This window comes from Arsenophonus endosymbiont of Apis mellifera (assembly GCF_903968575.1).
Classification (GTDB): Bacteria; Pseudomonadota; Gammaproteobacteria; order Enterobacterales; family Enterobacteriaceae; genus Arsenophonus; species Arsenophonus apicola.
In genome coordinates this window covers 173,014-230,684 of sequence record NZ_CAJCFU010000078.1, presented here as the reverse complement: position 1 = coordinate 230,684, position 57,671 = coordinate 173,014, and the positions used below count along the sequence as shown (strand labels likewise).

Here is a 57,671-nt window from a genome sequence, read left to right as displayed (position 1 = left end):
TTTTAATTCTTTCTCTGTTTGAGCAAAAAGCCGGAGTTTACTACCCATAAAGCTAATGTTTTTCTCTTGGTTAAAATAATATTGTGGAAAAGAGAGACCGATAGAAATTTTTCCATTTTGATCTTTTATCTCAACAAAGGCTATATGTAATTGCATATAGACTGTTGACCATAATTGATAAAGAGGAAAGTCGTTTGTTTCGATTAATGTCACTTCTATATAATGCTTCATATCATTCCTTAAATGCGAATATCTGTGACATAAGCAAGTCCTTTTTTTCCTATATAAAAAGAAGAAACGCCCGCATCTTCGATCTTTTGTTCTAGATCACGTGCTTGCTCTTTAGGAATATTTAATGTGATTGCTAAACGACCACTTGCTTTAGTCAGAGATTGAACGACTTCACCTTCACCTTTCTTTTTTTCTTTTAAAATATAGGGATTTCCCCAAACTAGTTTTTTTTTGCCGGTAGTATATGTACTCATAAAGTCTTTTGGAGTAATAGATCCAGTCTTTGCAATTCCACTTATATTTCCTTGTTTAGTTAAAATATGGGTTAAATTATATTGAGCTTTTAGACGTAAAATTTGTATATATACCGCGGCGGTGTAAAAGCTAATTACTTTTTGTTTAGGAAAATCTTCTAGTGTGAATTTAATATCTTTAAATTTGTCCAGAATTTTTTCAAAGGCTTTTTTGCTCTCAGTTGGTAACTTAGTTGTTTTAATTTTCTTTAATTCTTCTAAGCGATTAATAATAACAATAGGATCAAATTCAAATATGCTTGGTGTGAATTGAAAATCATCATTTAAAATAAACTGAATAACTTCATCTAAACTAAGAAATAGAGTGCCCCATAATTGTGGCGAAAAGTCTGACTTAAACGCTGGATCATTGGATTTAATCATACCGGTAAACCAATTTGGATCTTCTCCTGACATATTTCTAATAAAAACCAATTCTTGGGTGAGGGTGGCATTATCTTTGATATCCTGCTCAGTTAATATCGATTCGATAGTTTTAAAGTAGTAATCAGGATCTTGACGAGCTTGATAGAGTTTACGTTGCTCGCCAATTAATCGATTCAATATACCTATTATTGTGTCTTTCGATATCGGACGATATTTAAAATTAGCTGTATTTTTTTTCTTTAATTCTTGTTTTAAGGCAATGAATTTACGGCCTTTTGGTTGTAGCTCTTCATTATTAGAGCCATCTAAAAATGAATTACGCCATGATGCTTCATATTCGATAATAATTTGCATAATTCACCTATTCATGGGCAGTAAAATAAACCGCATAATCATTTTGTGGCTCGATACTGGATTGCTCTGGGTGACGTTTGATCCGCATCATTTTATTACTATCGTTATAATCCACTTCAACTTCATCAACATACATATAGCCTTTAGCTTGTTTAATGCTTAGATTGCGTAATCTATCGAGGGTTTCGTTAACTAAAATATCGATAGCGGTATTGTCTAATAGAATGCCGACTTCGCCTTCGTGATAGATAGTGCCGTTACGCACATAGTTAGCATGAAAAACCGCTTTTGGCTCTCTGGTGGGGTCTAAACTTTTAATAAATTGTTGTATGTGTTGGGCAACATTTTCACCTTCACCTTGTTTAATCACCATTGATGCTCTATCAAACTTTTTATCTAAAGAGATAAATGCCAGTTGTTCGATGTTGATTGAACCATAAGCGACATATTGAGTATCGCCAAAGGTAGTTTTAGAAAAAATAGAGTTTTCTCCGCGTTTGTAGCTTTTGGTACCATCAGCCTCATTTTTTTCTTCACTTGAACTGGCATTTGACATTTGTTCAAAATTGCCATTACCCAGTTGGTCAATAAAGTCTGTGATCAATAATGGACTGGTCCTCTTGTATTGACTTGTAGGCACAACATAGCCACGGATCAAACCTGTAATCGAAGCCAAGATCTCAAGGATATTTTTGTCATTCGCATAGTGTAGGTCAAAAGATTGCTCACGGAATAGATGATGTCGAATACAGTTTTGGCTAATATATAGGGGAGTTTCTTTAAAATTAATATCTGAAATTTCTTTTCTATATTTATAACCATTTTCTTTAACTTTACCTGATAAATTGGAAAATCCGCGTAATTTAGGTAAAGTATGATTATCAACGGTTTTACCATTATCTCCTGTTAAAGAGGTGGGGCCATTCCAGTTAACCACACCATAACCATAAGCCGTGATTTTAAAATCAACACTTTTAATACCGGTTACTTTAGTCATGTTATTTTCCTTCTTTATTAATAGTTAAAATTTGCAGTTTTTGTAATGCAATTGTGCCCACAGGCTGTTTATCACAAGTGGCATAATAAATGGCTTCTGGATGACGAACATGAGTACCACCAACTTTGTTTAGATCGTCTTCGATATAACTTAAATACAGCGGATATTCTGCATCTCTCGAGTAGTTTTCTAATACTTTACATCTGGCTTGATATTTCTTAGCTGGAATACCCTTAACTGGATGAGTAACATCAATATTGCCATGTTTTTGCGCAATAAAATCCAGTAGGCCTTAGTCCTTAATGGCGGTGAGTGATTCCGTTAAATTATCAAATTCGGTTATATCGTCTAGTGGTGGTTGATAAGCATAGAAATTTTCAAATTTTGGTTGCTGATAATTATTGAGATTTAACACCGCTAACTGTATAAATCGACTGTCGCCTCGTAGTGAACTTTTGCTAATCTTGGTGTTATGTAGAGTCGTTTTGGTTTTTATGATTTTTGTCGGTTCAGTGACTTTACTATTAGTTAGCATGATACTATTTTGCAATGCTTTTGCTAAATCAGCGGTTGCAGATTTTATTCCGTAATCTGAGGTGTAAAATGTTTTATGCAATTGATAGAGTTGCGTTAGTTTAAATTGTTGGTTAGCGAGTTTATCCTGTAAGTATTCATACCAGGCTTTTGAGATTTGCAGGCTATTTAACCGGTTAAGAAAATAGGCAGATTTTCCAATACATTTTCCTTGTTTAACACTTTGGGTAATGGCAATTTGTATAATATTACCTTGTTGATTTTCACCGAAACGGTCGAGGCGGCCAATGCGTTGTAACAAGTTTTCTGGTGAGGTCATTTCACTCAACATAAAATCACAACTAATATTAAGTGATGCCTGCACAATTGGGCCACTTCTTAAAACATCATATTTGCCTGAACCCTGCTTTTTAAAACTCTCATAGACTTCGTTAAACCAATATTTTTTATCACTTCGTTTGAATTTGGAGTGAAATAATACGGCATTTTCGTGGTTTTTTTTGTGAATAAAACTGAGTTGGGCGGTTTGGGCAGTATTACTAATAACGAAAGTATTATCGGAATATTTTTTGTAGAAGGGATTGTCATCGATGGATTCATCATTGTATTCAATAAAATTGATTTGATAATTACTTTGATTAAACGAGGCCATTTCAATTACATCATTTTCATGTAACCCAATGATATTTTGTAAGTATAGATAAGGAGATGTTGCAGAGACCAATAAAGTATTTTTGTTGAATTTCTCCCGCATCCGCTTGTTGGCAATCAATTCGGCAAAGAGCAAATTGAATATTTCCATCGTCATATATTCATGGTATTCGTCGAACACAACGTGTGAGCCCATGAATGGTAATAAACTATTTACTTTGGTGTGGGTGACAATGGAATTTAAGATTTGATCAATGGTGGTAACAACGACATCACCAGAAAAATAGGCTTGTTCATCGGTTGCTTCTCCCCATGAATTGGTATATTTAAATTCGCTGGTATAAATTTCGATTTTTGCGTCGGGTAGATAGGTATCGATTAATTCTTGGAAAATCCCCTGGCATATTTGTACCCGAGGGCACACCCAGATAATTTGTTTTGCATCTTTTAATTTTGCCCATTGCAGAGCTATTTGGGTTTTACCGCAACCCGCAGGGCCAGCGAGCACGGCAATATCAGGTAAATCTGCTAATTTTTGGGCAATTTCTAACTGTTTTTGGCTGCGTTCACTAGTAGGGAATTTTGTGGCTATTTGTGTTAAATGACTTGGCAAGTTAGACAGCATTTCTTGGCTATCAATCAGTAATTCATCCAGCCGTTGTTGATGAACATAATCCAGTAGATCACTAGCGGTTAATTGAGAAATTAGGCGATCAGCGCTAATAACACAGGCACGTAATAAGTTATGGTGTGCATTTTTATTAATATTTTGTTTTAGTTTATCTATAGCGACGGAATCAGTTGTTTCATATCTTTTAAATTTAGGAAATTCTTTATCTTTAATTTGATATTCGAAGTTTTCCCGTAAGGCTGGAGTGTAGTCAAATGATAAATTCAGATTTTTTTCAATATCGTAGACATTATTATAATTTTTAGAAAGTTTAACTATATGTTTTAATAGTGATAATGTATCATTAATTAATTTTTCAAATTGTTCAGCGGTGATATTTTTTAATAAGTAACTATATGCTTTTGTCAGGCTGTCAAAATCACCATTTGGCCTATAGGGTTTAGCATGATGCCAATAAATAACATGGTGTAAGTTTTCTTTTTGATGATTATATAAACCAGTAATTTGTTGTTCTAACACGTTAAAAATTAATAAAGAAATTTCGTTGTGTCTGGGATATTTTTCAAACGTGAATTTAACATCAATATGTTGACCGTCTTCAGTAGGATCTTTTTGTTTGCCTTTTTTAACCCATTGCTGAAAAAGGAGATCTAATTTACCAATATCATGTAAACAACCAGCTAAATAAGCAACTTTTGCTAAGTTACGATGTTCATTGTTATCAACCAGTTGGTTAAATAATTGTTGTGCAATATAACCGACAGCAAAAGAGTGCTCTGCTAGAGGTTGTAATTGAGTATTGGCATAATATTCATCTTTTTTTACTTGGTTGATTGCAATATCCATAAAAACCTCTTTTTGTGTAGTATTCACCGGTACTATTCCTTGCAGATTAAATTTATTACGATTGCCAACAATCCAAAGTAGTTCGCTGCGCTGTCTTGAACGGATCCAATGACAACTTACCGCTGTATTTTTACTAACAGTTTTTCGTAATAATTTTTTTACTGCAATCAAACCATCTTCTGTGATCACCGTTTGCCAGGTATTATTCCCAATTCGATCAGCAAAGGCATCCAGTACTCGACGTGTTCGAGCCAGTGCTTTTTTTTCACATTGGCTGATAAAAGTGACATACATTGTTTTATTTTCCCGCAACCGATGATAAAGCGACGGTTTTTACTTGTTTAAACATAAAGTCCAGCGCTTTATGTTCAGTTAATTTTTGCAGTACTTGCTGACGAAATGCTTGCTCCGTCATTTTCTCTTTTGCACAAATAAATGAATAAGGCAACACGATCGCATCTTTAATTAAGTCAGCTACATCAAATACCAGTGCGCCACGGCGGGTTTTGCCATGCATAACAGCAAAACTGTGCGGGATGCCTAATACCCATAGACAACTGGCGGCTAAACCGTAAGCTAAGTAATTACCGTGATTAAGGAACTCATTAGTTTTATTGTGTGATTTATGTTGTCGGATGAAATTTTTCTGGTTGGTATTATTTGCTGCATATTTATATAAAGTTTTCGTCAATTGTGCTTCTGTTGCTAAGAGTTCTGTGGGATCCTTCGCCACTTTCGTTCGCGCATGAAATGTTTCTAGAGCTTTTTGGATTATTTTATTTTGGTAAACAAATTCTTCATTTTTCAATTCACGATCTTTTTCCCAAACTTGTTGTAAATAGTTGATCCTCTCCTGCTGAAACTGCTTAGCGGCGGCTAAACGCTTATCTTGATCAAACCAGAACTGCATCCAGCCTTGCAAATATTCTGTTGGTCGATACTCATTTTGTGGTGTTAGCCACTCGATTTCGGCACCCATAAATAAAGGAGTACCACCGCCGCCACAAAAACCGACCAGTACGCCGGCTGTGGCTAGCATTCGCATAGCGGCTTGAGTGATAGAGGTTCCTGTGCCTAATAGAATTACAGTGGTATTTGCAATGGGAATATTGTAATAGCAGTTTTCATTTTTAGCTTCCGTTAGATATAAAACTCGGCCATCCTTTTGCATTACACGACAGTGCTCTAGATAGTAGAGATTAGCTCTTTTAGAATGTAATATTGTTTTTAAGTCTGAAGGAGGCAGTTGTTCCATTTTTATTTTAAAACTCCATTTTAATAATTGTTTCCCGCAAAATGGCGCTAGCGGATTAATTGATTGCTAAGTGGTGTTTTGTTGGTTGCTATTTAGCGTCATATATTAATGAAAATTTTTTTATATTTCATGACATAGCACATAAAAATCAGCTAAATTTAGGTTAAGTAAGTTGTTGTTTGATGATATAGCTTAGTATTAACTTTATTTTCCCCTAATTAGTCATAATTAATTTATTGGTTAGTTGGGCGAGACTTTTTATTAACTAAATAAGTTATGTAAATATAGTTAATTGAAATTATAGAAATATATTATTAATTTAAAGAGCTATATATTAATTAAATGCTGCTAATCTATTATTATTTTCATTTATTATAAAATTAAAAATTTCTAATGATGATTGAATAGTTAAATAAATAGAGTTTAAACAAAAAATAAATTAAATTTGATTTTACATTGCTATTTAGTTGAAATACTAAGGTATCGCTGATAGCGATACCTAACGTTTTTTTACAAAAAATGAAATTTATTTATATTAAATATACTATTAAAAATTTAGTTGCAGAAAAATATTTGTTAATGTCTGATTATCATAATATTTTATTATAAAATTTTATAAATTGATTTCAATTAATAATTATTCAATAAAACAGACAGCGGAGCAGTAATGAAAAATTCTTACCACAAATAGAAAATAAAATGCTGATGGCGTTTGTCGCTGCTGCTGAGTCAGGTAATTTTTTACAGGCAGGGATATTATTAAATAAGTCTAAAACCACAATTAGTCGTTGGATAAATGAACTTGAGATTATATTAGGTTATACATTATTTGATAAACGCTCGAATGGTTCTGTTTTGGATATAAATAGTAATGGTAAAATTTTATTACCAAAGGTTAAAATGTTTTTGTTATCTTTGCAAAAATTAGAAAAGTTTTCTTTCGCTTTAAATAATAATAAAGATCCTGCCGCCATTAGATTAGCATTTAATCAATTGATTCCTGAAGAGGCGATTGCTGATGTAGTATTAAAATTAAAGAAGGAATTTCCCGCTGTTGAAATACATATTGTTCATGCGGATTTATTTGATGTTGAATTTACCCTTAATAGTAACAAAGCAGATTTTGTTTTAGGCTTACAATGTGTTGAGATATACAACAACATTAATGCGCAAGTTGTTGGTGATATTCAAATGATGTTAGTGGCGGATCCAACCCACCCTTTGGCAAAAGAAGAACGGGTGAATAGTTTATCTTTATCTTCTGAAACGGTTATTTATCCTTCATTACAGGGTAAGGTCGATGATGAGCGATATCATTTTCTGCCTTATGCAGAAATGATGTTAACCACTGATTATTATTCATGTGTGAAATTGGCTGAAAAAGGATTAGGAGTTACTTATATTCCTGACCATATGGCTATTAATTCTATTTTGGCAAAAAAATTAAAAGAGATAAAAGTCGACAAAAATGAAGTTAATAATATTCATTCATTGATGCTATATTACCGAGCGGATTATTGTTATTTTGCCATATCTGCCATTTTAAGCTCAGGATTAAAAGAGTGGTTTGGTTATCATTAAGTAATTAGCACCGTTTGTTATTTCATTGATTTAACGACTCGTTGCTTGGCTTTAGCGTAAAATGGCTAACATAATTAAATAAAACATAAACAAACTAGCAATGGGATATTTTTTCCCAATTCTTTACGCATATAATATGCGCTCATTCGAAAGTGTTATATCTCGTTAGGCGAGGCTCCTATACAAACACAAGTTGCTGATCTCACGACGTCGAGAGACGCCCAAGGTTAGGACAAGGCAGATCGTATTAAGGTTTGTCTCAAAGTAACTTCCTTTCATAGGATACGTTGTATAGTGCTAAAACTAAGACGATTGGGATAGTGTTCTATGCTCTTTCATCTGGTCGCCCCTATATATGAGATTTATTATAGGGTATCTATATGTTTCTATTTTTGACATTCAGCGAGCAAAGTATTTTCTTAGTTAGATTTAGCTATATCTCTCTTCTTTCTCCTATACCGATAAATTAACTGTTTATTTTATTGGGTTAAAACAGCATAAAGTGATTATCATTAATTACTAATTAGGCTGTGTATATTTAAAATATTTGTATGATGACTAGTTCATCAATTTTTATATGTCTTGAGATAAGTATCATGTTTTCTTTTATTAAAAATAAATCGACCGGTTTAATTTTTTTCAGTTTTTATATTCCCGGGACTATGGCTGTAGACGTTTATGATAAGCAAGGTAGTCGAATAGCGGTAAATGGTGAGATTGAATCTAAACTAATGAGTTCAAAAGATAAGGATCAAGATGGTAATGAAATAAAAGTAAAACTGGGTTTAGAGTTAGATAGTCAGTTTACCGATTCTGCTAGTGGTTTTGCCAAATTTGAACATGAAATAGAATTGCATGGTGGAGAAGGGGACAAAAGTAATGAATCAAAGAATAATTTGGCTTTTACCGGATTAAAATATGCTACTCACCATATCGATTATGGTCGTAATTATGGTGTGATTTATGATGTTGCTGCTTATACCGATGGATTGTCGCTTTTTGACGGTGATTTCTTTTCTGATAGTGATATTTCAACCACCAAAGAAGCAAGTAATTTGCTGACTTATCGCCAAACTGATTTTTTTAATTTGATTAAGGGACTCAATTTTGCTTTGCAATATCAAGGCAAAAATAGCCATAATGAGGAGGTTCAGCATCAAAATGGTGAGGGTTGGGGAGCTAGTGTTAATTATCACTTAACGGATAATTTGCAAGCAACCGTGGCCTATTTTTATTCCAACAGAACTCAGCAGCAACAGCAGATCCGGGCGGGTAAATCGGCGGAAATATGGGCGGTAGGTTTCAATTATGACGCTGAACCTGTCAAATTTGCCGGTTTATATTCCGAAAGCCGCAATATTCATTTCCACGAAGTCGATGATAATGTAGTGATCTTTGGTAAAGTTAATACCCTTGAGTTGCTTTCTTCCTATGCTTTTGCATCAGGCTTGGAGCCAGGAATAGCTTATTTTTATTCACGGGCTGATAAGCAAGTAGATGTGGTTAATTATCTTAATATTTTTACTAACTATAATTTTAACCATAATTTCAAAGCTTACGCTGCTTATAAAGTTAATTTATTGAGAAATAGCCAACGGGGTAACGAATTAGAGCTAGCGCGCGATAATGTTATTGGGGTAGGGATGACTTATAGTTTCTAAACTTTATCACTATTGTGAGCGAATTTTCTGTTATCTTTCATGGTAATGGTTAGTTATGTGTGTCATTAAATAACTAACGACACACATAACTAAATTTATTTTTATTAACCAATGGTTATTAATTACCGATTTCAGTGCTTGTTCTTAATTTGGTTAATTCCAGCGCTTTATTTTTAGTTAACTCAATTTTGTTAGCCATCGCGGCGATCCCCCAATAGGTTCCTTGCTGATTGTCATAAAAGCGGTTAATCGCTTCTAAGTTGAGATCGCGATATTTTATCCATGCCAATTGTGATTTTTTCAACGCAGTTTTGAATCTTGGGCTTAACTCTTTAGCGGCGATTAATAATTGATATTGCTTGTTCAATTCGTTATCCCATAACTTTAACGCATTTTGGTAACAATCAATGCTATCGAGGGTTGATACTGTTGTTGGTTTGGCTAAACATTGCTCTAACGCTTGATCGATATTATTGCTATCGGCAAGTACCAATTTACTGATAAATAACATGATAACTATGATTAATTTTTTCATGGCATCAACTCAAATGGTTTATCGGTATTAATAATATATAAGTATACAGGACAAGGTTGCTGGTTGAGATATTAATGTCGGTTGTTTATTAATATTACGATTTAGCCTGAATAAAAGAATGGTTATTTGTCAATGCTGAAATTATCGTCATTATGTAGATCGCTAATTTAGGCTGGCTAAATTACTCCTCATCGCATGGTGATGAGGAGAAAGTTAGTCAATGATATTGAGTTAGTATTAGCTATGTATATTTTGATTGTTTTCCATCTCGAAGCGTGGCGAAACGAAGCCATAGAGCGTCCAGCCTAAGAATGTCGCTAGCGCGCCCCACATAATGGCATCTTCTCCAGAAGAATATAAGGCATAAAAACTATAGGCGGCCCCAATAAAAGCAATAATATTAGCCATTTTTGCTTTCTGTGGCTCAACATTAGCCACTTTTTGTAAGATGATCATGGTGGCCATAGAAAGAATATAAGGGATAATATTAGTGACAACGGCTAGGTTAACTAATACATTAAATTGTTTGTTTAGTGATGGACTAATGGTCATCAGCGCTAAGCCAGATTGGATAATGACGATAATCAGCATACCTTTAATCGGCGCTTCTGCTTTATTGACAGCGGAGAAAACTTTTGGAAAGTAGCCAGCATCCGATGATGATTTAAATACTTGCGCAATCGTAAACTGCCAACCCAGTAGGGAACCACAACATGACATGATCATTAGCGCCATGATGACTTTACCGATAGTGGGATTAAATATTTGTGCGAAAGCTAAACTAAAGGGGGCCGTGGAGTTAGCTAAGTCTATATTAGGCACAATACCGGCTATGACATTGGTGGATACAATATAGATGGCTGCTGCGCCTAGTGTGCCGCCTAATACAGCAATAGGGACATTTTTCTCTGGGTTATCAACAGCTTCACTATTTGCACAAGCCGATTCCATGCCGAGAAATGCCCATAATGTCATGGCAATTGAGGAGCCAACGGCCTGAAAAAATGGAAAATTATGTGGGTTCCAGGAGTTGATATATAGGTCGGCTTTGAACCAGTACCAGCCAATAATGGAGATCCCCATAACTGGAATAATAACCCCCCAAACGGTGATACTACTTATCTGACCCGTGATGTGAGCACCACCAAAGTTAGCAACAGTACAGATCCATAATACGGCGATGGTAGCGATACAAATAAGTAATGGGCTTAAGCTTACCCCGAATAGTTCTGCTCCATAACCAACTGCAGAGATAGCAATCGCGACATTAGCAATTAATAGTGAGATCCCATAGGTGTAGTTAGCCATAAAGTTGCCGGATTTATCGAAGGTATATTCAGCGTAACCACCCATCCCGCCACTGCGGCGGCTGTACATGCCACACTTTGAGAAAGCGTAAGCCAGGGCCATTGAGCCGACAGCGGTAACGATCCATGAGAGGATCGATATGGTACCAACTTCTGCTAACTTGGTCGGTAACATAATAATACCTGAGCCCATCATATTAACCGTAGTCAATATGGTTAGCTGTAGCACACTCATTTTATTTTTAGATACCTGCATTTTTTTCTCTCTTAACTCTTGAGAAATCTTAGTTATTTAATTGGTAAAGATTTACGGTTTGTGAAGATATACATGACTATTTAATGGCATAACCATAAGCACGGATGCGGCCATCAGCATCAGTTTGCAGATATACGCCTTGTAGTTCAGGTGAAAAACCTGGGAACTGATTGATCCCGTCTTCTAACGCCAGAAAATAGTTTTGCACCGCACCGCCCCAGACTTCTCCTGGCACAACACATAGTACGCCTGGTGGGTAAGGTAGCGCGCCTTCGGCCGCAATTCGACCGGCAATGTTTTCAATCGCAATCAGTTCGATTTGGCCGCGTACAAACTGGATATTGGCTGCTTGCGGTAACATTTTAACGGCTGGAAAATGCGCTTGACGAAACATCTCTTTTTGTAGTTGTTTTACGTTCAATTTGGCATATAAGTCATGCATCTCTTGGCATAGCTGACGCAGGGTATAGTGCTGATAGCGTTGTTGGTTGCTGCGGTAGAGTGTTGGTAAAACGTCAGCTAATGGGGCGTCGATTTCCAGTAAATGTTCAAAACGGGCAATTTGGGCCACCAGATGTTGCATTTTTGCTATCGATTCTGCCGGTGTGAGTAAAAATAGAATTGAGTTTAGATCGCATTTTTCCGGGATAATGCCCTGTTCACGTAGGTAATTTGCCAGAATAGTGGCTGGTACACCAAAGCTTTCATAATTGCCAGTTTGGCTATTGATGCCGGGTGTAGTTAACATTAGTTTACATGGATCAACAAAGTACTGATTTTCCGCGTAACCATCAAATGAGTGCCAGCGTTCGCCGGGGGTAAATTTAAAGAAGCGTAAGTCATTAGCGATTTCATCGGTGTCGTAGTTATTCCAGGGGCGGTCATCGATCATTGCAGGAATAAATGGGCGGATGAGTTTACAGCAACTTAGCAATAATTTGCGCGTTTCGATACCGGTTTTTACGCAGTCCATCCATAGCCGTTTGCCACTTTCGCCGGCATGCATTTTGGCATTAACATCTAAAGCGGCAAATAGCGGGTAGAACGGGCTGGTGGAAGCGTGCATCATAAAGGCGTTATTCAAGCGTTTGTGATTGACATAACGTGGTTGCCCTTTGATATGACGGTCTTTTTTATGGATTTGAGAAGTCTGTGAGAAACCTGCTTGTTGTTTGTGAACCGATTGAGTGACCAAAATACCTGGATCATTTTCATTGAGTTCCAACAGTAATGGCGAACAGTCTTTCATCATTGGAATGAACTGTTCGTAACCCACCCAGGCGGAATCAAATAAAATATAGTCACAAAGATGGCCAATTTTATCGACAATTTGACGTGCATTGTAAATTGTTCCGTCATAGGTACCAAGTTGGATCACCGCCAGACGAAAAGGACGTTTTTGCTCTGCGTGCTCAGGCGAAGTTTTTTTGATCAGATCAAGCAGATAATCTTCATTAAAGCAGTGAGCGTCGATGCCACCGATAAAGCCAAATGGATTGCGAGCTGTTTCTAAATAGATTGGTGTAGCACCTGCTTGGATCAACGCACCATGGTGATTAGATTTATGATTGTTGCGATCAAATAACACTAAATCCCCCGGTGCCAGTAAGGCGTTTAATACCACTTTGTTGGCAGAAGAGGTGCCGTTTAAAACAAAGTAGGTTTTATCGGCATTAAACACTTTTGCGGCGTATTGTTGTGCCGTACAAGGTACACCTTCATGGATCAATAGATCGCCCATTGAAACGTCAGCATTACAGAGATCTGAACGGAACAGGTTTTCACCAAAATAGTCGACGAATAAGTTACCTAATGGATGACGCCGAAAGAATGCTCCCCCTTGATGACCTGGACAATCGAAAGCGCTGTAGCCTTGTTCGACATATTTTTTTAGCTTACCAAATAAAGGTGAGAGTAAACTTTGCTCATATTTTTGTGCCGCAGTTTCTAATTGCTTAGCATACAACTGGCTATTGTTTTTGTTGAGATCGATAACACCAGTCAGACAAGCAAGTGTATCAGCCGGAATAACTTGATTGTGATGAATGAGCGCAAAAATCGGCTGACCAAAACTTTGTTGTTTAATCGTATCAAGTCCACCTTGCTGAATATCTTCTAGCGAAATAATAATCGCCGCAACATCACTGAAGTCAGTAGCAAAGATATTAACCAAGCTACGTGAGCTATCAATATGATCACTGATATCAAAACTGGTAGCGAGTTTATATTGTTCCATTTTATTTCCTGTAAATTAAGACAATAGAATTGCGGCCAAAATGGATGGACATTTATTTTGGCGTATTTTTTATTGAAAATTGAATTAAGCTAAATTTGATTTAGATTAAAGCAATAAATCATTTTGTTAGATTAATTAATCTAAACGCGCTGATTGACAAGTATGAATAGTTAATACAATAGACATGATTTATTTAAATCAATGGCATGACTATTTGGGAATGACGATCCATACAGTAAAAACAGCAGCATGAATGTCGAAAAGGATCACCTGTGGGTGCAGAAACGTTCAAAACTAAAACATGAGCGATGGCAGAACATCATTAAATGGGTTGTTCGTCTTATATGGGGCCAAAGTCGGTTATTATTTTCAATTTTTTGCACTTCTAAAAAAGCAGTTTGTTATATGGGGTATTTTTATCAATATAAATTAATAAAAAAAATAAATAATGATGTTAATCAAAATTAGTATAAGAAGTTTTTTTAATTATTGGCTGTCACGCTTTTTATCTGAATTTATCCCTCATTTCAGATAGAATTTTATTATTAATAAACAATATTGCAATTCTTGATACGCATTTATTTGGATCGCAAACCCAATTGTACAATTTCGTTTTTTCAATGTTAAAATAACTTTTTTATCCAATTAATATTACAACATAGATCCTACCTTTATGAGCAATAAACAACGTGTCCCTACAATAGGATTTTTATCATTAGGCTGCCCAAAAAATTTGGTCGATTCTGAAAGAATTTTGACTGAATTACGCACGGATGGTTATCAAATTGTAGCCAGTTATCATGATGCTGATCTGGTTATTGTTAATACCTGCGGTTTTATCGATAGCGCAGTACAAGAATCATTGGAAGCCATTGGTGAAGCATTAAATGAAAATGGTAAAGTGATCGTAACCGGTTGTCTGGGAGCGAAAGAAGATCAGATCCGTGAAGTACATCCGAAAGTATTAGCCATCACTGGTCCGCATAGTTATGAACAGGTGTTAGCCCATGTTCATCATTATGTTCCTAAACCGCAACATAATCCTTTTTTTAGTTTAGTGCCGCAGCAAGGGATCAAGTTAACACCTAGGCATTATGCGAATTTGAAAATTTCTGAAGGCTGTAATCACCGATGTACATTTTGCATTATTCCATCAATGCGAGGTGATTTGGATAGTCGGCCTATTGGTGAGGTATTAAGTGAAGCCAAACGCTTAGTTGCCGCAGGCGTGAAAGAGTTGCTTATAATTTCACAAGATACATCAGCCTATGGCGTAGATACTAAGCATCGCGTAGGTTTTTGGCATGGCCAGCCAGTTAAAACTAGTATGGTCAGCTTGTGTGAACAGCTTGCCGCTTTAGGAATTTGGATCCGATTGCATTACGTTTATCCTTATCCTCATGTTGATGACGTGATCCCACTAATGGCACAGGGTAAAATTTTACCTTACTTAGATATTCCCCTGCAACACGCGAGTCCAACGGTGTTAAAACGGATGAAACGGCCGGGGGCAGTAGAGAAAACCTTAGAGCGTATTCGCCGTTGGCGTGAAATTTGTCCTGCATTAACCTTGCGCTCAACCTTTATTGTTGGTTTTCCAGGGGAGACTGAAGCGGATTTCCAGTTATTACTTGATTTTCTCCAACAGGCGCAGTTAGATCGAGTTGGTTGTTTTAAATATAGCCCCATTGATGGCGCGCAGGCTAATGCATTACCTGATCAAGTTCCAGAAGAAATAAAAGAGGCGCGTTATCACCGTTTTATGCAGGTTCAGCAGCAAATTTCTCAGCAGCGCTTGCTACAGAAGGTTGGTTCTAAGATCTGGATAATCATCGATGAGCTGGATGATCAGGGAGCAGTAGGGCGTAGTATGGCTGATGCACCTGAAATTGATGGTGTCGTTTACCTTAATGGCGAATTTAATGTTAAACCGGGGGATATCGTTCAGGTATACGTTGAACATGCTGACGAATATGATCTATGGGCCACGAGACATATCCATTAATGTGAATCAAATCTATAAAGTATGATAGGGTTTTTATTTTTGCCTACTAATATGCCTTATTAACAAAATTACTGTTTTTTTTTGAATTTTGTCCTATTTTAAATTCTTGTGTTAAAATTAATCTGTTCATTGTTTAGTTAATTATACTAAACAGTGAACATTTTTATTTTTGAGCCTGCATCTTGTATCGAAGATTATCTTATTGTATTTCTAAGGACAATAAATCATGATTATTCGTTTATCTAAAGCGTTGGCTGTATGTGCGGTGGCGTTATATACATCGTTAGTGGTTATCGGTAATATTACCGACTATGACACCAATTTTGCCTTAATTCGTCATGTTCTTTTGATGGATACTATCTTTCCTGAGGCCACCATTAAGTACCGTGCGATTGAGTCTCCAACTGCCCATCATGTTAGTTATGTCATTCTCATTATTCTGCAAACATTAACAGCAATACTTTGCTGGATTGGTGGCATTAGGTTATTAGCTAATTTGAAAAATACCGCGGCTAATTTTAATAGAAAGAAAAAAATTGCCATTGCTGGGTTAACCTTAGGTTTTTTGACCTGGCAAATTGTGTATATGTCATTGGGCCGAGAGTGGTTTGGTATGTGGATGTCTGAATGGAATAGTGGGGCAGAAGCGTTTCAAGTTTATACCACTATTTTGCTGGTGCTTATTTATCTTGTTCATCGCGATAGAGACCGTAATCGTGAGCGTGAGCATAATGAGATGAAGTAACCTTTTTTGTATGCCGTGAGTTGCAGCTCATCTTATTGGCAAAGTTCATTAGCATTTATAAACTTATAAATGCTAATGAACCGCTAAGTTATTGTTAGTTAAAAAATGCGTTATTCTATTTCTGAACTGAATAATGCCGGATTTTACGACGATTGCATACTAATGTTTAATTAAATGTTTTTAAAATAATTTATTAAATATATCGATGATATCAGCCTATCAGATATATAATAAAATATAGTTAATTTTAAAATTATTTTTCGCCGATATTAAGAGTATCTGGTTAAAAGAATGGTTATTTATTGCCTAGCAATAGGCGTAATCAAAATTTTAGTAGTACACTCTTTTTAATAAAAAAAATTAACATCGTTGGGGGTTAATGTTCATAAATGGTATCCATTTTAAAATAATTAAATATTGAATTAAATAAGTAGGCTGAAATTATAATTGAATTTTTGCGGCAAAATTTATTGTAACTTGTGAGATATGCAAAATATTAATAAGTGGATGCTGATTTTTGTTTATTTAATTAACTTTCATTAAAATGACAATAGGCATATTCTTAAAGTCATGCTTTTATAGTATCTGAATTATCTTAAATAATATATTTAGGTATAGATGTTAAAATATATGTTAGATTATGTATTTTTTTGATTGCAATTTGATTATTTTTAGGTAATATATTGCTTATTACAATGATTATTAATTAACATGATAGGGCTCTGTTTTTAAAATGGAATAATTATTTGGCGGCGAATTTATTAGCGATAATTTTATTACTCAAGATTGAGCATTTTTGCTTTACCTATATTTATACCGGCCTAGCTAGGTATTATTTTTTGCATAACATAAATTACAACTCCAGTTTTTAATTTTTATTATAAATTAATGTATCTCAGTATACTGCTGCGTCATTTAAATATTTCATTATGAGTTTGAAATATATCATTTGTTTTATTAGGAATATATACATGAAAAATAATCTTACCTGCTATTTTATTGGCATATTGTTAATTTTATTTTGTAATTTAGTTTTCTCTGCACCAAGCGGAACTATCAGTTTTGAAGGAAAAATTATAGAGAGCCCGTGTGTGCTGTCTTTATCCCAATCTTCTGCAAATTCTTTAACTGTCCAGATGGGTGTTTTTATGAAGGATAAAGTACCTACTGTGCGTGGCCAAAAAATTCCTGGCAGTGAAAAAGAGATAGAAATCAAGCTAGACAAATGCCCTAATGGAAGTGGTTATTCGATTTATCCTAAAATAAAAATGACGGCACCTAATGATAAATTTCATGACAAATTAATAAAGTTGGATGAATCAGGGGCACAAGGCATCGCTATCGGTCTTTATGATTTAAATGGTAAGTTATTAGATATAACAAAGCAATATGAGCATCATGCTCCTTTCGATAATAGCAATCCATTTATTATCAAGTTAAAGGCAGCTTATATTGCTAATGGGCAAAAAGTTAAAGCCGGTCAAGCAAATGCTACGGTGAATTTTGAGATCCTTTATAAATAAAAATTGATAATTGAATTTCTAGATATTTTTCCTAGTCATAGAAAGGATTCTTTATATTTATGACTAATGTTCGAGTAATAATAATGAGAAGCAGAATAATAAAGTTTTCAATACTTTATATACTATTATTTTTTATATTTGAAGCTTATGCAAATGTGACAATTAATGGAACACGCGTTATTTATGAAGGAAATAAAAGGGAAGCTTCAATTCTGGTAACAAATCATGATGAGAATAGGCCTTATTTAATTCAATCTTTCATCAGTGTTGATGCAAATGGCAAAAAAGCACCGTTTGTTGTTACCCCACCTTTGTTTCGTTTAGACGCTGGCAAAGAAAATATTTTACGAATTATGCGAACAGGTGGTGACTTGCCTTTGGATAGAGAGTCTATTTTTTATCTCAATGTGAAAGCGATTCCTTCAGCCCAGGATAATATGCAAAATACTTTATTTATTACAGTAAAAACCCGCATAAAATTATTTTATCGGCCCGAAAAAATTCAAGGTGATGCAGAAGAAAGTTATAAATTATTAACCTTTCGCCGCCTTGGTAAACTATTAGAAGTTAAAAATCCAAGTAATTATTATGTGACTATTAATCAACTTAAAATTGGCAATCAAATCGTTAATTTAAATGATACAGATATGATTGCGCCACAAGAAATAGCTTATTTTAATATATCTGCTAACTCATCTAATTTAATTAGTTGGAATAGTATAAATAGTTATGGTGGTATTAGTGCAGAGATGAAAAAAAATCTACCTTAGATGAGATGGAAGGCCTTTAATGTGATTTTTTTTAATAACCCGTTAGAAAAAAAACAATTATGTTCATTTGTTTTTTTTCTAGTCACTTTGAGTTCATTGATATTTTTACCCGAAATTATTGCTCAAGATTATTTTCCATTATCTGCGTTAGAAATAAGTAACGCTGAGCAGGCAGTTATTGACTTGAGTTCATTTTCTTCACCTGGCGGCCAATTGCCAGGAACCTACAGAGTCACTGTTTTGCTTAATAAAACAGAAAAGGAGAATAAGGATATTAACTTTGTTCAGAAGAATGGAAAATTATTTGCGGCCTTAACTGTTGATGATTTAAAGCAATTAGGGGTTAAAATCACAGCTTTTCCTGCATTGATGAAGCTACCTGCCAACCAAATTTTGTATAATATTGAGGATTATATTCCCTACTCCACAATATTATTCGATTTTCATCAACAACGCCTGGAAATTAATATTCCGCAAGCCGTTATGGATAATATAGCCAGAGATACTGTGCCATCCGATTTATGGCAACAAGGGGAATCGGCTTTTTTAATCAGTTATGATTTTAGTGGTTCACATAATCATAATTACAATATAACGAGTCAAAATTATTATTTAAATTTACACAATGGAATTAATATCGGCGCTTGGCGTTTTCGAAATCAATTAGTTTATAATTATGATTCGCAAACAGGTAAAAATAATTTATCCTCTGTTAATAGTTATATTCAACGAGATATTCATAAATTAAAAAGCCAAATTATTTTGGGTGAAACATTTACTAATAATGATGTTTTTGAAAGTATAAAATTTATTGGCGCATCAATTATCTCAGATGACTTAATGTTACCAAGTAGTCAACGTGATTTTGCGCCAGTTATTAGAGGAATAGCGCAAACAAACGCGCGAGTTACAGTGCGGCAAAATAATTATATTATTTATGAAAATTATGTTCCACCTGGTCCTTTTGAGATTTCCGATCTTTATGCAATATACGGTTCGGGTAATTTGCATGTTACCATTACTGAAGATAATGGCAAACAAACAAAATTTATTCAGCCATTTTCATCCGTGCCCATTATGCAACGAGAGGGTAAATTAAAGTATCAATTTACTCTGGGACGTTATGCTAGTTCGAGAAAAAATCTTTATAAACCCTATTTTAGCGAATTAGTCTCAATATATGGGGTTTCTAATCGATTAAGTTTATTATCGGGTATCCAAGCAGCTGAAAATTATTTATCGCTTTCGCTGGGTCTGGGATTAGGGTTAGATAATTTTGGTGCTATTTTTTTTAATGCGGTATTTGCTGATGCGAAGCTGCCGAATAATAGACGTAAAAAAGGGCAGTCTTATAAAATTCAATATGAGAAAAGTATTGATGAAATAGGAACATCATTTAATTTTTCTGGAAATTTTTATACTAGCCCTGAATATTATTCTTTTCCAGAAGTAAATAGACCTTTAAGAAAACAGGATACTGCAAATGGACAAAATAAACTTAGCCAATTTCAGTTTACACTCAATCAAAATATGGAGGACTTTGGTAATTTTTATTTTTCTGCTTATTGGCAGAATTATCGCCGAAAAAAAGGCACTACTCAATCATTGTCTGCCGGCTACAATATTAATATTGCTGATATTACCTTTGGAATAAATTTATTTTTTAATAATAATGATGAATCTACTGAAAATAAAGATAAGCAAATTGCATTTAATGTTTCTGTACCCTTCAGTAAATGGTTACCTAGTGGTTGGATCACATATAATATTAATAATAATACAATAAATGGGCAGCAATTAGCCATTAATGGCAGTTTATTAGGTAATGATGAATTATTATATAATGTTCGATTAGATAATAATTATACTAGTTTAAAAGAATTAGGTGGTGGTATTTCTTTGAATTATAGCAATAACCTGGCTCGTATGAATGTAGGGTATAATTATAACAATAACGAACGTTCTTTTAATTATGGGCTTTCAGGTGGCATGATTGTTCATCGGAATGGGATTGTTTTTTCTCAACCATTAGGGGAAACGGTCATATTAGTTAAAGCTGATGGGGCGATGGAAACCAAAATATTAAATCATCGTGGTGTTAAAACTGATGCACGCGGTTATGCGGTGATCCCCTATAGCGAACCGTATAATTATAACTATATTACCATTGATACTGAATCATTAGCCAATGGAGTGGATATTGATAATCCGGTGCAAAAAGTGGTACCAACCAGAGGGGCGGTTGCAACGGTTAATTTTCATGTGCGTCGTGGTAATCGTATATTGGTCAAATTATCGCAAAATAATAAGCCAGTCCCTTTTGGCGCGATTGCCACATTAATTGATGGTGATAGCCATGGCATTGTTGGTGATGATGGAGAATTATATTTAAATGCAGTACCTGATTTAGCCAACATAAAAGTTCAATGGGGAAAAAATGAACAGCAACAGTGTTACGTCAAATTAGATCTTTCTAAACTAGCAAAAGAATTAGATATATTAGAAATCGATGCTGATTGTTATATAGATAAACATTTTTCCGTATAAATTATAATAGGAATTATATGTCATTTAAATTTAAGATATATTTATTGTTAATTTTTATTTTAATTCAAAGTTATATATCATTTGCTATTGCGGGAAAATGTTCAGCTGATATCACAGAACAAAATATCGTATTTGATGAATTATCAGTTCATTATGATAATACCCATTTCCCCTATAAAGTAAGAAAAATTGGCAGTGAAATTAAGATTAATTGCCAGCAGAAAGGTGATAACTATGTCTATGTTAAATCTATTGAAGGAATAAAATCAGTCAATGGGTATTATTTCAATACAAATCTTAACGGTGTGAAATTGCGCTGGAAGCTTGAACGAAAAGGATCTGGAGCAAAAAAAATGGAATTAAATGGTTATAGAAGGATTGATGAAGGTAATAAAAAAATATTTATTGGTCGTTTTACTATAATTATTTATCCTGATTTTCAAGCTGGAGAAGTGAATCCCATAAAAATAACGCTTGCTCACCGCGATGGAAACCAGGATACGGGAGAAACATTATTTACTTATCATATTCCTAAATTTAAAATTAAGGAACAGTCATGCAAAATAAAAACACCAAAATTAAATGTTCAGATGGGGACAGTATTTAAAAATAATTTTAAAGGTAAAGGAAGTACCACCGGAGAGCGGAATTTTAATATTGATGTAAACTGTAAAGGTGTTAACCAAGCTTATATTACCTGGCAGGGGGGAGATTCAAATGGTGTTATACCAGCGGATAAAAATTCCTCAGCAACTGGGGTTGGGATTCAGATTTTTGCGAAGAATACACCTATAATATTTAATAAAAAACTGGATATAGATTTTTTTAAACAATTGACTTATAGTGCAAAATATTATCAGACTGGGAATAGTATTTCTGCTGGAACGGTTAATGCAACAGCAACATTTACTATTGATTATAAATAAAATAATTTGTTATTAAGGATATTAATATATGATTACCGATAAGATATGCTGATTATTTAATTTTTTAGCGTTTATTCTATTTGTTTATTCATTTAACTGTCATTCTGACTTCACGTTACTTTGATTAAACAGTAACATTTTTATTTTTACCTATATTAATAATGTTTATTATTTTACAATAATAACATTTTTAACCAGTCATTAACGCTCAACCTATTAATAGTTTAACAATTGTATTGTTAGCGCTGTCACAAAAAAATATTTCTTTTTTTATTTTTAACCACTCATTGAATTTATTTAACCGTTTACTTAGAAAAAATCAACTTCTTCCTCTTCCGTTTTATTATAATCATCATGGCAAAGGATGTTTTTAAACTGCCATGAATTAAAAAATAGATGCTGAAAATAGTCAATAAAAGTTATTCCCATATGACATGTTTATTTCACCTAGGAAGAGTTTCTTAAATGAATAAGAATAATATATTAAGGCATATCCCTTGGTTAATATTAGGGATCATTGGTGCTATTTGTTTAGGTGTGGTTGCCCTTAGACGTGGAGAGCACATTAGTGCTTTATGGATCATTGTTGCTGCCATTGCCGTTTATTTAATTTCGTACCGCTATTACAGTTTATATATTGGCAAAAAAGTATTGCAGCTTGACCCAACCCGTTCCACACCCGCCGTCCTGAATAATGATGGCTTAAATTATGTACCAACCAATCGCAATGTGTTATTTGGCCATCATTTTGCCGCCATTGCCGGCGCCGGCCCATTAGTCGGGCCGGTATTGGCGGCCCAGGTTGGTTATTTGCCAGGTACACTATGGCTGTTGGCAGGTGTCGTGCTCGCCGGGGCGGTGCAGGATTTTATGGTGTTATTTATTTCATCGCGCCGCAATGCGATTTCTTTAGGCGAAATCGTAAAAAAAGAGATGGGGGTAGTACCAGGTTCAATTGCATTATTCGGCTGCTTTTTGATTATGATTATCATATTAGCCGTATTAGCGTTAATTGTTATAAAAGCATTGGCTGAAAGTCCATGGGGAGTTTTTACCGTTTGTTCAACGGTACCAATTGCGCTTTTTATGGGTATTTATATGCGCTATATTCGGCCAGGCTGTGTTGCTGAGGTCTCGATTATCGGTATTACTCTGTTGATTGTGGCAATTTGGTTTGGTGGTATTATTGCTCATGATCCTTATTGGGGACGTGCGTTAACCTTTAAAGATACGACCATTACGTATGTCTTAATTGGTTATGCTTTTGTTTCAGCGCTATTGCCGGTGTGGTTGATTTTAGCGCCACGAGATTATTTGGCGACCTTTTTGAAAATAGGTGTCATCGTTGGTTTAGCAATTGGCATTATCATTCTTAACCCAGCTTTAAAAATGCCGGCTGTAACCCAATTTGTCGATGGAAGCGGGCCAGTTTGGAAAGGAACATTATTTCCATTTCTGTTTATTACTATTGCGTGTGGGGCCGTGTCTGGTTTTCATGCGTTAATTGCGTCGGGAACAACGCCTAAATTATTGGCAAATGAAACCGATGCTCGCTACATCGGTTATGGCGCTATGTTGATGGAGTCATTTGTGGCTATCATGGCGCTAGTTGCTGCTTCTATCATTGAACCTGGTCTCTATTTTGCAATGAATACCCCTCCGGCCGCATTAGGATTTACCATGCCTAATTTGCATCAATTAGGCAGCTCCGATGCAGCTATGATTATGGCACAATTGAAAGCAGTTACCGTACATGCTGCGGCAACTGTCAGTTCTTGGGGATTTATTATTTCGCCAGAGCAAATCTTGCAAACGGCTAAAGATATCGGTGAACCTTCTGTTTTGAATCGTGCCGGTGGCGCGCCTACGCTTGCGGTAGGTATTGCTTATGTATTTCAGCAAATTATCCCTGCTGCTGATCTGGGATTTTGGTATCACTTTGGTATTCTTTTCGAAGCTTTATTTATTTTGACCGCTTTGGATGCCGGCACACGTTCTGGTCGATTTATGTTACAAGATCTTTTGGCTAATTTTATCCCGGCGCTGAAAAAAACAGATTCATTAGTAGCTGGTATTATTGCTACTGCCGGTTGTGTTGGTTTATGGGGTTACCTGCTTTATCAAGGGGTTGTTGATCCTTTAGGTGGTGTTAAAAGTTTATGGCCATTATTTGGTATCTCCAATCAGATGTTGGCAGCGATTGCGTTAGTTTTAAGCAGTGTTATTTTGATTAAAATGAAGCGTACTAAGTTTATTTGGGTAACACTTGTTCCAGCAATATGGTTATTAATATGTACTACATGGGCGTTGGGTTTGAAATTATTTAGCGCTGATCCTCAGTTGGAAGGCTTTATCTATTTGGCTCATTCATACCAAGCAAAAATAGCAACCGCTGCCACTGCTACAACGGCGCAAAAACTGTCTGATATGCATCATATTGTGATCAATAATTATACTAATGCAGGATTAAGTATTTTATTCTTGCTCGTGGTGTATAGCATTATTTTTTATGGGCTTAAAATAGCGATAAAAGCAGGAAGAACAGCTAGACGTTCAGATATGGAAACACCTTATGTTACTGTCGCTGAAAGCGATATTAAAATTTCCTCCTCACATTAATTAGTATTATTTTTCCCCACAAAATAGGTTATCACTTAGGTGGGAGTTTTTTGAGGTAATAAATATGTTTAATAATCTTGCACAAGCAGGCAAATATTTGGGACAGGCGGCACTTATGCTAATCGGTATTCCTGACTATGATAATTATGTTCAGCATATGCGTCATAATCATCCTGAGCAGCCTATTATGAGCTATGAAGAATTTTTTCGGCAACGTCAGGCAGCGCGTTATGCTGGTAGTGATAAAGGGGGTTTTCGCTGTTGCTAGCGATTATTCAATGGATAGGATAACTGAGGCTTAGCATGACACCAATATCAGTAACAATATTGACATGATTTTTAGGAGCAGGCAAAACGACATTACTTCGTCATATTCTCAATGTAAAGCATGGCTATAAGATTGCAGTTATTGAAAATGAATTTGGGGCAGAATCGATTGATAGTGAGCTTATCGGTGATAATGCCACTCAAATAACAACCTTAAGTAATGGTTGTATTTGTTGTAATCGCTCGAATGAATTAGAAAATACGCTATTAGATTTACTGGATGGTATAGATAAAAAACGATTGGTTTTTGATCGCCTGGTTATTGAATGTACTGGAATGGCTGATCCAGGCCCTATTACTCAAACTTTCTTTTCGCACCAAGTTTTTTGTCAACGTTTTGTTTTAGATGGCATTATTGCTGTTGTGGATGCAGTACATGCTGAAAAACAACTGAATCAATTTATTATTGCTCAAATTCAGATTGGTTATGCGGATTGTATTTTGCTGACTAAAACTGATGTTCAATCAAATAATAGCGCATTGATAGCGCGTTTACAGCGTATTAATGCCCGAGCCGCTATTTATCCAGTCACCCATGGTGATATAGCTATAGCACCCTTATTTAATTTAAATGGATTTATGCTTAGCGATAACTTAACCATTGCAAAACCAGTTTTTCGCTTTATGTCTAGCACACAAAATGCTATTCAATCGATTGTAGTCTATCTTGATCAATTGGTTGAATTGTCGAAATTATCAAAAATGATGGAGACCTTATTATGTCACTATGCTGATAATCTTTTACGTTATAAAGGAATATTAGCGATTAAACATCAGCCTTGTCGATTAATATTTCAAGGCGTGCAGCGTTTATACAGTGCAGATTGGGATCGTGAATGGCAAGCAGGCGAGACGCGTCAAGGTGTAATGGTTTTTATTGGTTTACATTTACCGGAAGAGGAAATACGACAACAATTTGCATTATTAACAGAAAGCGTTAGTTGATCAGTTTTTTGTGGCTACCTTGGTTGCTTAAAGACAACTAAGGTAGCAATGGTATTAGATATCGAGCCGCTTAGTTTGCCAACGCTTAGAGCGCCAACGCCAGGCATTGGTTAGACCGCGTAGCCATTCATCACATAGGAATCCAAGCCAGATCCCTAATAACCCCATTCCCATTTTTAAACCTAAAAAATAGCTAATTGGCAGCGCAATACCCCACATAGAAATAAGTGCGGTGCAGAAGGGGAAACGGGCATCACCAGCAGCACGTAAGGCATTCACCATGACAATATTCAGTGTTCTGCCAGGCTCTAGGAAAACAGAGAGTAAGAACAGCGGAAGTAATAATTTTATAATATTTTGATCTTCAGTGATTGCATCCAATAGTGGTATACGAAATAACCAGAAACAAAAGACAATACCAATGGTAATAAAAAATCCCCATTGCAAGCTTTTCAATCCTCTCTGGTAGGCATCCTCAAAGCGCTTGGCGCCGACTAAATGACCCACCATGATCTCATTACCAATACTAAGGGAAATACCAAACAACATAATAAATAGTGAAAGTTGGAAATAGAGAGTTTGAGCAGCAAGAGAGGTTTCTCCCATTAAACCGATGAAAGCAGAAGCGACCATATAGTGTAAAATCCAGACTAAATTTTCGCCTGCTGATGGTAGTCCGATATGTAATATTTTATTCAACATACTTTTTGACCAGCGGAACAGTAAAGTGGGAACAAATTTGATCCTCAGGCCACTAAACAGTAAGAAGAAAAGTAATACAATAGCGATTATGCGTCCGATAGCAGTAGACCAGGCAACGCCGGTTAAACCATATTGAGGTAAGCCAAAAAAACCATATAAAACAATCATATTGCCGAAGATGGTGATTAGATTAGCAATAAATGTTACCCACATTGCCGGTTGTGATCTGCCATAAACACGTAAGCAAGCCGCTAATATAATAGAAATTGCTTCTGGTATTAAACATAAACCAAGAATATGTAAGTAAGCATAACCATAATCAAGTAAATGTGCTGGTGTATTCATGATCCCGAGGATCTTATAGCCAAACAGTAGAATAATGACAGCACTTAGAAAACCTAATAGGAAGTTAAAAGCAATCGAGATATGAATGGCTTGACTGGCCTTTTCTTTTTTACCTGCACCTAAATATTGGGCGATAACAACGCTGCATCCTACACTGATAAAGTTAAATATGGTGATAAAAAGATCAAAAACTTGGTTGCCTACGCCCATTGCAGCCAGATAAGCTGTGGAGACGTGGCTAACCATATAAGTATTGATAAGTAATGTCGCAAAATGGAGCAGAACATCAATAAAGATCGGCCAACTTAGCGAATAGAGCGAACGCTCGGTAACATCAGATGAATGCATTATGCACCTTTTTAAGTAAACAAAAAGCTTTTTGGCAAAATAAACAAAAAACGACTAAATATTTTACACATTTTATATATGTATGATAGATGATTAACTATTTATTATTTATTGGTATTTTTTTATTTAAATTTCGTTAGTTAAATTAATTGAATAGTTAGGCGTTTTTTCTATTTTTGTAATCTCTAATTCTATATTAATTAAATTAGATGATAAGCTTCTATTGGTAAGGATATTTTAATATTTTGTTAATTATTATTAATTTATTGCAACATCTATTTATTTGCTAGTTATCTATTAAATAAAATAAGCCTGTGGTAAATACCACAGGCTTCTGGTGCTAGCGATCAATAGTTTGGTTGATTTAACAACCTAAAATGGATTAAAAATTATTTTCGTTTTATCGTTTTAAATATTTTTGTCGTTTCAGTTATGGCAGTTTCTGCCGGTAAACGTTCCATAGAACTTGCCCCATAAAAACCGTGGCAATCAGGACAGTTTTGTAAAATATATTTGGCATCTTCAGGTGTTGCAATCGGACCGCCATGGCAAAGTACAATAATATCTTTACGAACAGATTTTGCCGCTGCCGCCCAATCGTTAATAAGCTTTACGCAATCCTCTAATGCGTGAGTTGTTTTTGCGCCAATATCACCACCCGTTGTTAATCCCATATGCGTGACGATAATATCAGCGCCAGCTTCTGTCATGTTTTTAGCATCAATAGCACTAAAAACGTAAGGGGTTGTTAATAAATCTTTTTCATGGGCTTGCCGGATCAAATCCACTTCTAACGCATATCCCATGCCCGTTTCTTCAAGGTTAGCTCGGAAATTACCATCGATCAAACCTACTGTAGGAAAATTTTGTATACCGGCAAATCCCATCATTTTTAGGGAGTCAAGGTATTGATCGAATTGGCAAAATGGGTCGGTACCATTAACACCAGCTAATACCGGAGTATTTTTAACTACGGGTAAAACTTCTTTTGCCATCTCTATAACAATATCGTTGGCATTGCCATAAGCGAGTAAACCTGCCAATGAACCTCTGCCAGCCATGCGATAGCGACCGGAGTTATAAATTACAATAAGATCGATCCCTCCTCTTTCTTCACATCTTGCTGATAAACCCGTGCCGGCACCACCCCCGATAATGGGTTGACCCTGCGAGATCATCATTTGAAATTTTTCTAATAATGATGCGCGTGTTTGTTTCATATCAATAACTCCAATTTAATTCATTAATTCTTGCTGCAATTGTATCACTTGCTGACAGAATTCTGTTGAGTTGATATGGTAAGGACTGATTATTAATTTTCTGTTAGCGGTGATCTGGTAGTTGGATTTAAACGCATCAATGAAAGCTTGGTTAGCTTGTGGTGACCAAAAAGCTCCACCCTCAATATCTAATGCGGAGAATCCTCCTGTTGGAATAATGAAAGTAACAGTGCCTTGGCATTGATTAAGTTTCTGTGCGATCCAAACTCCCATCTGATCATTTTCCTCGGCTGTAGTGCGCATTAAGGTAACTTGACTGTTATGATGATAAAAATGGCGATCTTTATATTTTTCAGGGATCGTTGCTGGGCGACCAAAGTTAACCATATCTAATGCACCACAAGAGATGATACAGGGTGTTTGGGTACGTATGATTGCGCCAAAGCGATCTTCGTCACAGGCAAGTATACCGTCAAAAAGGTAATCACAAACTTCGGTGGTTGTGATATCTAGCACGCAATCTACTAATTGGCTATCAACCAGTTTTTCCATTGCTTTGCCACCACTTCCGGTGGCGTGAAAGACTAAACAATCATAATGATCAGCTAATTTTTTGGTTAACTGTTGGACACAGGGCGTTGTTACACCAAACATAGTTAGTGCCAATATTGGTTTATTATTGTCTTCAGTATCATCAGCAGAATTAAAAAGTACTGCACCTGCGATTTGGGCAGCGGCATTTTTTAGAATTTTACGGGAGATAACATTAAGGCCAGAAATATCTGTCACTGAGTACATCATGGCAATATCACTGGCACCGATATAGCCTGAAACATCACCGGATGCCATTGTTGAGACCATTAATTTAGGAATACCAACGGCAAGAGATTGCATTGCGGGTGTAATAAGCGCTGTTCCACCTGAGCCACCTAATCCAAGAATAGCTAAAACATCTTTTTGTTGTAACAGATATTTTTCAAATGCGATTGCCATCGCGGCGACAGCTTTACCTCTATCTTGGCCAAAGATAGCATCTCTTCCTATAGGATGATAGCTAGCAACAGTTTCAGCCGTAATATCAGCTTTATCATCCAAATTGTCAGCTTTAGTACTTAAATCAACAATACGTACCGCTAAGCCCGTTTTTTTTATAAGTTGGCTAACATAAAAAGTTTCGATACCTTTGGTATCGAGCGTCGCTGCAATGTAGATATATCCATGCTGTTCCTTCATCATAAATCCTTGATTGTTTGCTGACTTGGATGGGAGTATTATAGGCACATTAAAAGTAAGCTATCATTTGTGCTTTGTATAAATTGAGATATTAGTCTCAATTTATTTTTAATTCTTTAGCGTTATATTGTTTCTTAATGCAGTACATTCTAATTATAAAAGTTATCGTAAAGGTGACGTTTAAATCCATTTTGGTTAAAAATAAAGGATAAATTTTATGACGTCAATTGATCTTATTTCACAATACACAGGTACTAGAAAACGGACTTTTAACCGATTAATTTCTACTGCATTGAGCTTGTTTGAAGACGGGAAATTGCCTTCTGTTTCTGAAGTTGCATCTCATGCTCATGTTTCGAGAGCGACCGCTTATCGTTATTTTCCAACTCATAGCGATCTAGTTTCTGCCATTGTGAGTGAAAGCTTAGGGCCTATTTTAACCTGGTTGCCTGATAGCCAAAAAACGGAAGAACGGATCCAAGAATTATTGTTATTTGCCTATCCGCGTATGTTTCAATATGAAGGAGCGCTTAGAGCAGCATTGCAAGTTTCTTTGCAGCAATGGGCGGCAGCTCGTTCATCGACAATTAAGGCAGAGAAACGGTTAGTTCGTGGACATCGGAAAGATACTTTGGCGATGATAGTTGAACCGATGAAGGATGACTTTTCGCCAGAAATTATTGAGAGAGTAAAAAGAGCATTTTCGCTTATTTATGGTTCTGAAGTCTTTTTGGTAATGAAAGATATTTGGCATATGGATAATGCAGAGGTAATAGAAATTAACCAATGGATAGCAAAAGCCATTTATAATCAAGCCATAAAAGATAATGAAAAAAAGCAATAGGCCTGTTTATTATCCGATAATATATTTAGTATATCCTGGCTTTAAAGTAAAAATGAATATCAATAATAAAATGGAGTCGTGTGATTAGTGGATAAGATATCTATTCTCGATCCACTAATCGATATAAATTACAGTTCTGGCAGATTACGGCCGTAATAGATTTCTTGCATCTCTTTTTTTAACAGATAAGTAATCCGTTTTTTTTCCTCAGGGGCAAGTTGTTCTGCGGTCGTATTAAATAAATAGTTATTCAAATTAAGCTCAAAGTCTTTTAGCATCATTTTAGTATGAAAAAGATTTTCCTGATAGAGGTTAACATCTATCATATGATACTGAGACTGAAATTCTTCCGGCATATAATTTTGAATGGAGTTGATTTCGTGATCAATATAGTGTTTGATGCCGTTAACATCGCGGGTAAAACCACGAACCCGATAATCAATAGTAACAATATCTGATTCAAGTTGATGAATAAGATAGTTAAGGGTTTTTAATGGCGAAATCACGCCACAAGTGGAGACTTCGATATCTGCTCTAAAAGTACATATACCATCATCTGGATGACTTTCTGGGTAGGTGTGAACACAAATATGACTTTTATCGAGATGAGCAACGATAGAATCAGGTAATGGCCCTGGATTTTCTGTGTTGTCTACATTTTGGGGATTTATTGAATTTTCGCTGATCAAAATTGTAACGCTGGCACCTTGAGGATCATAATCTTGCCGGGCAATATTCAAGATATTGGCATCAATAATAGAGCAGGTTTCAGTTAGAATTTCAGTCAAGCGGGTTGCATTATATTGCTCATCAATATAGGCCAGATAACTATGGCGATCTGCTGTTGTTTTGGCATAACAGATATCATATATACAGAAACTTAGGCTTTTAGTTAAATTATTAAAACCATGTAATTTCAATTTTTGCAATTTATTTCACCTCCTATTGAGTAAAACTATGCTTTGTTAGCAAGTAAATCCAGTAAGTACTGTGGTAACGCGAAGCTGGCTAGATGTAATGCGGGTGTGTAATAGCGACAGATAATATCTGCTTTTTTAAAACGATCTTCTAATATTTGCAAGGGTATTTGATCTAATTTTGCTGTTTGGCTTGCCCAGGCAAAGGTCATCATTCCGCCATAGTAAGACGGTATAGCGGCTTGATAAAAACCGCAATCTTTAAAGTAAACAGAGAGTTTTTGGTGACTATTAATCACTTCATCTTGTTGCAGGAAACAAACACCATTTTGGGCCACTAAAATACCATTTTCATGCAGGCAGTTGCCACATCCTTGGTAAAAATCTGAGGTAAATAGCCCTTCTCCTGGTCCAATAGGATCGGTGCAATCAGAAATGATTAGGTCAAATTTCTGCTGGCTGGTCTTAACAAAATTGACACCATCATCAATGACCAATTTAATACGGGGATCGTTATAAGCGCCTGCATTATGATTGGGTAGATATTGGCGGCAGAATTCGACAACACTGGCATCAATTTCAACCATCGTGATGCTTTCTAAATATTGATGTCGACATACTTCACGTAACATTCCGCCATCACCACCACCAATTATCAGTACTTTTTTAGCGTGGCCATGGGCAAATAAAGGCACATGAGTCATCATTTCGTGATAAATAAATTCATCCCGTTCAGTTGTTTGTACCACACCATCAAGGGCCATAATGCGCCCCATTTCAGCATTCTCAAAAATAATCAGATCCTGGTGAGCGGTTTTATTATGGTACAGTATATTATCAATAGTAAAATATTGACCGACATTGTGGTGGAGTGTTTCAAGCCAAATTTCTTTTTTTGACATACTTGTCTTTTCCTTTCTAACAGAGTTAAAAAAGCGCAGCTAATAATTTATTTCGTTTCAATGGTAAGTAAGAAATTTCTTATCTAAATGCATGAAAGAAAGTATTTATTTTACATAGGCAAATAACGCTAAAGCATCATTGGCAAGCACCCGGCATTTCTTTTTACGGGGGATAGGGATTTTTTTTAAGTCATCATAACGCTCTTCATTTAGTTTTTCCATGGCAGGTTTGTCGTAATTACTTAGATCCCAATGATTACTCTGAGCAAAATAGAAGATTGCTCTTTCAATTTCACGATCAGGAATTTGTGTGTAACCACAATCATGCTTTAAAAATATATAAACTGCCGTTAAATCAGCAAGATTTTCTGTTTCATTGCTTGATAGGGCAGATGCTTTGGTGGAAAAAATAAACCAAAAAAGCAGAGCTACATGTGAAATAAAAATAATTTTACGCATTCAGTTAGTTGTATAATTTAAATGTCAATTTATTCTATTAATACCAATAGAACGATGAAGTATACTTATTTTCAGCTAAAGCAGATAAATATATTGTCATATTACATAAAAAAATATCGGCTTGACCTTCCAGTAAGTGGAACCTCTATATTTTAGTGAATTTATCTATTTTCTACCATTTCATATTTATACCTTATCTTATTAGGGTTTAATAATAAAGGAGCAAGCTATGTTGCGTCGGGATTTTATGAAACTGGCAGCGGCGATGGGATCAGTAAGCTTATTACCAACTTGGAGTCGTGCTGCATTGTCTGCAACGCAATATCCTTGTTTACCTATTCCAGCATTATTATGGCCGGACAGCCATGGCAAAATTACCATCCGAGTTACTGAAGGTAAAACACAATTTTTACCCGCTAAATCAGCAGTAACATGGGGTTATAATGGATCCTTGTTAGGTCCAGCTATCAAGCTTAAATCAGGCCAACGTATCACTATTGATATTCACAATCAGTTATCCGAGGCTACCGCACTGCATTGGCACGGACTAAAAATTCCCGGTGAAGCTGATGGTGGACCTCATGCGGTAATTAAACCCAATGCGGTAAGAAGGGTTAATTTTGCCGTTAACCAGCCCGAGGCAACTTGTTGGTTTCATCCGCACCCTCATGGTAAAACGGGTTATCAAGTTGCCATGGGGTTGGCGGGTTTAGTATTAATTGAGGATGAACATAGCCAATCACAAAAATTGCCAAATCAATGGGGTATCGATGATATTCCCGTTATTTTGCAGGATAAACGTTTAAATCGTGCAGGGCAGATAGATTATCAGCTTGATGTAATGAGTGCTGCTGTTGGTTGGTTTGGCAACATTATGTTGACTAATGGAGTTGTATTACCTAAACATACAGCACCTAGGGGGTGGTTACGTTTACGTTTTCTTAATGGTTGTAATGCTAGAAGTTTAAATCTGGCAACCAGTGATGGGCGTAAAATGTATATTATTGCGAGTGATGGTGGACTATTAAATGAACCGGTGGCAGTTGATCAATTACCGATGATCAGCGCTGAACGTTTTGAGGTACTGATCGATGCCTCGAATGGTAAAGCGTTTGATATTGTTACATTGCCAGTTAAACAAATGGGGATGACAATAGCGCCTTTTGATCAACCCAAAGCTGTATTGCATATTGAGCCGGGATTAAATGCAAGAGCGACTTTTTTACCTGATAGTTTAGCTTCTATTGCCTCATTGCCTGATTTGACTGGTCTTAAACAGCGTCAATTGCATTTAAGGATGGATGCACGTTTAGATATGCAAGGTATGATGGCGCTCAGAAAACAGTATGGTGAACAGGCTTTGGCCGGGATGAATATGCATGGTCATAGCAATATGATGAGGGAAGATGGGGCGCATGCGATGCACAATCATCAGCAAGCGCCGATGATGAAGCAATCATTTGATCTTCTGCATGCCAATAGTATTAATGACCGTCCTTTTTCCATGACGGAGGTGGCATTTAATTTTGCAAAAGGTCAATATGAACGCTGGATCATATCCGGTCGTGGTGACATGATGTTACATCCTTTCCATATTCATGGAACTCAATTTAGGATCCTGACAGAGAATGGTCAACCAGTGGCTGCTCACCGACAAGGTTGGAAAGATACTGTGCGGGTTGATGGTGATATCAGTGAGGTATTGGTAAAGTTTGATCATATCGCAACCCAGGCGCATCCTTTTATGGCACATTGTCATTTGTTAGAGCATGAAGATACGGGCATGATGCTCAGTTTCTCTGTTAGCTAAGGTATTAACTCTTTTATTTATGTTGTTAATCAATATTGGATGAGGGCATTTTATCGCGTCTTTATTGCCCTTATGTTAGAATCTAAAGTTTTTACTTCCATGAATACCTAAAGTTATGAAACAAATTGTAGAAGTCATGATCTCAGAAGCGGATGTCAAACAACGTATTGATGAGATGGCAAAAGAGATTGTTGAACATTATAAATCATTGCAAGATGAGTTGGTGTTGGTTGGTCTGTTAAAAGGCTCTTTTATTTTTATGGCTGATTTATGTCGTAAAATTGATATCCCTCATGAAGTCGACTTTATGACGGTATCAAGTTATGGCAATGGCATGACTTCAAGCCGTGATGTGAAAATTATTAAGGATCTCGATGAAGATATTCGCGGCAAGCATGTTCTGATTGTTGAAGATATCATTGATTCAGGTAATACACTGAAAAAAGTCCGTCAAATCCTGAAATTACGCGGTCCTAAATCTGTCGCTATCTGTACGTTATTAGACAAACCTTCTCGACGTGAAGTAGAGGTTCCGGTTGAATGGACAGGTTTTGCTATTCAAGATGAATTTGTTGTGGGTTTTGGTATCGACTATGCACAGCAATATCGACATTTACCCTATATTGGGCATGTTATTTTACTGGACGATTAAGTGCTAGTGTTATTTATTGGCATGAAAAAATCGAACTAACGTTCGATTTTTTGTGGCGCTTATTATGCTTGGCTTAATTTAGCGATAGCTTGTCGATAGGTAATTTCAAGCTGTTCACGGCTATTAGCCGTAACATCAAGATCATTGAGTCTGCCATTCTGTATACCATAGACCCAGCCATGAATGTTGACGTTTTGGCTGCGCCGCCAGGCAGATTGTATTATTGTCGAATGACCCAGATTATAAACTTGCTCAATAACATTGAGTTCACATAAGCGATTTGCCCGTTCTTGCGGTGCAAGTTCACCTAAGATTGCGTTATGTTTAAACAAAATATCACGGACATGTAGCAGCCAGTTATTAATCAGTCCTCGTTCAGTGTTATCAATTGCGGCTTCAATACCACCACAACCATAGTGACCACAAATGATAATGTGTTCAACCTTTAGTACGTCAACAGCATATTGGATGACTGACAGGCAATTTAAATCAGTATGGATCACCAAATTAGCGACATTTCGGTGGACAAATAGATCACCAGGCGCTGCTTTTGTTAATTTTTCAGCGGGTACGCGGCTGTCAGAGCAGCCTATCCACAGAAAATGTGGATTTTGAAATTTTGCTAATTCTTTAAAAAAAGAGGGATTTTCTTTGGTTACGGATTCTGACCACTGAAGATTGTTTTCAAACAGCTGTTTAATTTTTTTCATCATAATTCACGTGGATTAGTTATGGTTAACTGCGATAATAATCATATACAACATCAATTTATTTTTTAATATTTACTCGCTGTTAGTTATAGTTTAATTGAAAAAAGATTGCTAATGGTGTGATTTATTATCATATGTGAATTAAAAATAGATAAAAAAGGTTTTTTATGACTTATGCTTTAGAGCTGCTCCAGCTTACAAAAACCTATACTGGTGGTGTGAAAGCATTAACCGGGATTGATTTACAGGTTGAGGTGGGTGATTTCTATGCCTTATTAGGACCTAATGGTGCAGGTAAATCAACGACCATAGGTATTATCAGTTCATTAGTCAATAAAACGAGCGGTAAAGTGAGAGTGTTTGGCTACGATCTAGATAAAGACGTGGTGAATGTAAAACGTCAGTTGGGTTTAGTGCCACAAGAATTCAATTTTAATCCATTTGAAACAGTAATACAGATAGTGCTGAATCAAGCGGGTTATTACGGCGTCCCGCGTTCATTAGCCTTATCTAGAGCAGAGATGTATCTGTCGCAACTGGCTTTGTGGAACAAACGTGATGAGCCTGCGCGAGACCTTTCTGGGGGTATGAAACGGCGTTTGATGATTGCTCGCGCATTAATGCATCAACCCAAACTATTAATTTTGGACGAACCCACTGCAGGAGTAGATATTGAACTGCGTCGTTCAATGTGGAGTTTTTTGAAGACCTTAAACGCGCAAGGCACCACCATTATTTTAACTACCCATTATCTGGAAGAAGCGGAAATGTTGTGTCGAAATATTGGTATTATTCAATATGGAGAATTGATTGAGAATACCAGTATGAAAAAACTACTCAATCAGTTGGAGTCAGAGACGTTTATTTTTGATCTGGCACCAAAGAGTAGGATTCCGACATTAGAGGGTTATAAATTCAGGCTGCTGGATACTTCAACCTTAGAAGTTGATGTACTTCGCGATCAAGGCCTGAATGGTTTATTTAGCCAATTCTCTGAGCAAGGGATACAGATAACCAGCATGCGTAATAAAGTAAATCGTTTGGAGGAACTATTTGTTGGTTTAATGAATAAACAGCATCCACTATCGATAAAGCAAGGAGAAAATAGATGATTCAGCTCTACTGGGTAGCGATGAAAACCATCTGGATCAAAGAAATAACCCGTTTTGCGCGAATTTGGGTACAAACCTTACTACCGCCGGTGATCACCATGTCACTCTACTTTATTATTTTTGGTAGTTTAATTGGTGCAAGAATTGGCAACATGGATGGCGTGAATTACATGCAGTTCATTGTTCCTGGTTTGATTATGATGTCGGTGATCACAAACGCTTATGCAAATGTTTGTTCCTCTTTTTTTGGGGCAAAATTCCAAAAAAGTATTGAAGAATTGTTGGTTGCACCCGTTCCTACCCATATTGTCATAATGGGTTTTGTTGGCGGTGGGGTTGCCCGAGGAGTATTGGTTGGTCTGTTGGTTACCCTGGTTTCGTTATTTTTTGTTCCATTACATATTTATTCATGGTGGATGGTAATTATTACCGTATTAATGACGGCAATTTTGTTTTCATTAGCTGGGTTAGTGAATGCGATATTTGCTAAAACATTTGATGATATTAGTATTATTCCTACCTTTGTTTTAACACCATTAACTTATTTAGGCGGTGTTTTTTATTCTTTGTCTCTTTTGCCAGAGTTTTGGCAAATGGTATCTAAACTTAATCCGATCGTCTATATGATCAGCGGATTACGTTATGGATTTCTTGGCATCAGTGATGTTGCAATATCGATTACCTTATCAGTATTAGTGATTTTTATTGTTATTTTATATGCCATAACGTGGCACTTAATTGAAAAAGGACAAGGATTAAGAACATAATTATTCACGTATAGTGTGATAAATATATAGGATCGGATTGGCGCTATTTTTTAGCGCTTCTGCTGTATTATCACTATGTTAGCCGTTATAAATTTTTAGTTTTTTCAATAGTACTTGTTGGTTTTGGCGAATGCTAAGAGCTTGCGATAGCGGGTCATGTGGTCAACCCCCATTTTTCCCTGTGTTATCGCCGCTAAGTTATTTAGATTTTAAGCATCAGCCAAATACCCGCGTTAACAAATTCATATCGCCAATAGAATTATTAGCTAAGTTACCATAAAGTCAGCCCATTTTTAGCAACCAGCAGCAATCTATCACTAAGCAATTCACCATCGGGAAAGCGTAGCTCTGGGGCAATTTCTGCTAACGGATAAAGCATAAATTCCCGTTCTTTAAGGCCATAATGGGGAATAGTTAAGTACGCTGTCTGGATAATTTGTTGACCGTATAACATAATATCCAAATCGAGAGTTCTTGGCCCCCAACGATCGCCTTTACGGATTCTACCATGCATTAATTCAATCGATTGGGTATGTTCAAGTAGGGTTGCGGGCAATAACTCAGTGTCTAATGCGATAACGGCATTGAGATAATCAGGTTGCCCTTGTGGCCCCATAGGTTTAGAGCGATAGAAGGAAGAAACAATAACCGGCTTGGTATTGGGTAATTGATGCAATTCTCTAATGGCACTTTGTGCTTGTTGTAAAGGGTCATTTAGATTGCTGCCAATGGCAATATAAACACGCTCCATCTTTAATTAACTCGGTTGTTTTTTATCGGTTTACGGTTAGTATGATTTCGGCGATGCGACCAATTACGACGATGAGTTGGTATATTACCTAACTCCGAGACCATTTCTTGTTGTAGTCTATTATTTGCTTGTTGAAACTCAGCCCACCAATGAGCCAGCTCTTCTAATTCCCGCCGCTGCTCTACGTTGGCGCGTAGTTCTAGCAAATCAAACGCAGCGCGAAATTTTGGATGTTCAAGTAGCTTATCTGCTTTTTTCCCTTGGCGCCGTGGTAGTCGCAATTGTAGCTGCCAGATATCGCGCATTATTGAAGTAAGCCGTTTAGGGATAGCGATAGAACGGCATTGCTCATCAAGGATATCATTCATTGCGATAGCAAAGGCTTCGTAATAGGGTAATCCACTTTCCTGAGAAAGCCTTTCAGCATGTTCTACCAGTGGATACCATAACATGGTGGCAAATAAGAATGCAGGATTAACACGTTTGTTATTCTTTATTCGATAATCAGTATTTTGCAGTACCTGATTAATGATAAGCTCCATCGGTGAATCATCATTGGCGGTGAAGTGTCGTTCAACTAGCGGAATTAATGATTGAAAAAGATTATAACGTTTTAATTGTTGATAGGTTTGATAACCTTGACCAGTCTGAAGTAATTTGAGCGACTCTTCAAATAGACGTGCTGATGGAATGTCTTTTAATAAATAGGCCAGTTGTGGAATAGGCTTGGCAGTTTCGGCATCGATTTGCATATTTAGTTTACAAGCAAATCGAATAGCACGCAGCATCCTAACGGGATCTTCTCGATAACGGATTTTGGGATCACCAATTAAGCGGATCATGCCATTTTTTAGATCTTCAAATCCACCAACATAATCACGTAGGGTAAAATCGTTAATTCTGTAATATAGACTATTGATGGTAAAGTCGCGACGAATGGCATCATCTTCGATGTTACCGAAAATATTATCCCTTAGTAACATACCACTTTGTGCTTGATGAGCCAGATCCTTATTATTAGTATCAGTTTGTTCATGCGAACCACGGAAAGTGGCAACTTCGATGATTTCATAACCAAACATGATATGCGCTAAACGGAAACGGCGTCCGACTAGACGACAATTACGAAATAATTTGCGAATTTGTTCCGGTGTTGCATTTGTGGTAACGTCGAAGTCTTTAGGTTTTTTACCTAACAGTAAATCTCTGACACTACCTCCGACCAGATAGGCTTCATAGCCAGCATTATTTAGACGATAAAGAACTTTCAGTGCATTATCACTGATGTCTCTTCGCGAGATAGGATGCTTATCTCGTGGAATTATGGCTATTGAAGTATTTATAGCAGAGGCGGGTGTAGATTTATCTGCTAATTGAGTACTTTTAATGGTTTTTGTACTCTGATATCTTTTTGTTAGTAAAGCTTTTACCTTAGTCTTGGACTTAGTCTCAGTCGCTGAACTATCATAAGATTTCTGTTTACTTCGATTATTTTTTTCTTCTCGTATCAATAAATTACGACAGAAATTGGCTACCCGGGTAAAAATAATACACCTCGATATCTAATGCGATTTTAGTTAAAAAAGTAAATACTAATAATTAATCATATCTTATAGGATTTTTTTTGAGAATGCCTAAGTAGGATAAAAATTGCTAATTAATCATAATTTGTAACAATTCTGCCGCTTGGTTGAATGCTATCTAGTTGCCAATGTTGTACAGCTTGGCTCAGTAATTGTTCAGTACTAAGGTCTTGCCAATTCATAATAGTTGTTTGTGATAAAAAATTTAGTGCATCAATTAAAATAGGCCTCGGATCGTTCATAGGTAGCGGCGGAGTATGATTTTGTTTAGAAAGTTTATTATGAGAACGATTTAATACTAAAGGTAAATGCACATAATCGGGTACTGGAAAAGCGAGATGGTGATAAAGAGAAATTTGTCTAACCGTTGGCGCAATGAGATCAGCGCCACGAACAACTTCGGTAATACCTTGGTCATTATCGTCAATAACGACAACAAGATTGTAAGCAAATAAATTATCTTTTCGCACAATAATGAAGTCTTCTTCCGCCAAAGCACGAGGCGCTACATAATCACCTTGTAGTTGATCATAAAAACGATAAACTGGTTTTGACTGGATTATTCTCAAAGCTGCTGCAGAAGAAGATAAACCAAGATTGCGACAATGTGCATCGTAATAACCACCGATAGCATTAATACGTTGACGTGTACAACGACAATAGTAGCAGCCATCGCACTGCTTTAGCTGCGCTAAAATGTCATGGTAAATATCATGGCGTTGTGACTGATAGATGATTTTACCATCCCAATGTAAGCCATAATGCGCTAACGTTTTTAAAATGCGTGAAGCCGCACCTGGCACGACTCTAGTTGTATCGATGTCATCAATCCGGACATACCATTTTCCTTGCTTTTTTTTGGCTTGTAGGTAGCTACCAAGCGCTGTAACTAACGAGCCAAAATGCAGATCACCTGTGGGGGACGGAGCAAAGCGTCCAATATAGGCTGGAACTTTAGTAATTATTGAATGACTCATTGATTATCAAAAGGATAAGGTACACTTTTGTGTACCTTATTTTTATGGAGTAAGATTATTGGCTAACCCGCCATCTGTTTTTCACGTAATTCAGCTAATGTTTTGCAATCAATACACAAATCAGCTGTTGGACGAGCTTCTAAGCGGCGGATGCCAATTTCAACTCCACAGCTTTCACAATAACCAAAATCTCCATCATCAATTTTTTTTATCGTCTTCTCGATTTTTTTAATCAACTTACGTTCGCGATCGCGATTGCGTAACTCAAGGCTAAATTCCTCTTCCTGTGCCGCTCTATCAACGGGATCAGGGAAATTAGCTGCTTCATCTTGCATATGACTTACAGTGCGGTCGACTTCATCTCTGAGTTGATTGCGCCATGCTTCGAGAATAGCCCTAAAATGTTTGAGTTGGGCTTCGTTCATGTATTCTTCGCCTGGCTTTTTTTGGTAGGGCTCTACCCCAGCGATGGCGAGAATGCTTAAGGACGAGGTTTTAGGTTTTTGCCCTTCTTGCATAATGCTTCTCCTACACACGCAATATTCATAAAGAACCCCACAAGGGGGAAAAACTAAGGCCGCTATAAATAACAGAACACTCTATACTTGGCAATGGTTCTTACAATTCGTTTTACTGTACCCGGGTAATGCACGTGTTCTCTGCCTATTTTGTAAGTAAAACGAATTTTGCCTAAAAGAATATAATAGCTTGGTTTATTGAATAAAGGGTATTTTTTTATCCATTGATAGCCCTTTTTCTGATATTTTAATCTGATAGCAGAGTATTTCAATACCAATATTTGTTGCTTGCCGTAAGAGAGCAGCATAATGACAATCAATATGGCTTGCAACGGACATTTTCTTTATACCACTATGAAGTACGGCAAAGAACAAAACTGCTCTTTCGCCTCGTTCAGCTATCAAGGATAGTTCACGTAAATGTTTTTGCCCTCTGATTGTAACAGCATCAGGAAAATAACCGATATTGTTTTCTAGTAAGGTGACTGATTTTACTTCAATATAGCAATTAACCTGCTGTTTTTTGGTTAGTAGAAGGTCGATGCGACTATTTTCGTCACCATATTTCACCTCTCGGCTAATGTTATCATAATCGGATAATTCCGGAATTTTATTTTCTACTACAAATTGACTAATAAGATCATTTGCTCGATGAGTATTAACACAAATCCAATCGCCAGTTTGTGTTTGCGTCAGTTCCCAACTATGTGGATATTTTCGCATAACATTGTTTGATGTTGAGTACCAAACCGTATCTCCAGGTGTTGCACAGCCTGTCATGGCGCCTGTATTGGCACAATGAATGGTTAGTAATTTACCTGATGGTGTAATAACATCAGCGAGAAAACGTTTATAACGCTTTACTAACTGGGCTGATTTTAGTGGCGGAAACCGATACATTGGTAACTACTCCAGTAGTGATAGATGCGGCTAAAGACAACAGTAATGCTACAATGTTTAGCACTATAAGTTAATAATTGTTGCTTTTAAATATAAATTGGTGGATAGATAGTGTTCATTAAATGGGATCTTGGTAATAACGGTCACTATCAGGATATAAAACTACTAGGTAGCGGATGTTGATTATTGAATTATGATAAAATCTTGTTTTAATGAGATATATGAAAAAAATATCTGTAAGTTATGATTAAGATCTTGGGCTAATAATAAACGACTAGTAAATAAAGATTAATTTTATACCATGTTTGACAAAGATAATTATGAACCTATTGGGCGCAGATCTAAGAAAAAGCCCACTGGTAAAAAATCAAAATCTCAGCAAAATAATCGCTTAGACAACTATGATTATGCATATGAAGATATTGATGACAACGAGGAAGAAGAACTAATGGCAAATAAAGACAATAAGTCTCGGCCAGCTAAAAATAATAGATGGCGTTGGTTTTGGTTGTTTGTCAAAATTGCCATCGTCTTGGCACTGTTAATTGGTGTCTATGGTATCTATTTATATCAGAAAATTAGTGAACGTCTTGATGGCAAAGTTTGGGATCTACCGGCAGCTGTTTATGGCCGAATGGTTAATCTTGAACCAGGGATGAATTACAGTAAAGAAGAGATGATCCGATTATTAGATGGCATGCAATATCGTCAGGTCAATAAAATTACTTTACCTGGTGAGTATATTGTTAAAAATAATACGATTGAGATGTTACGCCGGCCATTTTCCTTTCCTGATCAAAGAGAAGAACAGATTTTAGCTAAATTAAGTTTTGAACAAGCTCGCCTCACTAATATTACTAATATGGAAAATGGTCGTTCATTTGGTTTTTTTCGGCTTGATCCAAAACTTATCACTATGATGCAATCGGCTAACAATGAGCAACGCTTAGTTTTACCGAGAGAAGATTTCCCAGATTCTTTAGTCAAAATATTACTTGAAACCGAAGACCGGCATTTTTATGAACATGACGGAGTAAGTATTTATTCTATTGGACGTGCGGTTATTGCTAATTTAATGGCCGGGAAGACTGTTCAGGGTGGTAGTACGCTAACCCAGCAATTAGTTAAAAACTTATTTTTAAGTAATGAAAGAACGTTAATACGTAAAGCCAATGAAGCTTATATGGCGATTTTAATGGATTCTCGCTATAGCAAAGAACGTATTCTTGAACTTTATCTAAATGAAGTTTATTTAGGCCAAAGTGGCGATGAACAAATTCGGGGCTTTCCTCTTGCCAGTCTCTATTATTTTGGTCGTCCAATCGATGAGCTGAGTATTGATCAACAAGCATTATTAGTCGGTATGGTGAAGGGCGCATCACTATATAATCCATGGCGTAACCCTAAACTGGCCCTTGAGCGTCGTAATTTAGTGTTAAAGCTGTTGGAAACGCGCCAAATTATCGATCATGAAATGTATAATATATTGAGTGCTCGTCCTTTGGGCGTTAAATCCAGAAGTGGTGTTTTAACACCTCAACCCGCCTTTATGCAGCTCGTTCGGCAAGAATTAACTGAAAAATTGGGTGATAGAGTGAATAACCTTTCCGGTGCTAAGATTTTTACTACCTTAGATCCGGTCTCGCAGCAAGCGGCTGAAAATGCTGTCGAGCATGGGATAGCCGATTTACGCAAAACTCGTAAGTTGCCTGATCTTGAAGGGGCTATGGTGGTCGTTGACCGTATTAATGGTGAAGTTCGCGCTATGGTCGGCGGCTCGCAACCACAATATTCTGGTTTTAATCGAGCGTTAAATGCTCGCCGCTCAATTGGTTCATTGGCTAAGCCCTCGACTTATCTCACCGCATTAAGTGAACCGGATCGTTTTCGTTTAAATACCTGGGTACCAGACGAGCCAATTAGCGTCAAATTTGATAACCAAATATGGGAACCAAAAAATTATGATCGCCGCTTCCGGGGGCAGGTCATGTTAATTGATGCCTTGGCCAGTTCGTTGAATATCCCGACGGTAAATATTGGCTTGAGCGTAGGCTTGGAACAGGTTAGTAAAGTATTGGTACGTCTTGGCGTGCCAAGTGATGCGATAGAAAAAGTGCCCGCTATGTTATTAGGGGCATTGAACTTAACGCCAGTGGAAACGGCGCAAATGTTTCAAACCATCAGTGGTGGAGGCAATCGAGCGTCATTATCGGCATTGCGTTCTGTGATCGATGGTGATGGCAATGAGCTTTATCAAAGTTATCCCTCTGCCGAGCGGGCAGTTTCCCCGCAAGCAGCTTATCTAACACTGTATGGTATGCAACAAGTAGTAGAGCGGGGAACATCTCGTTCATTAATGAATAAATTTGCTCAGTATCATTTAGCTGGTAAAACGGGCACAACCAATGATCTACGCGATAGTTGGTTTGCCGGTATTGATGGCAAGGAAGTGGCAATCGCCTGGGCGGGTCGTGATAATAATGGGCCGACAAATCTTACTGGTGCAAGTGGTGCATTACAACTATATCGTCGTTATTTAGAAAACCAAACCCCTCTGGCATTGGATAATCGCCCACCAGAAGGAATTACGCAGATGCGAGTGAATACTGATGGTAGTTTTAACTGTGCAGATTGTGGATATCGTATTCTGCCAGTATGGACCGAGGATCCTCAAGCATTATGTCAGCTAGGGATACAATCGTTGAAGCCAAACTTGAATTTAAATGAGCAGCAGACAAATAGTAATGATGCGCCAGCTTGGGTAAAAGAGATGTTTGGACACTAATAAAAAGTGGGTAAACCGGCGCTAGGTTAAAAATGGGTGCCGGTTTTTTATGCTTTAATAATAATTATTGCATCTTGTTAAACGCATTTTTTGCTGCTTTGATTGTGCGCTCAATATCTTCATGACTATGCGCAACGGACATGAAACCGGCCTCAAATGCTGAAGGGGCTAAATAAACGCCTTCGTCTAACATTAAATGAAAGAATTGCTTAAATTTCTCAATATCACATTGCATAACATCTTGGTAGCAATTAACTTGTGGTGCAGTTGTAAAAAATAGACCAAACATGCCGCCAACATGATTAATTATCAATGGGATCCCCGCTTGTTGCGCTTTTTCTTGTAAACCGTTTGCCAGTTGTGTCGTCAGCTCTGTTAAGCGTTTATGGGTATTGGGTTTAGCGACTTCAGTTAGGCAAGCTAGGCCTGCTGCCATGGCTAATGGGTTGCCTGATAATGTGCCAGCTTGATAAATTGGCCCTATTGGTGCGAGTTTTTCCATCAGTTCGCGGCGGCCACCGAATGCGCCAACAGGCATGCCACCACCAATTATTTTGCCTAAACAGGTCAAATCAGGTTTAACTTGATAATGTGCTTGCGCGGCACCTAAGGCTACTCGAAAGCCGGTCATGACTTCGTCGATAATCAGTAACGCGCCAAATTGATCGCATAAGGTACGCAGGCCGGGCAAGAATTCAGCCTCCGGTAGAATACAATTCATATTACCTGCTACTGGCTCAACAATGATACAAGCGATTTCTTGCGGATATTGGGCAAAAGTTTGCCGTACAGAATCTAAATCATTAAATGTACAGGTAAGCGTATGTTTGGCAACATCCGCAGGGACGCCAGGAGAATTAGGTTGACCGATGGTTAGAGCACCTGAGCCCGCTTTAACTAATAGGCAGTCGGCATGTCCATGATAGCAGCCTTCAAATTTAATAATTTTATCTCGCCCTGTATAGCCGCGAGCGAGTCTTATGGCACTCATCGTGGCTTCTGTGCCTGAATTTACCATACGTACCATTTCGATGGATGGAATAAGTTGATTAATAATTTCTGCCATCTCTACTTCAATGGCGGTAGGGGCACCAAAACTCAGACCATTTTCTGCTGCTTGGATGACTGCTTGCTTAATTACAGGGTGATTATGACCTAAAATCATCGGTCCCCAGGAACCGACGTAATCAATATAAGCCTTACCATCAACATCATAAATATAAGCGCCGTTAGCTCGCTGAATAAATAATGGATAACCGCCAACACCATTAAACGCTCGTACGGGCGAATTGACACCGCCAGGAATAAATTTTTTAGCTTTTAGGTAAAGTGTTTCAGATTGACTCATTAAATAACTCCAAGCATTTGTCCAGCAGAAATTTTTGCCATATCTTAAAGCAGTATTGCTAGTAAACCAAATAGCAAATTTAGTGGGAATTTTTTAAAATCAGTTAATTTAGGCTGGATCTTGAATCAATTGGCCGGCTGTTAGATAATTATCCCTTGTCCAGTGAAGTATTGATGCTTCCTGCGTCTATTGATTGGCATGTCGGCCTGGAGTTAGAAATGAGTAATGATACTGCATTGCCTATACAGTTTACTGATGCTGCAGCAAATAAAGTTAAAGCGCTGATTGCGGATGAAGAAAATCCCAATTTGCGTTTGCGCGTCTATATTACTGGTGGAGGCTGTAGTGGTTTTCAATATGGTTTTACCTTTGATGATAAAATGAATGAAGGGGATTTAACGATTGAAAAGCAAGGCGTGGAATTAATCGTTGATCCGATGAGTTTACAGTATTTGGTTGGTGGTTGTGTTAATTATATTGAAGGATTAGAAGGGTCACGGTTTGTGGTTACTAATCCAAATGCGAAAACAACGTGTGGTTGTGGTTCTTCATTTAGTATTTAATCGCTTAACCTTACTAAGGGTAATTGATAACCCTTAGTATGAAGGTGCTATTTTAACATGCCGAAAAGGTTGTTAATCGCTCATTTACTGCTTTGGCTTAAGTTAGCTAAATTGGCTAACATTGCTTGCACCATTAGGCTTGATTGACGAGCTGCGACGGGTAAAAATTCCTCAAAAGAGAGATGAGACTCTTTATCAGCGACATCAGAAATTGCACGTACAACAACGAATGGGATACCAAATTGATGACATACATGACCAATTGCAGCCCCTTCCATTTCAACTGCGATGGCCTCAGGGAAAGTTTGGCGAATATAGGTTAGCTCTTTAGCACCATTAATAAAGCTATCACCGCTACAAACCAAACCGCAAACCGCATGTAAATCCAATTTTTCAATACATTTTTCGGCCAGCGTTATCAATTTTTTATTCGCATTAAATGAGGCCGGACATTGTGCCATTTGGCCAGGTTGGTAACCAAAGGCAGTGACATTGACATCATGATAGCAAACCTGGCTGGAGACCACGATATCACCAACCTGCAAAGTAGGTACTAACCCGCCGGCGGAGCCAGTATTAATAATAAATTCAGGCGCAAAATGTTCTATTAGTAAGGTTGTTCCTATTGCCGCCGAAACTTTACCAATGCCTGATTTTAATAATGCGATATCAAGATCATCAAATTTTCCGCAATAGATTTCGCAGCCACCCCGTGAAAATGTAGACTGAGCATCAATTTGCTCACGCAATAATGCCACTTCTTGCTCCATTGCACCTATTATCGCAACTTTCATTGTGTCATACTCACCGTTGATTAATTAGACATGTTGTCAGATCCGTGCCATTTTAACATTGAACACAAAAAAAAGTTAACTCTGTCCATTAGTTGGGGATATTTCATCATCAGGAGGGGAAATGTCCAAGATTGATTTTAGGCAAAAGCTCAATTTTCTGCGTAAATATAGTGATTACAATGTTGATACCAAGAATGAGGAACAAGTTAATCGTCAATTTGAAAGCGATCGGGGACGCATTATTAATTCTGCAGCCATACGTCGATTACAACAGAAGACGCAAGTCTTTCCTTTAGAACAAAATGCTGCGGTTCGCAGTCGTTTAACCCATTCATTAGAAGTGCAGCAAATTGGTCGTTTTATTTCAAAGACCGTAATCAGTCAATTAAAAAAGAAGAAATTGCTGGCAACTTATGGTCTGTCTGAGCGAGTTGATGCGTTTGAAAGTTTGATTGAAATGGCGTGTTTGATGCATGATATTGGTAACCCACCTTTTGGCCATTTTGGTGAAGCAGCCATTAAGAGCTGGTTTTCAACATTACTTGACGCGGAATTTATTTCTACTAAATCAAAGGCTAATGATCAGTGCCAGATTAATTTTCTTCAGTTAAAAAATGAACCTAACAAGGATTTGCTTCGTAGCCAATTGCGTAAAGATCTCTGTCAATTTGAAGGTAATGCCCAGGGACTTAGGATGATCCATCAATTATTAAAATTGAACCTGACTTATGCCCAAATTGGATCAATTTTAAAATATACCCAAGGTGCTTATCAACTGGATGAAATTCCTAAAAATTTTGATTATTTAACCAAAAAACCGGGTTATTTTTGGTCGGAAGATAGTTTTATTAAAGAGTTGTACCGTCAATTGGATATGGAGCCATATTGTCGTTTCCCGCTTTGTTACATAATGGAAGCGGCAGATGATATCTCTTACTGCATTGCCGATTTAGATGATGCGGTCGAAAAAGGTATTTTTAGTGTTGATCAATTGTTGGAATATTTACGGCAAGGTTGGTTGGAAACAGGTAAAAAAGCAAAAGGTGACTTATTTGAACAGACGGTAGAAAAAGCTTATAAAAGTATTAATCACAATGAAACTAGGCGTAGCAAGCAAGATCAATTTTTTATGTATCTTAGAGTTAATATTATTAGTAAATTGGCATCCTATAGTGCCCATCGTTTTATTAAACATTTAGCTGAAATTTATGCTGGAAGTTTTAATAGTGCCTTATTAGAAGATAAAAGTGATGAACATCATCTATTGGAGGTATTGAAAGGTGTTGCCTATAAATATGTATTTACTCATCACGAAGTTGAACAATTAGAATTACAAGGTTATCGAATAATTAGTGGCTTACTAAATTTCTATCGTCCTTTATTATTAATGCCACGCGCCGATTTTACTCAGCTTTATCAAGATAGATATCATAAGAAATATTTCATCGAAACCCGCCTATTGCATAAATTATCAACTAAACATTGTTTGGCTTATGGAGAAGCGATTGAAGGAATTTGTACAAATGATGAGATAGAAAAAGATATATTAGAATTTTATTATCGAGCTCGTCTTATACAAGACTATATTAGTGGTATGACTGATCATTACGCTTATCAGGAATATCGAAAATTTACGGTGAAAAATTAAAATCAAAATAAGCATTGCTTGAATACATATTGGGAAATATTTTGAGTAATGCTTTAGACTATGTCTATTAATTAAATATACATCTAAAATTTGTTAAGAGAAAAACGTTTTGAGTTTGAAGATAATCGTCATTTAAATTTTTCTATTTATCTAATCAAAGTGATTTTGATAATATTAATTATTAAAAATTATTATTAAATTAGTTATAACATAAATTAGAAATTGAAATTTAAATAAACTTTATTATGTTATAAAGTTATAACATTATTTGACAATATTATCGTGGTTTATTTTTTTGGAGAATTTGTTGCCTTGTTTTTAATTTTTATTTTTTTACAAAAATAAAAATATCTATTGTTTTATTCCTTTAAATTACAAACAACTAACATTTAATGGTAGATAATTTACATCAATTGCTTTGATATGTGATACTATTCTTCATCTCTCATTGAGAAAATGAATAAAGTAAATTTAATTTTCCTCAATATATGAGATGGCAGTTTCTTTAATTAATAGACTAACAAAATTTTACACCTTAATGATATGGTACAATTTTATTCTTCCAGGCAGCGTAAAGTTAAGCCCGATAATTTGACAGTAATAGCTGAAAGTCTTGACGCTCAGGGCCAAGGTGTCGCGCATTATCAAGGAAAAACAATTTTCATTACTAATTTACTTCCAGGTGAGCAAGCACAAATTCAACTTACGGAAGATAAAAGACAATTTGCCAAGGCAAAAGTAAGCAAACGATTGACTGATAGTCTTGAGCGGGTGGTGCCGCTTTGTCGTCATTTTGGCATCTGTGGCGGTTGTCAACAACAACATGTGACGCCAACTCTTCAACGTGCGGCTAAAGCCAGTATATTAGAATATTTATTTCAAGGAGCAACGGGAAGAACGGTAAAATCATTGCCGGTTATCGCAGGCATTGAGTATGGATATCGCCGTAGAGCGCGGTTTGGTCTCCACTACCAACAGTCAGAACGTCGTTTACAAATGGGATTTCGCCAAAGCCAATCAAATGTGTTGGTAGAACTGAAAATGTGTCCTGTATTACAACCAGAACTAGAAAAATTATTACTGCCTGTTGCTGACTGTTTAAACAAATTGGCAGCAGTTAAACACTTAGGACATGTTGAGCTTGTTAATGCGGATAACGGTGTAAGTGTTATCTTACGTCATCTTAAACCGTTAGTTACTGATGATAAAATGTTATTAACTGCTTTTGCCAGAAGCTATGATCTCAATGTTTATTTGGTCGACAATAGTGCTAATCGGCTTAAACTTGTTAGTTCAGCAAGTAATGATAGTGATCCTTATTATTCTATTGAGAATATGAAATTGACATTTGATCCGCAAAATTTTATTCAAGTAAACCCCGAAATCAATAAAAAAATGGTTGCTCAAGCGTTGGATTGGTTGGCGCTTGAGCCGAAAGATAGGGTGTTGGATCTATTTTGTGGCATGGGTAATTTTACCTTGCCCATCGCACGTCATGTTCATTCTGTTGTTGGTGTTGAAGGCGTTGCTGAATTGGTAGCGCAAGGGCGTTATAACGCTAGTTTAAATCGATTAACTAATGATGAGTTTTATCAAGCTGATCTTGAGTGTGACATAGATTGCCACCCTTGGGCAAAAATGGGTTTTAACAAAATTTTATTAGATCCTGCCCGTGCTGGGGCTATAGGCGTAATGCCACATATTATCAAATTTAAGCCAGAACGGGTTGTCTATATCTCCTGCAACCTAACGACATTAGTAAAAGATAGTAAACAATTACTTACGGCCGGTTATCAACTTATAAGTGTCAGGATGTTAGATATGTTCCCGCATACTAGTCATCTTGAGTCTATGGCACTTTTTTGTCGCGATTCAAGCAAATAGGCAAGGAAAGATTATGGTTGCAATTAGAAGCGCTCATTTGACATCTGCAGGTGAATTTGCCGTTGATAAATGGGTTGCTAGTCTCAAACTTAGCAACAATGACTCAGAAAAAAAGTTAATTGAACTTTGGCATTACTGCTTTAGCAAAGTTCAGCACTATGAAAATAGTCAATTATTACTTTGGCGTGGGATCGAGATGGGAGAAATCCTGTCAACATTAAGTATGGATCTCGATAGTCTGCGCGCAGCAATGCTATTTCCACTAGTTGATGCCAAAATTGTCAATGAGGAAATTATTAATATTGAGTTTGGTAAATCCATTCACGCTTTAGTTAAAGGTGTGATGGAGATGGACGCCATTCGCCAGTTGAATGCTAACCAATTAGGCGACAAGAGTTCTAGCCAGGTAGATAATATTCGCCGATTGTTACTCGCCATGGTGGAAGATTTTCGTTGCGTGGTGATTAAGATAGCAGAACGCATTGCCTATTTACGTGAGGTAAGGGATCGCTCTGAAGATGAAAGAGTCCTAGCAGCAAAAGAGTGCTTAAATATATATGCTCCTTTGGCCAACCGTTTAGGCATTGGGCAATTGAAATGGGAGCTAGAAGATTTCTGTTTTCATTATTTACACCCGGATGAATATAAAAAGATTGCTGAATTACTCCATGAACGACGTATTGATCGTGAACGATATATTGATGATTTTGTTTCGTCACTGCGACACTTTATGTTACAGGAAAGCATTACAGCAGAAATTTATGGCCGTCCAAAGCATATATATAGCATCTGGCGAAAGATGCAAAAAAAATATCTGACTTTTGATGAACTTTTTGATGTTCGCGCTGTGCGGATTGTCGTTGAACGTTTGCAAGACTGTTACGCTGCATTAGGTATTGTGCATACCCATTTTCGTCATTTACCTGATGAATTTGATGATTATGTTGCTAATCCAAAACCAAATGGTTATCAATCCATTCATACTGTGGTATTAGGGCCAAACGGTAAAACGATTGAAATACAAATTCGGACTCGACAAATGCACGAAGATGCAGAATTAGGTATTGCTGCTCATTGGAAATATAAAGAAGGAGCAGTAATAACGGGCAAAGAGAGTAGCTATGAAAATCGTATTGTCTGGTTGAGAAAATTGATAGCCTGGCAGGAAGAGATGGCTGATTCAGGGGAAATGCTTGATGAAGTTCGTAGCCAGGTTTTTGATGATCGCGTCTATGTTTTTACTCCTAAAGGTGATGTTATTGATTTGCCTGCTGGTTCAACCCCACTTGATTTTGCCTACCACATTCATAGTGATGTTGGCCATCGCTGTATTGGCGCTAAGGTCAGCGGCCGAATTGTGCCTTTTAGCTATCACTTACAGATGGGAGATCAAGTTGAAATTATCACGCAAAAGTATCCAAACCCTAGCCGTGACTGGCTCAATCCAAATTTAGGTTACATTACGACAAGTCGTGGTCGCGCTAAGATCCACAATTGGTTTCGTAAGCAGGATCGTGATAAAAATATCCAGGCAGGAAGGCAAATATTAGATAACGAACTTAATCATTTAGCGGTAAGTTTAAAAGAGGCTGAAAAGTTGTTATTAACGCGCTACAACGTTAACTCGTTGGATGAAATTCTCGCTGGTATTGGCGTTGGTGATATTCGTATTAATCAACTGGTAAATTTTTTACAGAATAAATTTAGCCAAACGACTGCCGAAGAAGCCGATCGCGCCGCTTTAAAGACGTTGGAAGATAAAATATCTGCTAACCGCTTGCCAGTAAAGGATAGTGGTAGCATTGTTGTAGAAGGTGTTGGCAACTTGATGCACCACATTGCTCGTTGCTGTCAGCCAATTCCTGGTGATGATATTGTTGGTTTTATTACCAAAGGTCGAGGTATTTCTATCCATCGTATCGATTGTGAGCAACTGATTGAGCTACAATTGCACGCTCCAGAAAGAATAGTCGATGCTATTTGGGGAGAAAACTACTCAAGTGGTTATTCATTAGGCCTGCGAATTCTTGCTAATGATCGGAGTGGATTATTAAGAGATATCACGACTGTCCTTGCTAATGAAAAAGTAAATGTTTTAAGTGTTAGTAGTCGTAGTGATATTAAACAACAATTGGCCACGATTGATATGAATATTGAAATCTATAATTTACCTGTTTTAGGTCGTATTTTGGCGAAATTGAATCAACTTCCTGATGTATTCGAGGCAAAACGTCATATTAAGTCGTAATTATTACCTCATGTTTTAGCAAGCAGTGCGTTAATTGGTTTTTGATCTTTATTAACTTTGGATGGAAATTACATGCAAACGGACTCAGGTACAATAGAACGATTGTTATTGATTATGACTCAGTTACGTGATCCTGAGCATGGTTGTGCATGGGATAAAGTGCAATCTTTTGCCACAATAGCGCCTTATACGCTGGAGGAAACTTATGAAGTTCTTGATGCGATTGAACAACAGGATTTTGCTGCTTTAAAAGAAGAATTGGGTGATTTACTGTTTCATATTGTCTTTTATGCTCAAATGGCAAAAGAACAAGCATTATTTGATTTTAATGAAATCTGCCAAGTTGTTAATCAAAAGTTAATATCACGTCATCCCCATATTTTTGCTGGGCAATCACGCGTAAATAGCGATAAAGCAAACTATGATTGGGAAAAAAATAAAGTTAAAGAACGAGCAGCAAAAAACCAGCATTCCGTTTTGGATGATATTCCACCAGTACTGCCGGCATTAATGAAGGCTAATAAAATGCAAAAACGCTGTGCAGCTGTGGGTTTTGATTGGAAAGAATTTGCACCAGTATTAGCCAAAGTGCATGAAGAAATTGAAGAAGTTTTGGCAGAAATTAATAAGCCTGCACCGATACAGTCGCGTATTGAAGAAGAAATTGGTGATTTACTTTTTGCAGTGGTTAATTTATCGCGCCATCTTGGCCATGAGCCAGAATTAGCATTACAGAAAGCGTGTCATAAATTTGAACGCCGCTTTCGTCAAGTAGAAAAACTGATCTTAAACAAAGGCAGTTCATTAGAAAATGCTACACTAGATGAAATGGAAAAACTTTGGCAGCAAATTAAAAAAGAGTGATTCCTGTTTTTAGCTGAATGGATTAAATATTAGTTAGAATGTTATAATCGAGCAGCTATTTGTTGCAGGGAATTGACCAAAGTTAATTCTTGATATTAAAAGATTATTGATGAAAATTAACCTTAATAGGCTAAGAACATTTGTAGCAGATTTAAGGTTAGGGTATACTGCTTTCCCGTCCTGTTATATTCATCGTCTTTTACACCTAAATTTTCAGGTTCAGCATGAAAACAAATTATATTTTTGTAACCGGCGGGGTAGTTTCCTCTCTGGGCAAAGGCATTGCCGCAGCCTCTTTGGCTGCTATACTTGAAGCCCGTGGACTGAATGTTACCATTATGAAACTGGATCCTTATATTAATGTTGATCCAGGCACGATGAGCCCAATCCAACATGGAGAAGTTTTTGTTACTGAAGATGGTGCAGAAACTGATCTTGACCTAGGGCATTATGAACGTTTTATTCGTACTAAAATGACACGCCGTAATAATTTCACCACCGGTCGCGTATACTCTGAAGTGTTACGTAAAGAGCGTCGTGGTGATTATTTAGGCGAAACCATTCAAGTTATTCCTCATATTACCGATGAGATCAAAAATCGGATTATTCGTGGCGGAGAAGGTCATGATATCGTTTTGGTTGAAGTTGGTGGTACAGTGGGCGATATTGAATCTTTACCTTTTTTGGAAGCGATTCGCCAATTAGCTGTTGATGTTGGTCGTAAACACACCCTTTTCTTGCATCTTACTTTAGTCCCTTATTTACCTGCTGCGGGTGAAGTTAAAACCAAACCGACGCAACATTCGGTAAAAGAACTTCTTTCTATTGGTATTCAGCCGGACGTGTTAATTTGCCGTTCTGATCGGGTTATTCCTGTAAATGAACGGGCAAAAATTGCGCTTTTCTGCAATGTACCGGAAAAAGCGGTGATTTCATTAGAGGATGTTGATTCAATTTATAAAATTCCTGCATTATTGAAATCTCAGCAGTTAGATGATTATATTTGTGAGAAATTTGAACTTGCATGCCCAGCCGCTGATTTGTCTGAATGGGAACAGGTTATTGATGCGCAAGCCAACCCGGTAGGTAAGGTAACTATTGGCATGGTAGGTAAATATATAGAGTTACCTGATGCTTATAAATCGGTTATTGAAGCGTTAAAACATGGCGGTTTAAAAAATCGTTTAACAGTAAATATTAAACTGATTGATTCGGAAGATATTGAAGCGCGTGGTAGCGAGCTACTAAAAGGACTTGATGCTATCCTAGTTCCAGGTGGTTTTGGTGAACGGGGTGTCGAAGGAAAAATTATGGCAGCACGTTACGCACGGGAAAATAATATTCCTTATTTGGGTATTTGCCTGGGAATGCAGGTTGCCCTGATTGAATATGCTCGTCATGTTGCCGGTATGGCAGGGGCAAACTCGACAGAATTTGCGCCAGATTGTCCCTATCCAGTTGTTGCTTTAATTACGGAATGGTCTGATGACAGTGGTAATATTAAAGTTCGCAATGAGAAGAGTGATCTTGGCGGTACGATGCGAGTAGGTGGTCAATTATGCCATTTAGTGAAAGGCAGTAAAGTCCGTGAGTTATACAATAGCGACACAATTATGGAACGGCATCGCCACCGTTTTGAAGTCAATAATATGCTTTTAGCGCGGATTGAAGAAGCGGGTTTATGTATTGCAGGACGCTCGGCGGACAATAAGCTGGTGGAAATTATTGAGGATCCTAACCATCCTTGGTTTGTAGCTTGTCAGTTTCATCCTGAATTTACTTCGACACCAAGGGATGGTCATCCTTTATTTGCTGGTTTTATCAAAGCTGCGAAGGAATATCAGCAAGGCCAGCTGAAATGAGATATGGGTTAATGGTATTAATTTGTTACCATTGGCTGAAATTTAACTTGTACTGAGGAAAATTTAATGTCCAAAATCGTTAAAGTCATCGGGCGTGAAATCATCGACTCCCGTGGTAATCCGACTGTTGAAGCAGAGGTTCATTTAGAAGGGGGATTTGTTGGTTTAGCAGCGGCACCCTCTGGTGCATCGACCGGTTCACGAGAAGCATTGGAACTACGTGATGGTGATAAAGCTCGCTTTTTAGGTAAAGGTGTCCTGAAAGCAGTTGCCGCAGTGAATGGCCCGATTGCTGATGCGTTGATCGGCCAAGATGCCAAAGATCAGGCTAATATCGATAAAATCATGATCGACTTAGATGGTACAGAAAATAAATCTAAATTCGGTGCTAATGCGATTTTAGCCGTTTCACTGGCTAATGCTAAAGCGGCAGCGGCGGCAAAAGGCATGCCTTTATATGAGCATATTGCTGAATTGAATGGCACGCCGGGTAAATTCTCTATGCCCTTACCGATGATGAATATTATCAATGGTGGCGAACATGCAGATAACAATGTAGATATTCAAGAGTTTATGATCCAGCCAGTCGGCGCAAAAAGCTTGAAAGAAGCAGTCCGGATGGGTTCAGAAGTTTTTCATCACCTGGCAAAAGTATTAAAAGCCAAAGGCATGAATACCGCGGTGGGAGATGAAGGTGGTTATGCGCCAAATTTAGAATCTAATGCTGCCGCTTTAGCCGCAATTAAAGAAGCCGTTGAAGCAG

The 57,671-nt window shown here is 37.0% G+C and carries 46 protein-coding genes, 1 pseudogene and 1 riboswitch (2 of these 48 only partly in view); of the genes and pseudogenes, 24 read left to right on the top strand and 23 right to left on the bottom strand.

Translation table 11 applies throughout. The features are described 5' to 3' along the window. The 5 genes from cas6f to cas1f all read right to left on the bottom strand — a co-directional run. Window positions 1-231: the start of a type I-F CRISPR-associated endoribonuclease Cas6/Csy4 gene (cas6f, locus tag H1X92_RS13600; RefSeq protein ID WP_180560644.1), read on the bottom strand. 375 nt of this gene lie to the left of the window's left edge; 231 of the gene's 606 nt are visible here — the first part of the coding sequence; the start codon lies at window positions 229-231; its stop codon lies beyond the left edge, outside the window. Between the two features lie 8 nt (window positions 232-239). Further along, the gene (gene cas5fv / locus H1X92_RS13595) at window positions 240-1,265 is read right to left on the bottom strand and encodes a type I-Fv CRISPR-associated protein Cas5fv (protein WP_180560643.1); all 1,026 of its coding nucleotides are present in this window, start codon (window positions 1,263-1,265) and stop codon (window positions 240-242) included. A gap of 7 nt (window positions 1,266-1,272) precedes the next feature. Beyond that, entirely contained in the window at window positions 1,273-2,262 is a 990-nt protein-coding gene (gene cas7fv / locus H1X92_RS13590; RefSeq protein ID WP_180560642.1) for a type I-Fv CRISPR-associated protein Cas7fv, read from the bottom strand. Between the two features lie 292 nt (window positions 2,263-2,554). Further along, window positions 2,555-5,218, bottom strand: a complete 2,664-nt coding sequence (gene cas3 / locus H1X92_RS13585) for a CRISPR-associated helicase Cas3' (RefSeq protein WP_202881813.1) — start codon at window positions 5,216-5,218, stop codon at window positions 2,555-2,557. A 4-nt stretch (window positions 5,219-5,222) separates the two neighbouring features. Then, entirely contained in the window at window positions 5,223-6,179 is a 957-nt protein-coding gene (cas1f, locus tag H1X92_RS13580; RefSeq protein WP_180560641.1) for a type I-F CRISPR-associated endonuclease Cas1f, read from the bottom strand. 699 nt (window positions 6,180-6,878) lie between these two features. Between cas1f and H1X92_RS13575 the strand changes: the two genes are divergently transcribed. Together H1X92_RS13575 and H1X92_RS13570 are read left to right on the top strand one after the other, a co-directional pair. Then, a complete protein-coding gene (locus tag H1X92_RS13575) occupies window positions 6,879-7,760 on the top strand; it encodes a LysR family transcriptional regulator (RefSeq protein WP_180560640.1) in 882 nt (293 codons plus the stop codon). 154 nt (window positions 7,761-7,914) lie between these two features. After that, a riboswitch (M-box (ykoK) riboswitch) is annotated at window positions 7,915-8,084 on the top strand. A gap of 272 nt (window positions 8,085-8,356) precedes the next feature. Then, window positions 8,357-9,421 carry a porin gene (locus H1X92_RS13570; protein WP_180560639.1) on the top strand — a complete coding sequence of 355 codons (1,065 nt, stop codon included), beginning with the start codon at window positions 8,357-8,359 and terminating at the stop codon, window positions 9,419-9,421. A 118-nt stretch (window positions 9,422-9,539) separates the two neighbouring features. On the opposite strand, the gene H1X92_RS13565 is transcribed toward H1X92_RS13570, so the two are convergent. The 4 genes from H1X92_RS13565 to speFL form a co-directional block, all read right to left on the bottom strand. After that, window positions 9,540-9,956: a lysozyme inhibitor LprI family protein gene (locus tag H1X92_RS13565; RefSeq protein WP_180560638.1), complete on the bottom strand. Its 417-nt coding sequence runs from the start codon at window positions 9,954-9,956 to the stop codon at window positions 9,540-9,542. 237 nt (window positions 9,957-10,193) lie between these two features. Beyond that, window positions 10,194-11,519 carry a putrescine-ornithine antiporter gene (potE, locus tag H1X92_RS13560; protein WP_180560637.1) on the bottom strand — a complete coding sequence of 442 codons (1,326 nt, stop codon included), beginning with the start codon at window positions 11,517-11,519 and terminating at the stop codon, window positions 10,194-10,196. Between the two features lie 76 nt (window positions 11,520-11,595). Then, window positions 11,596-13,755, bottom strand: coding sequence for an ornithine decarboxylase SpeF (gene speF, locus H1X92_RS13555; RefSeq protein ID WP_180560636.1), 2,160 nt, complete (start codon window positions 13,753-13,755; stop codon window positions 11,596-11,598). Between the two features lie 266 nt (window positions 13,756-14,021). Continuing rightward, entirely contained in the window at window positions 14,022-14,129 is a 108-nt protein-coding gene (gene speFL, locus H1X92_RS13550; RefSeq protein WP_119712386.1) for a leader peptide SpeFL, read from the bottom strand. Window positions 14,130-14,428: 299 nt separating this feature from the next. On the opposite strand from speFL, the gene rimO reads away from it, so the two are divergent. The 9 genes and pseudogenes from rimO to yjiA all read left to right on the top strand — a co-directional run bounded on the left by rimO (window position 14,429) and on the right by yjiA (window position 26,162). Continuing rightward, window positions 14,429-15,760 carry a 30S ribosomal protein S12 methylthiotransferase RimO gene (gene rimO / locus H1X92_RS13545; protein WP_180560635.1) on the top strand — a complete coding sequence of 444 codons (1,332 nt, stop codon included), beginning with the start codon at window positions 14,429-14,431 and terminating at the stop codon, window positions 15,758-15,760. A gap of 226 nt (window positions 15,761-15,986) precedes the next feature. Then, on the top strand, window positions 15,987-16,505 hold the full coding sequence (locus H1X92_RS13540; protein WP_180560634.1) for a DUF2165 family protein: 519 nt from the start codon (window positions 15,987-15,989) through the stop codon (window positions 16,503-16,505). Between the two features lie 971 nt (window positions 16,506-17,476). Beyond that, a complete protein-coding gene (locus H1X92_RS13535) occupies window positions 17,477-18,028 on the top strand; it encodes a fimbrial protein (protein WP_180560633.1) in 552 nt (183 codons plus the stop codon). A 59-nt stretch (window positions 18,029-18,087) separates the two neighbouring features. Beyond that, window positions 18,088-18,798 (top strand): fimbrial biogenesis chaperone, encoded by a 711-nt coding sequence (locus tag H1X92_RS13530; protein ID WP_233458166.1) that lies wholly within the window; start codon window positions 18,088-18,090, stop codon window positions 18,796-18,798. 21 nt (window positions 18,799-18,819) lie between these two features. After that, window positions 18,820-21,345 (top strand): fimbria/pilus outer membrane usher protein, encoded by a 2,526-nt coding sequence (locus tag H1X92_RS13525; RefSeq protein WP_233458165.1) that lies wholly within the window; start codon window positions 18,820-18,822, stop codon window positions 21,343-21,345. A 17-nt stretch (window positions 21,346-21,362) separates the two neighbouring features. After that, window positions 21,363-22,271, top strand: a complete 909-nt coding sequence (locus tag H1X92_RS13520; protein ID WP_180560632.1) for a fimbrial protein — start codon at window positions 21,363-21,365, stop codon at window positions 22,269-22,271. Between the two features lie 465 nt (window positions 22,272-22,736). Further along, complete coding sequence (locus tag H1X92_RS13515) at window positions 22,737-24,890, top strand: carbon starvation CstA family protein (protein ID WP_180560631.1); 2,154 nt, start codon at window positions 22,737-22,739, stop codon at window positions 24,888-24,890. 64 nt (window positions 24,891-24,954) lie between these two features. After that, window positions 24,955-25,158, top strand: coding sequence for a YbdD/YjiX family protein (locus H1X92_RS13510; RefSeq protein ID WP_180560630.1), 204 nt, complete (start codon window positions 24,955-24,957; stop codon window positions 25,156-25,158). A 35-nt stretch (window positions 25,159-25,193) separates the two neighbouring features. Continuing rightward, window positions 25,194-26,162 (top strand): annotated as a pseudogene (gene yjiA / locus H1X92_RS13505) (GTPase). A 54-nt stretch (window positions 26,163-26,216) separates the two neighbouring features. Here the strand turns inward: yjiA and H1X92_RS13500 are convergent. The 3 genes from H1X92_RS13500 to H1X92_RS13490 all read right to left on the bottom strand — a co-directional run bounded on the left by H1X92_RS13500 (window position 26,217) and on the right by H1X92_RS13490 (window position 30,010). Beyond that, complete coding sequence (locus H1X92_RS13500; RefSeq protein ID WP_180560629.1) at window positions 26,217-27,557, bottom strand: MATE family efflux transporter; 1,341 nt, start codon at window positions 27,555-27,557, stop codon at window positions 26,217-26,219. 389 nt (window positions 27,558-27,946) lie between these two features. Then, window positions 27,947-28,777, bottom strand: coding sequence for a phosphoenolpyruvate hydrolase family protein (locus tag H1X92_RS13495; protein WP_180560628.1), 831 nt, complete (start codon window positions 28,775-28,777; stop codon window positions 27,947-27,949). Window positions 28,778-28,792: 15 nt separating this feature from the next. Beyond that, complete coding sequence (locus H1X92_RS13490; protein ID WP_180560677.1) at window positions 28,793-30,010, bottom strand: Tm-1-like ATP-binding domain-containing protein; 1,218 nt, start codon at window positions 30,008-30,010, stop codon at window positions 28,793-28,795. A 217-nt stretch (window positions 30,011-30,227) separates the two neighbouring features. On the opposite strand from H1X92_RS13490, the gene H1X92_RS13485 reads away from it, so the two are divergent. Next, window positions 30,228-30,854: a TetR/AcrR family transcriptional regulator gene (locus tag H1X92_RS13485; protein WP_180560627.1), complete on the top strand. Its 627-nt coding sequence runs from the start codon at window positions 30,228-30,230 to the stop codon at window positions 30,852-30,854. A 128-nt stretch (window positions 30,855-30,982) separates the two neighbouring features. On the opposite strand, the gene speD is transcribed toward H1X92_RS13485, so the two are convergent. The 3 genes from speD to H1X92_RS13470 form a co-directional block, all read right to left on the bottom strand. Beyond that, the gene (gene speD / locus H1X92_RS13480) at window positions 30,983-31,783 is read right to left on the bottom strand and encodes an adenosylmethionine decarboxylase (protein WP_180560626.1); all 801 of its coding nucleotides are present in this window, start codon (window positions 31,781-31,783) and stop codon (window positions 30,983-30,985) included. Between the two features lie 26 nt (window positions 31,784-31,809). Next, entirely contained in the window at window positions 31,810-32,673 is an 864-nt protein-coding gene (speE, locus tag H1X92_RS13475; RefSeq protein WP_180560625.1) for a polyamine aminopropyltransferase, read from the bottom strand. A gap of 105 nt (window positions 32,674-32,778) precedes the next feature. Next, window positions 32,779-33,132: a YacC family pilotin-like protein gene (locus tag H1X92_RS13470; protein WP_180560624.1), complete on the bottom strand. Its 354-nt coding sequence runs from the start codon at window positions 33,130-33,132 to the stop codon at window positions 32,779-32,781. Window positions 33,133-33,361: 229 nt separating this feature from the next. Here H1X92_RS13470 and cueO point away from each other — a divergent pair, with 229 nt between their 5' ends. After that, window positions 33,362-34,942 carry a multicopper oxidase CueO gene (gene cueO, locus H1X92_RS13465; protein WP_180560623.1) on the top strand — a complete coding sequence of 527 codons (1,581 nt, stop codon included), beginning with the start codon at window positions 33,362-33,364 and terminating at the stop codon, window positions 34,940-34,942. A gap of 115 nt (window positions 34,943-35,057) precedes the next feature. After that, window positions 35,058-35,594, top strand: a complete 537-nt coding sequence (gene hpt, locus H1X92_RS13460) for a hypoxanthine phosphoribosyltransferase (protein ID WP_180560622.1) — start codon at window positions 35,058-35,060, stop codon at window positions 35,592-35,594. A 62-nt stretch (window positions 35,595-35,656) separates the two neighbouring features. Here the strand turns inward: hpt and can are convergent, their stop codons facing one another. Then, the gene (can, locus tag H1X92_RS13455; RefSeq protein WP_180560621.1) at window positions 35,657-36,307 is read right to left on the bottom strand and encodes a carbonate dehydratase; all 651 of its coding nucleotides are present in this window, start codon (window positions 36,305-36,307) and stop codon (window positions 35,657-35,659) included. Between the two features lie 164 nt (window positions 36,308-36,471). Here can and H1X92_RS13450 point away from each other — a divergent pair, with 164 nt between their 5' ends. Beyond that, window positions 36,472-37,416: an ABC transporter ATP-binding protein gene (locus tag H1X92_RS13450; protein ID WP_180560620.1), complete on the top strand. Its 945-nt coding sequence runs from the start codon at window positions 36,472-36,474 to the stop codon at window positions 37,414-37,416. Next, a complete protein-coding gene (locus H1X92_RS13445) occupies window positions 37,413-38,183 on the top strand; it encodes an ABC transporter permease (RefSeq protein WP_180560619.1) in 771 nt (256 codons plus the stop codon). Before H1X92_RS13450 ends, H1X92_RS13445 begins: the two co-directional genes overlap by 4 nt. 271 nt (window positions 38,184-38,454) lie before the next feature. On the opposite strand, the gene folK is transcribed toward H1X92_RS13445, so the two are convergent. The 5 genes from folK to sfsA form a co-directional block, all read right to left on the bottom strand. Next, the gene (folK, locus tag H1X92_RS13440) at window positions 38,455-38,934 is read right to left on the bottom strand and encodes a 2-amino-4-hydroxy-6-hydroxymethyldihydropteridine diphosphokinase (RefSeq protein WP_180560618.1); all 480 of its coding nucleotides are present in this window, start codon (window positions 38,932-38,934) and stop codon (window positions 38,455-38,457) included. Window positions 38,935-38,936: 2 nt separating this feature from the next. Continuing rightward, window positions 38,937-40,277 (bottom strand): polynucleotide adenylyltransferase PcnB, encoded by a 1,341-nt coding sequence (pcnB, locus tag H1X92_RS13435; RefSeq protein ID WP_225507457.1) that lies wholly within the window; start codon window positions 40,275-40,277, stop codon window positions 38,937-38,939. Window positions 40,278-40,591: 314 nt separating this feature from the next. Further along, window positions 40,592-41,494, bottom strand: a complete 903-nt coding sequence (gene gluQRS / locus H1X92_RS13430) for a tRNA glutamyl-Q(34) synthetase GluQRS (RefSeq protein ID WP_180560617.1) — start codon at window positions 41,492-41,494, stop codon at window positions 40,592-40,594. 62 nt (window positions 41,495-41,556) lie between these two features. Then, window positions 41,557-42,012 carry an RNA polymerase-binding protein DksA gene (gene dksA, locus H1X92_RS13425; protein WP_180560675.1) on the bottom strand — a complete coding sequence of 152 codons (456 nt, stop codon included), beginning with the start codon at window positions 42,010-42,012 and terminating at the stop codon, window positions 41,557-41,559. A gap of 195 nt (window positions 42,013-42,207) precedes the next feature. Further along, the gene (gene sfsA / locus H1X92_RS13420) at window positions 42,208-42,912 is read right to left on the bottom strand and encodes a DNA/RNA nuclease SfsA (protein WP_180560616.1); all 705 of its coding nucleotides are present in this window, start codon (window positions 42,910-42,912) and stop codon (window positions 42,208-42,210) included. A 301-nt stretch (window positions 42,913-43,213) separates the two neighbouring features. Between sfsA and mrcB the strand changes: the two genes are divergently transcribed. Next, window positions 43,214-45,697: a bifunctional glycosyl transferase/transpeptidase gene (gene mrcB / locus H1X92_RS13415; RefSeq protein WP_180560615.1), complete on the top strand. Its 2,484-nt coding sequence runs from the start codon at window positions 43,214-43,216 to the stop codon at window positions 45,695-45,697. A gap of 64 nt (window positions 45,698-45,761) precedes the next feature. Here the strand turns inward: mrcB and hemL are convergent, their stop codons facing one another. Then, entirely contained in the window at window positions 45,762-47,045 is a 1,284-nt protein-coding gene (gene hemL, locus H1X92_RS13410; protein WP_180560614.1) for a glutamate-1-semialdehyde 2,1-aminomutase, read from the bottom strand. A 218-nt stretch (window positions 47,046-47,263) separates the two neighbouring features. Here hemL and erpA point away from each other — a divergent pair, with 218 nt between their 5' ends. After that, on the top strand, window positions 47,264-47,608 hold the full coding sequence (erpA, locus tag H1X92_RS13405) for an iron-sulfur cluster insertion protein ErpA (RefSeq protein WP_180560613.1): 345 nt from the start codon (window positions 47,264-47,266) through the stop codon (window positions 47,606-47,608). A gap of 80 nt (window positions 47,609-47,688) precedes the next feature. On the opposite strand, the gene mtnN is transcribed toward erpA, so the two are convergent. After that, window positions 47,689-48,402 (bottom strand): 5'-methylthioadenosine/S-adenosylhomocysteine nucleosidase, encoded by a 714-nt coding sequence (gene mtnN / locus H1X92_RS13400; protein WP_180560612.1) that lies wholly within the window; start codon window positions 48,400-48,402, stop codon window positions 47,689-47,691. A 121-nt stretch (window positions 48,403-48,523) separates the two neighbouring features. On the opposite strand from mtnN, the gene dgt reads away from it, so the two are divergent. The 6 genes from dgt to eno all read left to right on the top strand — a co-directional run. Continuing rightward, window positions 48,524-50,050 (top strand): dGTPase, encoded by a 1,527-nt coding sequence (gene dgt / locus H1X92_RS13395; RefSeq protein WP_180560611.1) that lies wholly within the window; start codon window positions 48,524-48,526, stop codon window positions 50,048-50,050. Window positions 50,051-50,593: 543 nt separating this feature from the next. Beyond that, a complete protein-coding gene (gene rlmD, locus H1X92_RS13390; protein WP_180560610.1) occupies window positions 50,594-51,934 on the top strand; it encodes a 23S rRNA (uracil(1939)-C(5))-methyltransferase RlmD in 1,341 nt (446 codons plus the stop codon). A 13-nt stretch (window positions 51,935-51,947) separates the two neighbouring features. Then, entirely contained in the window at window positions 51,948-54,182 is a 2,235-nt protein-coding gene (gene relA / locus H1X92_RS13385; RefSeq protein ID WP_180560609.1) for a GTP diphosphokinase, read from the top strand. Between the two features lie 72 nt (window positions 54,183-54,254). Then, window positions 54,255-55,046 carry a nucleoside triphosphate pyrophosphohydrolase gene (gene mazG / locus H1X92_RS13380; protein WP_180560608.1) on the top strand — a complete coding sequence of 264 codons (792 nt, stop codon included), beginning with the start codon at window positions 54,255-54,257 and terminating at the stop codon, window positions 55,044-55,046. A gap of 224 nt (window positions 55,047-55,270) precedes the next feature. Beyond that, on the top strand, window positions 55,271-56,908 hold the full coding sequence (gene pyrG / locus H1X92_RS13375; protein WP_180560607.1) for a glutamine hydrolyzing CTP synthase: 1,638 nt from the start codon (window positions 55,271-55,273) through the stop codon (window positions 56,906-56,908). Window positions 56,909-56,974: 66 nt separating this feature from the next. Further along, window positions 56,975-57,671, top strand: the 5' portion of a protein-coding gene (gene eno / locus H1X92_RS13370) for a phosphopyruvate hydratase (protein WP_180560606.1). 605 nt of this gene lie beyond the right edge of the window; 697 of the gene's 1,302 nt are visible here — the first part of the coding sequence; its start codon is at window positions 56,975-56,977; the stop codon falls past the right edge of the window.

What these genes read in the sequence shown, in the direction of transcription:
- cas5fv (WP_180560643.1), bottom strand. Translation starts at nt 1,265, where the DNA reads ATGCAAATTATTATCGAATATGAAGCATCATGGCGTAATTCATTTTTA.
- cas7fv (WP_180560642.1), bottom strand. Translation starts at nt 2,262, where the DNA reads ATGACTAAAGTAACCGGTATTAAAAGTGTTGATTTTAAAATCACGGCT.
- cas3 (WP_202881813.1), bottom strand. Translation starts at nt 5,218, where the DNA reads ATGTATGTCACTTTTATCAGCCAATGTGAAAAAAAAGCACTGGCTCGA.
- cas1f (WP_180560641.1), bottom strand. Translation starts at nt 6,179, where the DNA reads ATGGAACAACTGCCTCCTTCAGACTTAAAAACAATATTACATTCTAAA.
- H1X92_RS13575 (WP_180560640.1), top strand. Translation starts at nt 6,879, where the DNA reads ATGCTGATGGCGTTTGTCGCTGCTGCTGAGTCAGGTAATTTTTTACAG.
- H1X92_RS13570 (WP_180560639.1), top strand. Translation starts at nt 8,357, where the DNA reads ATGTTTTCTTTTATTAAAAATAAATCGACCGGTTTAATTTTTTTCAGT.
- H1X92_RS13565 (WP_180560638.1), bottom strand. Translation starts at nt 9,956, where the DNA reads ATGAAAAAATTAATCATAGTTATCATGTTATTTATCAGTAAATTGGTA.
- potE (WP_180560637.1), bottom strand. Translation starts at nt 11,519, where the DNA reads ATGCAGGTATCTAAAAATAAAATGAGTGTGCTACAGCTAACCATATTG.
- speF (WP_180560636.1), bottom strand. Translation starts at nt 13,755, where the DNA reads ATGGAACAATATAAACTCGCTACCAGTTTTGATATCAGTGATCATATT.
- rimO (WP_180560635.1), top strand. Translation starts at nt 14,429, where the DNA reads ATGAGCAATAAACAACGTGTCCCTACAATAGGATTTTTATCATTAGGC.
- H1X92_RS13540 (WP_180560634.1), top strand. Translation starts at nt 15,987, where the DNA reads ATGATTATTCGTTTATCTAAAGCGTTGGCTGTATGTGCGGTGGCGTTA.
- H1X92_RS13535 (WP_180560633.1), top strand. Translation starts at nt 17,477, where the DNA reads ATGAAAAATAATCTTACCTGCTATTTTATTGGCATATTGTTAATTTTA.
- H1X92_RS13530 (WP_233458166.1), top strand. Translation starts at nt 18,088, where the DNA reads ATGACTAATGTTCGAGTAATAATAATGAGAAGCAGAATAATAAAGTTT.
- H1X92_RS13520 (WP_180560632.1), top strand. Translation starts at nt 21,363, where the DNA reads ATGTCATTTAAATTTAAGATATATTTATTGTTAATTTTTATTTTAATT.
- H1X92_RS13515 (WP_180560631.1), top strand. Translation starts at nt 22,737, where the DNA reads ATGAATAAGAATAATATATTAAGGCATATCCCTTGGTTAATATTAGGG.
- H1X92_RS13510 (WP_180560630.1), top strand. Translation starts at nt 24,955, where the DNA reads ATGTTTAATAATCTTGCACAAGCAGGCAAATATTTGGGACAGGCGGCA.
- H1X92_RS13500 (WP_180560629.1), bottom strand. Translation starts at nt 27,557, where the DNA reads ATGCATTCATCTGATGTTACCGAGCGTTCGCTCTATTCGCTAAGTTGG.
- H1X92_RS13495 (WP_180560628.1), bottom strand. Translation starts at nt 28,777, where the DNA reads ATGAAACAAACACGCGCATCATTATTAGAAAAATTTCAAATGATGATC.
- H1X92_RS13490 (WP_180560677.1), bottom strand. Translation starts at nt 30,010, where the DNA reads ATGAAGGAACAGCATGGATATATCTACATTGCAGCGACGCTCGATACC.
- H1X92_RS13485 (WP_180560627.1), top strand. Translation starts at nt 30,228, where the DNA reads ATGACGTCAATTGATCTTATTTCACAATACACAGGTACTAGAAAACGG.
- speE (WP_180560625.1), bottom strand. Translation starts at nt 32,673, where the DNA reads ATGTCAAAAAAAGAAATTTGGCTTGAAACACTCCACCACAATGTCGGT.
- H1X92_RS13470 (WP_180560624.1), bottom strand. Translation starts at nt 33,132, where the DNA reads ATGCGTAAAATTATTTTTATTTCACATGTAGCTCTGCTTTTTTGGTTT.
- cueO (WP_180560623.1), top strand. Translation starts at nt 33,362, where the DNA reads ATGTTGCGTCGGGATTTTATGAAACTGGCAGCGGCGATGGGATCAGTA.
- hpt (WP_180560622.1), top strand. Translation starts at nt 35,058, where the DNA reads ATGAAACAAATTGTAGAAGTCATGATCTCAGAAGCGGATGTCAAACAA.
- can (WP_180560621.1), bottom strand. Translation starts at nt 36,307, where the DNA reads ATGATGAAAAAAATTAAACAGCTGTTTGAAAACAATCTTCAGTGGTCA.
- H1X92_RS13450 (WP_180560620.1), top strand. Translation starts at nt 36,472, where the DNA reads ATGACTTATGCTTTAGAGCTGCTCCAGCTTACAAAAACCTATACTGGT.
- H1X92_RS13445 (WP_180560619.1), top strand. Translation starts at nt 37,413, where the DNA reads ATGATTCAGCTCTACTGGGTAGCGATGAAAACCATCTGGATCAAAGAA.
- folK (WP_180560618.1), bottom strand. Translation starts at nt 38,934, where the DNA reads ATGGAGCGTGTTTATATTGCCATTGGCAGCAATCTAAATGACCCTTTA.
- gluQRS (WP_180560617.1), bottom strand. Translation starts at nt 41,494, where the DNA reads ATGAGTCATTCAATAATTACTAAAGTTCCAGCCTATATTGGACGCTTT.
- dksA (WP_180560675.1), bottom strand. Translation starts at nt 42,012, where the DNA reads ATGCAAGAAGGGCAAAAACCTAAAACCTCGTCCTTAAGCATTCTCGCC.
- sfsA (WP_180560616.1), bottom strand. Translation starts at nt 42,912, where the DNA reads ATGTATCGGTTTCCGCCACTAAAATCAGCCCAGTTAGTAAAGCGTTAT.
- mrcB (WP_180560615.1), top strand. Translation starts at nt 43,214, where the DNA reads ATGTTTGACAAAGATAATTATGAACCTATTGGGCGCAGATCTAAGAAA.
- hemL (WP_180560614.1), bottom strand. Translation starts at nt 47,045, where the DNA reads ATGAGTCAATCTGAAACACTTTACCTAAAAGCTAAAAAATTTATTCCT.
- erpA (WP_180560613.1), top strand. Translation starts at nt 47,264, where the DNA reads ATGAGTAATGATACTGCATTGCCTATACAGTTTACTGATGCTGCAGCA.
- mtnN (WP_180560612.1), bottom strand. Translation starts at nt 48,402, where the DNA reads ATGAAAGTTGCGATAATAGGTGCAATGGAGCAAGAAGTGGCATTATTG.
- dgt (WP_180560611.1), top strand. Translation starts at nt 48,524, where the DNA reads ATGTCCAAGATTGATTTTAGGCAAAAGCTCAATTTTCTGCGTAAATAT.
- rlmD (WP_180560610.1), top strand. Translation starts at nt 50,594, where the DNA reads ATGGTACAATTTTATTCTTCCAGGCAGCGTAAAGTTAAGCCCGATAAT.
- relA (WP_180560609.1), top strand. Translation starts at nt 51,948, where the DNA reads ATGGTTGCAATTAGAAGCGCTCATTTGACATCTGCAGGTGAATTTGCC.
- mazG (WP_180560608.1), top strand. Translation starts at nt 54,255, where the DNA reads ATGCAAACGGACTCAGGTACAATAGAACGATTGTTATTGATTATGACT.
- pyrG (WP_180560607.1), top strand. Translation starts at nt 55,271, where the DNA reads ATGAAAACAAATTATATTTTTGTAACCGGCGGGGTAGTTTCCTCTCTG.